Source organism: Avibacterium gallinarum (assembly GCF_002921135.1).
GTDB classification, from domain to species: Bacteria; Pseudomonadota; Gammaproteobacteria; order Enterobacterales; family Pasteurellaceae; genus Avibacterium; species Avibacterium gallinarum.
This window is the reverse complement of record NZ_PQVJ01000031.1, coordinates 1-57,671: the sequence shown is the minus strand read 5'-3', so window position 1 is coordinate 57,671 and position 57,671 is coordinate 1. Positions and strand designations below refer to the sequence as shown.

At 40.9% G+C, this 57,671-nt stretch carries 58 protein-coding genes, 6 tRNA genes and 2 pseudogenes (1 of these 66 running past the window's edge); 33 read left to right on the top strand and 33 right to left on the bottom strand.

All coding sequences use genetic code 11. The annotated features are described in order from the left end of the window. From hisD to hda, 15 genes and pseudogenes are all read left to right on the top strand, one after another. Positions 1-687 carry the 3' portion of a histidinol dehydrogenase gene (gene hisD, locus C3007_RS09515; protein ID WP_103854219.1) on the top strand. 612 nt of this gene lie to the left of the window's left edge, so the window shows 687 of its 1,299 coding nt (coding positions 613-1,299); its start codon lies beyond the left edge, outside the window; the stop codon is at positions 685-687. Positions 688-732: 45 nt separating this feature from the next. Further along, on the top strand, positions 733-1,722 hold the full coding sequence (locus C3007_RS09510; RefSeq protein ID WP_103854218.1) for a virulence RhuM family protein/type II toxin-antitoxin system death-on-curing family toxin: 990 nt from the start codon (positions 733-735) through the stop codon (positions 1,720-1,722). Between the two features lie 41 nt (positions 1,723-1,763). Then, positions 1,764-2,819: a histidinol-phosphate transaminase gene (gene hisC, locus C3007_RS09505; RefSeq protein ID WP_103854217.1), complete on the top strand. Its 1,056-nt coding sequence runs from the start codon at positions 1,764-1,766 to the stop codon at positions 2,817-2,819. 48 nt (positions 2,820-2,867) lie between these two features. After that, positions 2,868-3,961 (top strand): annotated as a pseudogene (gene hisB / locus C3007_RS09500) (bifunctional histidinol-phosphatase/imidazoleglycerol-phosphate dehydratase HisB). A gap of 29 nt (positions 3,962-3,990) precedes the next feature. After that, positions 3,991-5,004: a PDDEXK nuclease domain-containing protein gene (locus C3007_RS09495; protein ID WP_103854216.1), complete on the top strand. Its 1,014-nt coding sequence runs from the start codon at positions 3,991-3,993 to the stop codon at positions 5,002-5,004. A gap of 15 nt (positions 5,005-5,019) precedes the next feature. After that, positions 5,020-5,613, top strand: coding sequence for an imidazole glycerol phosphate synthase subunit HisH (hisH, locus tag C3007_RS09490; protein ID WP_103854215.1), 594 nt, complete (start codon positions 5,020-5,022; stop codon positions 5,611-5,613). Further along, positions 5,613-6,110 (top strand): protein disulfide oxidoreductase, encoded by a 498-nt coding sequence (locus C3007_RS09485; RefSeq protein WP_103854214.1) that lies wholly within the window; start codon positions 5,613-5,615, stop codon positions 6,108-6,110. Before hisH ends, C3007_RS09485 begins: the two co-directional genes overlap by 1 nt. Before the next feature lie 23 nt (positions 6,111-6,133). Next, a complete protein-coding gene (gene hisA, locus C3007_RS09480; protein ID WP_103854213.1) occupies positions 6,134-6,883 on the top strand; it encodes a 1-(5-phosphoribosyl)-5-[(5-phosphoribosylamino)methylideneamino]imidazole-4-carboxamide isomerase in 750 nt (249 codons plus the stop codon). Beyond that, a complete protein-coding gene (gene hisF / locus C3007_RS09475) occupies positions 6,865-7,638 on the top strand; it encodes an imidazole glycerol phosphate synthase subunit HisF (RefSeq protein WP_103854212.1) in 774 nt (257 codons plus the stop codon). The genes hisA and hisF overlap by 19 nt, the downstream gene beginning before the upstream one ends. Then, the gene (locus tag C3007_RS09470) at positions 7,635-8,222 is read left to right on the top strand and encodes a DUF2726 domain-containing protein (RefSeq protein ID WP_103854211.1); all 588 of its coding nucleotides are present in this window, start codon (positions 7,635-7,637) and stop codon (positions 8,220-8,222) included. Before hisF ends, C3007_RS09470 begins: the two co-directional genes overlap by 4 nt. Continuing rightward, positions 8,206-8,823, top strand: coding sequence for a bifunctional phosphoribosyl-AMP cyclohydrolase/phosphoribosyl-ATP diphosphatase HisIE (gene hisIE, locus C3007_RS09465; protein WP_103854210.1), 618 nt, complete (start codon positions 8,206-8,208; stop codon positions 8,821-8,823). The genes C3007_RS09470 and hisIE overlap by 17 nt, the downstream gene beginning before the upstream one ends. A 9-nt stretch (positions 8,824-8,832) precedes the next feature. Then, positions 8,833-9,336, top strand: coding sequence for a chorismate--pyruvate lyase family protein (locus C3007_RS09460; RefSeq protein WP_103854209.1), 504 nt, complete (start codon positions 8,833-8,835; stop codon positions 9,334-9,336). A 139-nt stretch (positions 9,337-9,475) separates the two neighbouring features. Continuing rightward, on the top strand, positions 9,476-10,102 hold the full coding sequence (gene upp, locus C3007_RS09455) for a uracil phosphoribosyltransferase (RefSeq protein WP_103854208.1): 627 nt from the start codon (positions 9,476-9,478) through the stop codon (positions 10,100-10,102). A 98-nt stretch (positions 10,103-10,200) separates the two neighbouring features. Further along, positions 10,201-11,454, top strand: coding sequence for a nucleobase:cation symporter-2 family protein (locus tag C3007_RS09450; RefSeq protein WP_103854207.1), 1,254 nt, complete (start codon positions 10,201-10,203; stop codon positions 11,452-11,454). A 106-nt stretch (positions 11,455-11,560) separates the two neighbouring features. Next, on the top strand, positions 11,561-12,250 hold the full coding sequence (gene hda / locus C3007_RS09445) for a DnaA regulatory inactivator Hda (protein WP_341476369.1): 690 nt from the start codon (positions 11,561-11,563) through the stop codon (positions 12,248-12,250). Between the two features lie 42 nt (positions 12,251-12,292). On the opposite strand, the gene C3007_RS09440 is transcribed toward hda, so the two are convergent. The 11 genes from C3007_RS09440 to ccmA all read right to left on the bottom strand — a co-directional run bounded on the left by C3007_RS09440 (position 12,293) and on the right by ccmA (position 20,513). Further along, positions 12,293-12,793: a DUF8095 domain-containing protein gene (locus C3007_RS09440; RefSeq protein WP_165779981.1), complete on the bottom strand. Its 501-nt coding sequence runs from the start codon at positions 12,791-12,793 to the stop codon at positions 12,293-12,295. Between the two features lie 73 nt (positions 12,794-12,866). Then, the gene (gene gloA2, locus C3007_RS09435; RefSeq protein ID WP_103854204.1) at positions 12,867-13,262 is read right to left on the bottom strand and encodes an SMU1112c/YaeR family gloxylase I-like metalloprotein; all 396 of its coding nucleotides are present in this window, start codon (positions 13,260-13,262) and stop codon (positions 12,867-12,869) included. A 409-nt stretch (positions 13,263-13,671) separates the two neighbouring features. Then, positions 13,672-14,571 carry a c-type cytochrome biogenesis protein CcmI gene (gene ccmI, locus C3007_RS09425; protein ID WP_103854203.1) on the bottom strand — a complete coding sequence of 300 codons (900 nt, stop codon included), beginning with the start codon at positions 14,569-14,571 and terminating at the stop codon, positions 13,672-13,674. A 3-nt stretch (positions 14,572-14,574) separates the two neighbouring features. Beyond that, a complete protein-coding gene (locus C3007_RS09420) occupies positions 14,575-15,057 on the bottom strand; it encodes a cytochrome c-type biogenesis protein (RefSeq protein ID WP_165779980.1) in 483 nt (160 codons plus the stop codon). After that, complete coding sequence (locus C3007_RS09415; protein WP_103854202.1) at positions 15,057-15,602, bottom strand: DsbE family thiol:disulfide interchange protein; 546 nt, start codon at positions 15,600-15,602, stop codon at positions 15,057-15,059. The genes C3007_RS09420 and C3007_RS09415 overlap by 1 nt, the downstream gene beginning before the upstream one ends. A 10-nt stretch (positions 15,603-15,612) precedes the next feature. Further along, positions 15,613-17,571 carry a heme lyase CcmF/NrfE family subunit gene (locus C3007_RS09410; RefSeq protein ID WP_103854201.1) on the bottom strand — a complete coding sequence of 653 codons (1,959 nt, stop codon included), beginning with the start codon at positions 17,569-17,571 and terminating at the stop codon, positions 15,613-15,615. Continuing rightward, positions 17,571-18,086, bottom strand: coding sequence for a cytochrome c maturation protein CcmE (gene ccmE / locus C3007_RS09405; RefSeq protein WP_103854200.1), 516 nt, complete (start codon positions 18,084-18,086; stop codon positions 17,571-17,573). Before ccmE ends, C3007_RS09410 begins: the two co-directional genes overlap by 1 nt. Continuing rightward, positions 18,083-18,286 (bottom strand): heme exporter protein CcmD, encoded by a 204-nt coding sequence (gene ccmD, locus C3007_RS09400; RefSeq protein WP_103854199.1) that lies wholly within the window; start codon positions 18,284-18,286, stop codon positions 18,083-18,085. Before ccmD ends, ccmE begins: the two co-directional genes overlap by 4 nt. 84 nt (positions 18,287-18,370) lie before the next feature. Beyond that, positions 18,371-19,114: a heme ABC transporter permease gene (locus tag C3007_RS09395; protein ID WP_103854198.1), complete on the bottom strand. Its 744-nt coding sequence runs from the start codon at positions 19,112-19,114 to the stop codon at positions 18,371-18,373. Positions 19,115-19,153: 39 nt separating this feature from the next. Next, positions 19,154-19,819: a heme exporter protein CcmB gene (ccmB, locus tag C3007_RS09390; protein WP_103854197.1), complete on the bottom strand. Its 666-nt coding sequence runs from the start codon at positions 19,817-19,819 to the stop codon at positions 19,154-19,156. A gap of 43 nt (positions 19,820-19,862) precedes the next feature. Continuing rightward, entirely contained in the window at positions 19,863-20,513 is a 651-nt protein-coding gene (gene ccmA / locus C3007_RS09385) for a cytochrome c biogenesis heme-transporting ATPase CcmA (RefSeq protein WP_103854196.1), read from the bottom strand. Positions 20,514-21,044: 531 nt separating this feature from the next. Here ccmA and leuA point away from each other — a divergent pair. The 6 genes from leuA (at position 21,045) to C3007_RS11735 (ending at position 27,336) form a co-directional block, all read left to right on the top strand. After that, on the top strand, positions 21,045-22,598 hold the full coding sequence (gene leuA / locus C3007_RS09380; RefSeq protein WP_103854195.1) for a 2-isopropylmalate synthase: 1,554 nt from the start codon (positions 21,045-21,047) through the stop codon (positions 22,596-22,598). An 11-nt stretch (positions 22,599-22,609) separates the two neighbouring features. Next, the gene (gene leuB, locus C3007_RS09375) at positions 22,610-23,686 is read left to right on the top strand and encodes a 3-isopropylmalate dehydrogenase (protein WP_103854194.1); all 1,077 of its coding nucleotides are present in this window, start codon (positions 22,610-22,612) and stop codon (positions 23,684-23,686) included. 285 nt (positions 23,687-23,971) lie between these two features. Further along, entirely contained in the window at positions 23,972-25,381 is a 1,410-nt protein-coding gene (leuC, locus tag C3007_RS09370; protein WP_103854193.1) for a 3-isopropylmalate dehydratase large subunit, read from the top strand. A 9-nt stretch (positions 25,382-25,390) separates the two neighbouring features. Next, on the top strand, positions 25,391-25,993 hold the full coding sequence (gene leuD / locus C3007_RS09365) for a 3-isopropylmalate dehydratase small subunit (RefSeq protein WP_103854192.1): 603 nt from the start codon (positions 25,391-25,393) through the stop codon (positions 25,991-25,993). Between the two features lie 103 nt (positions 25,994-26,096). Beyond that, complete coding sequence (locus C3007_RS11740; protein ID WP_243397688.1) at positions 26,097-26,618, top strand: hypothetical protein; 522 nt, start codon at positions 26,097-26,099, stop codon at positions 26,616-26,618. A gap of 46 nt (positions 26,619-26,664) precedes the next feature. Beyond that, entirely contained in the window at positions 26,665-27,336 is a 672-nt protein-coding gene (locus tag C3007_RS11735) for an O-antigen ligase family protein (RefSeq protein ID WP_243397687.1), read from the top strand. A gap of 67 nt (positions 27,337-27,403) precedes the next feature. Here C3007_RS11735 and folD read toward each other — a convergent pair whose 3' ends face one another. Beyond that, positions 27,404-28,264, bottom strand: coding sequence for a bifunctional methylenetetrahydrofolate dehydrogenase/methenyltetrahydrofolate cyclohydrolase FolD (gene folD / locus C3007_RS09355; protein ID WP_103854191.1), 861 nt, complete (start codon positions 28,262-28,264; stop codon positions 27,404-27,406). Positions 28,265-28,428: 164 nt separating this feature from the next. Here folD and C3007_RS09350 point away from each other — a divergent pair. Together C3007_RS09350 and C3007_RS09345 are read left to right on the top strand one after the other, a co-directional pair. Next, positions 28,429-28,505, top strand: a tRNA-Pro gene (locus tag C3007_RS09350). Positions 28,506-28,534: 29 nt separating this feature from the next. Further along, positions 28,535-28,611, top strand: a tRNA-Arg gene (locus tag C3007_RS09345). A gap of 263 nt (positions 28,612-28,874) precedes the next feature. Here C3007_RS09345 and groL read toward each other — a convergent pair. Continuing rightward, on the bottom strand, positions 28,875-30,518 hold the full coding sequence (gene groL, locus C3007_RS09340; RefSeq protein WP_103854190.1) for a chaperonin GroEL: 1,644 nt from the start codon (positions 30,516-30,518) through the stop codon (positions 28,875-28,877). 78 nt (positions 30,519-30,596) lie between these two features. Then, positions 30,597-30,887, bottom strand: a complete 291-nt coding sequence (locus C3007_RS09335; RefSeq protein ID WP_017806817.1) for a co-chaperone GroES — start codon at positions 30,885-30,887, stop codon at positions 30,597-30,599. Positions 30,888-31,232: 345 nt separating this feature from the next. Between C3007_RS09335 and C3007_RS09330 the strand changes: the two genes are divergently transcribed. The 6 genes from C3007_RS09330 (at position 31,233) to C3007_RS09305 (ending at position 38,279) form a co-directional block, all read left to right on the top strand. Further along, positions 31,233-32,243, top strand: coding sequence for a Fe(3+) ABC transporter substrate-binding protein (locus tag C3007_RS09330; RefSeq protein ID WP_103854189.1), 1,011 nt, complete (start codon positions 31,233-31,235; stop codon positions 32,241-32,243). Between the two features lie 57 nt (positions 32,244-32,300). Then, on the top strand, positions 32,301-33,956 hold the full coding sequence (locus C3007_RS09325) for an ABC transporter permease (protein WP_103854188.1): 1,656 nt from the start codon (positions 32,301-32,303) through the stop codon (positions 33,954-33,956). A gap of 2 nt (positions 33,957-33,958) precedes the next feature. Further along, the gene (locus C3007_RS09320) at positions 33,959-34,996 is read left to right on the top strand and encodes an ABC transporter ATP-binding protein (RefSeq protein ID WP_103854187.1); all 1,038 of its coding nucleotides are present in this window, start codon (positions 33,959-33,961) and stop codon (positions 34,994-34,996) included. Between the two features lie 314 nt (positions 34,997-35,310). Beyond that, a complete protein-coding gene (locus C3007_RS09315) occupies positions 35,311-37,515 on the top strand; it encodes a type VI secretion system Vgr family protein (protein ID WP_103854186.1) in 2,205 nt (734 codons plus the stop codon). A 2-nt stretch (positions 37,516-37,517) separates the two neighbouring features. Continuing rightward, positions 37,518-38,063, top strand: a complete 546-nt coding sequence (locus tag C3007_RS09310) for a T6SS effector amidase Tae4 family protein (RefSeq protein WP_103854185.1) — start codon at positions 37,518-37,520, stop codon at positions 38,061-38,063. Next, positions 38,064-38,279: a hypothetical protein gene (locus tag C3007_RS09305; protein ID WP_103854184.1), complete on the top strand. Its 216-nt coding sequence runs from the start codon at positions 38,064-38,066 to the stop codon at positions 38,277-38,279. Between the two features lie 1,505 nt (positions 38,280-39,784). Here the strand turns inward: C3007_RS09305 and C3007_RS09295 are convergent. Together C3007_RS09295 and gltX are read right to left on the bottom strand one after the other, a co-directional pair. After that, a tRNA-Ala gene (locus tag C3007_RS09295) sits at positions 39,785-39,860 on the bottom strand. 94 nt (positions 39,861-39,954) lie between these two features. Then, a pseudogene (gene gltX / locus C3007_RS09290) lies at positions 39,955-41,396 on the bottom strand (glutamate--tRNA ligase). A 176-nt stretch (positions 41,397-41,572) separates the two neighbouring features. Here gltX and C3007_RS09285 point away from each other — a divergent pair. From C3007_RS09285 to C3007_RS09275, 3 genes are all read left to right on the top strand, one after another. Continuing rightward, positions 41,573-41,648 (top strand) — tRNA-Val (locus tag C3007_RS09285). Positions 41,649-41,687: 39 nt separating this feature from the next. After that, positions 41,688-41,763 (top strand) — tRNA-Val (locus C3007_RS09280). Positions 41,764-41,831: 68 nt separating this feature from the next. Then, positions 41,832-41,907 (top strand) — tRNA-Val (locus C3007_RS09275). Positions 41,908-42,059: 152 nt separating this feature from the next. Here the strand turns inward: C3007_RS09275 and mreD are convergent. The 4 genes from mreD to uvrA all read right to left on the bottom strand — a co-directional run bounded on the left by mreD (position 42,060) and on the right by uvrA (position 47,687). After that, positions 42,060-42,548, bottom strand: coding sequence for a rod shape-determining protein MreD (gene mreD, locus C3007_RS09270; protein WP_103854182.1), 489 nt, complete (start codon positions 42,546-42,548; stop codon positions 42,060-42,062). After that, positions 42,548-43,594 (bottom strand): rod shape-determining protein MreC, encoded by a 1,047-nt coding sequence (mreC, locus tag C3007_RS09265; protein ID WP_103854181.1) that lies wholly within the window; start codon positions 43,592-43,594, stop codon positions 42,548-42,550. The genes mreD and mreC overlap by 1 nt, the downstream gene beginning before the upstream one ends. A gap of 70 nt (positions 43,595-43,664) precedes the next feature. Next, the gene (locus tag C3007_RS09260) at positions 43,665-44,711 is read right to left on the bottom strand and encodes a rod shape-determining protein (protein WP_103854180.1); all 1,047 of its coding nucleotides are present in this window, start codon (positions 44,709-44,711) and stop codon (positions 43,665-43,667) included. 147 nt (positions 44,712-44,858) lie between these two features. Further along, positions 44,859-47,687: an excinuclease ABC subunit UvrA gene (gene uvrA / locus C3007_RS09255; protein WP_103854179.1), complete on the bottom strand. Its 2,829-nt coding sequence runs from the start codon at positions 47,685-47,687 to the stop codon at positions 44,859-44,861. 438 nt (positions 47,688-48,125) lie between these two features. Here uvrA and C3007_RS09250 point away from each other — a divergent pair, with 438 nt between their 5' ends. Beyond that, on the top strand, positions 48,126-48,662 hold the full coding sequence (locus tag C3007_RS09250; RefSeq protein WP_103854178.1) for a single-stranded DNA-binding protein: 537 nt from the start codon (positions 48,126-48,128) through the stop codon (positions 48,660-48,662). A gap of 296 nt (positions 48,663-48,958) precedes the next feature. Here C3007_RS09250 and C3007_RS09245 read toward each other — a convergent pair whose 3' ends face one another. The 13 genes from C3007_RS09245 to C3007_RS11590 form a co-directional block, all read right to left on the bottom strand. Then, a complete protein-coding gene (locus tag C3007_RS09245; RefSeq protein ID WP_103854177.1) occupies positions 48,959-49,351 on the bottom strand; it encodes a hypothetical protein in 393 nt (130 codons plus the stop codon). Position 49,352: 1 nt separating this feature from the next. After that, positions 49,353-50,570 carry a murein hydrolase activator NlpD gene (gene nlpD, locus C3007_RS09240; RefSeq protein ID WP_103854176.1) on the bottom strand — a complete coding sequence of 406 codons (1,218 nt, stop codon included), beginning with the start codon at positions 50,568-50,570 and terminating at the stop codon, positions 49,353-49,355. Between the two features lie 13 nt (positions 50,571-50,583). Continuing rightward, positions 50,584-50,772 (bottom strand): hypothetical protein, encoded by a 189-nt coding sequence (locus tag C3007_RS09235; RefSeq protein WP_103854175.1) that lies wholly within the window; start codon positions 50,770-50,772, stop codon positions 50,584-50,586. Positions 50,773-50,786: 14 nt separating this feature from the next. Continuing rightward, positions 50,787-51,362, bottom strand: a complete 576-nt coding sequence (locus C3007_RS09230; protein ID WP_103854174.1) for a YqaA family protein — start codon at positions 51,360-51,362, stop codon at positions 50,787-50,789. Positions 51,363-51,395: 33 nt separating this feature from the next. Beyond that, positions 51,396-52,136: a 5'/3'-nucleotidase SurE gene (gene surE, locus C3007_RS09225; RefSeq protein WP_035685409.1), complete on the bottom strand. Its 741-nt coding sequence runs from the start codon at positions 52,134-52,136 to the stop codon at positions 51,396-51,398. An 8-nt stretch (positions 52,137-52,144) separates the two neighbouring features. Next, entirely contained in the window at positions 52,145-53,152 is a 1,008-nt protein-coding gene (truD, locus tag C3007_RS09220; RefSeq protein WP_103854269.1) for a tRNA pseudouridine(13) synthase TruD, read from the bottom strand. 16 nt (positions 53,153-53,168) lie between these two features. Then, positions 53,169-53,645, bottom strand: a complete 477-nt coding sequence (gene ispF / locus C3007_RS09215) for a 2-C-methyl-D-erythritol 2,4-cyclodiphosphate synthase (RefSeq protein WP_103854173.1) — start codon at positions 53,643-53,645, stop codon at positions 53,169-53,171. A gap of 584 nt (positions 53,646-54,229) precedes the next feature. Next, on the bottom strand, positions 54,230-54,586 hold the full coding sequence (locus tag C3007_RS09205) for a hypothetical protein (RefSeq protein ID WP_103854171.1): 357 nt from the start codon (positions 54,584-54,586) through the stop codon (positions 54,230-54,232). 40 nt (positions 54,587-54,626) lie between these two features. Further along, positions 54,627-54,998, bottom strand: a complete 372-nt coding sequence (locus C3007_RS09200; protein ID WP_103854170.1) for a DUF2777 family protein — start codon at positions 54,996-54,998, stop codon at positions 54,627-54,629. A gap of 57 nt (positions 54,999-55,055) precedes the next feature. Beyond that, the gene (locus tag C3007_RS09195; protein ID WP_103854169.1) at positions 55,056-55,418 is read right to left on the bottom strand and encodes an Imm8 family immunity protein; all 363 of its coding nucleotides are present in this window, start codon (positions 55,416-55,418) and stop codon (positions 55,056-55,058) included. A 329-nt stretch (positions 55,419-55,747) separates the two neighbouring features. Next, positions 55,748-55,978, bottom strand: coding sequence for a hypothetical protein (locus tag C3007_RS09190; RefSeq protein WP_103854168.1), 231 nt, complete (start codon positions 55,976-55,978; stop codon positions 55,748-55,750). A 211-nt stretch (positions 55,979-56,189) separates the two neighbouring features. Further along, a complete protein-coding gene (locus C3007_RS09180; protein ID WP_165779979.1) occupies positions 56,190-56,567 on the bottom strand; it encodes a hypothetical protein in 378 nt (125 codons plus the stop codon). A gap of 197 nt (positions 56,568-56,764) precedes the next feature. Then, the coding region (locus C3007_RS11590; RefSeq protein WP_165779978.1) for a hypothetical protein at positions 56,765-57,671 on the bottom strand (907 nt) is incomplete at its 5' end.

Sequence of the window (57,671 nt, the reverse complement as noted above, 5' to 3'; positions counted from 1 at the left end):
GGCCCCGGCAACGCCTTTGTTACTGAAGCCAAACGTCAAGTGAGCCAAGCGCTGAACGGTGCTGCTATTGATATGCAAGCAGGCCCTTCTGAAGTGCTGGTCTTGGCAGACGAAAATGCTGATCCCGATTTTGTCGCCAGCGATCTGCTCTCTCAAGCGGAACACGGTGCTGATAGCCAAGTGATTTTGGTTACCCCGAGCAAAACGTTAGCAAAAAACACCGCACTTGCCATCGAACGCCAACTTGCCCTATTACCCCGTGCTGAAACCGCACGGCAAGCCTTGGCTCACAGTCGTATTTTTATTGCCGAAGACTTAGCGCAAGCAGTAGAAATCAGCAATCAATACGCCCCAGAGCATTTGGTAGTACAAGTGGAAAACGCCCGCGCATTGCTCGATCAACTAGATAACGCAGGATCCATTTTTCTCGGCGCATACAGCCCTGAAAGTATGGGCGATTACGCCAGCGGCACCAACCACGTTCTGCCCACTTACGGCTACACTCGCACCACGTCCAGCCTAGGTTTAGCGGATTTCAGCAAACGAATGACCGTACAAGAACTCAGTCCACAAGGCTTCCAAGATCTCGCACCAACAGTGATCCAAATGGCCACCGCTGAACAGCTCGACGCACATAAAAATGCGGTGTTAATTCGGTTAGAAAAGTTGCAAAATTCGCTCAAATAATAAATAATTAACTGGTTTTATATACAGTTAATTCACGGAGAGAATATGCAAAATCAAATTGAAATTTATCAATCGCAAGATGGTTCAACTCAGGTTGAAGTGCAGTTTAATCAAGAAACGGTTTGGCTTAGCTTACAGCAAATGGCAGATATATTCGGGCGTGATAAATCCGTTATTTCACGCCATTTGCGTAATATTTTCAAAGAAGGAGAATTAGATCCAACTTCAACTGTTGCAAAAAATGCAACAGTTCAAAAAGAAGGGGAGCGACTAGTTGAACGTAATATTGAGTTCTACAATCTTGACGCAATTATTTCTGTAGGCTACCGAGTTAATTCAAAAGCTGGCACGCAATTTCGTATTTGGGCAACTCAACGCCTTAAAGAATATCTTGTTCAAGGTTATACGTTAAATCAAAAACGTTTAGCTGAAAAAGGTGTAGAGTTTGGTCAAGTTATCGCCCTGCTGGATCGTACATTAAGTAATCAAACGTTAGTGAATGAAGAAGGAAAAGCTGTGCTTGCCGTGGTGCAAGAATACTCACGCAGCTGGAGCTTATTGCAGGCTTATGACGAGCAAAATCTAAATTCCAATCAGCAAAAACAAAATGAAATGCGCCCATTATTAATACCAGACGTCGAAAACGCGATAGCACAATTAAAGCAAACGCTCATCGAAAAAGGCGAAGCCACACCATTATTTGCCAACCCTCGCAATGACGGACTGGCGTCTGCTATTCATACCATTGAACAAGGTTTTGGTGAGGAGTTATTTTATCCAAATATCGCTAGCCGTGCGGCACATTTGTTATATTTTATCATTAAAAATCATCCACTTACTGATGGAAATAAACGAACTGGCGCATTTCTATTTCTTTGGTATTTAAGATTAAATCAACATTTGCTTGCCAAGCCAGTAGAACAACTGATTAATGATAATACCTTGGTGGCGCTTGCTCTGCTTGTGGCAGAAAGTTTGCCAGAACAGAAAGAATTGATGATAAAACTTATTGAGCATTTTATTTTAATCAAATAAAACTGCGGTCAAAAAAACAAAAATTTTTAGAGAGAACAAAAATGACAATCACAACATTATCACGCAAAAATATTCAAGCCTTAACCCCTTACCAATCGGCGCGCCGTTTGGGGGGCAATGGCGATGTGTGGCTTAATGCCAATGAATACCCGCTTTCCCCTGATTTGAATTTGCAGCAGCGCCAATTTAATCGTTACCCTGAAGCTCAGCCTGAAAAACTACTGAATGCTTATGCTGCTTATGCGGGGGTAGCACCTGAAAATGTGTTAGTTACTCGTGGGGGCGATGAAGGCATTGAGCTGATTATTCGCGCCTTTTGCGAAGCGGACGATCAGGTGCTTTATTGTCCGCCAACTTATGGAATGTATGCCGTGAGCGCAGAAACCTGCGGTATCACAGCAAAAACCGTGCCATTAACGGCAGATTTTCAGTTAGATTTAGCTAATATTGCAAATAATCTTGCCAAGATGAAAGTTATTTTCGTTTGTAGCCCAAATAACCCCACTGGCAATCTTTTGCGCCGTGCGGATTTAATCCAATTATTAGAAATGGCCAAAAACCGTGCGATCGTAGTGGTGGACGAAGCCTATATTGAGTTTTGCCCTGAAAGCACGATAGTACAAATGCTGACAAACTACCCGCATCTTGCCATCATTCGCACCCTTTCCAAGGCCTTTGCTTTAGCTGGGTTACGTTGCGGTTTTACACTTGCCAATCAAGAACTTATCGGCATATTACAAAAAGTTATCGCCCCTTACCCTATTCCCGTGCCTGTTTCGGATCTTGCCACGCAAGCCTTGTCTGCACAGGGTTTGAACGAAATGCAAAATAATGTCGAGCAAGTAAAAGCCCAACGCCAATGGCTAATTGAACAATTACAACGCTTACCACAAGTACAAGATATTTTCCCGAGCGAAGCCAATTATATTTTAGTGAAATTTAAAAATGGTAACGACATATTTAAATCACTTTGGGAACAAGGCATTATTTTACGCAATCAAAATAACGCCTTAGGGCTAGAAAATTGTATCCGAATTACAGTTGGAACAGCCGAGGAAAATTTACAGGTGGTTGAGGCGATTAGCTCGCAAAAATAATGAAAAAAACCACCGCACTTATTTATTAAAAATAAAAGGAAAACTAAAATGACACAGCAATCAATCTTATTTATCGACCGTGATGGTACATTAATTGACGAACCGAAAACAGATTTTCAAATTGATCGTTTAGAGAAATTAAAATTTGAAAAAAATGTGATTCCTGCGCTATTAAAATTGAAAAAAAATATCGTTTTGTGATGGTTTCAAATCAAGATGGCTTAGGCACGGATTCCTTTCCTAAAGAGGATTTTGATAAACCGCATAATGCAATGCTTGATCTTTTCCGTTCACAAGGCATTGAATTTGATGATATTTTAATTTGTCCGCACAAGCCTGAAGACAATTGCCAATGCCGTAAACCCAAAACGAAATTGCTGAAAAAATATATTGAAAAGCAGTTATTTGATCCTGCCACCAGCTTTGTGATTGGCGATCGCGCTACCGATGTGCAATTGGCAGAAAACTTAGGCATTCAAGCCCTGCAATATCACCCAGAAAAACTCAATTGGGAGCTGATTGCTGAAAAACTTTTGAACGAGCCTGTAACCAATATTGGCGAGCGCCAACCGCGCTATGCTGAAGTGGTACGCAAAACCAAGGAAACCGACATTAAAGTACAAGTTTGGCTAGATGAAACAGGCATAAATCAAATTCAAACTGGCGTGGGATTTTTCGATCATATGCTTGATCAAATTGCTACCCACGGCGGTTTTAGAATGAACGTAAACTGCAAAGGGGATTTACACATTGACGAACACCACACCGTGGAAGACACCGCACTTGCGCTCGGCACCGCGTTGAAACAAGCCATTGGCGATAAACGCGGCATTGCGCGCTTTGGTTTCGTGTTACCAATGGACGAATGCAAAGCAGAATGTGCGTTGGATCTTTCAGGGCGTCCTTATTTCAAATTCAAAGCCAAATTTAAACGTGAAAAAGTGGGCGATTTCAGCACGGAAATGACGGAACATTTTTTCCAATCCCTTGCATTTACAATGCTCGCCACCTTACACTTAAAAGCCAGCGGCGACAACGATCACCATAAAACCGAAAGCCTGTTTAAAGTGTTCGGACGTACATTAAGACAAGCTATTCGCATTGAAGGGAATGAAATGCCGAGTAGTAAGGGTGTTCTTTAATTATTACCTTAAATTTCAAGGGATTAGAAATGCTAACCAACACAACCATCATTACTGATATTAAACAGATCATCGCACAATCCCGTGAAAATGCGGTGAGAGCGGTGGATTTTCAGCGCGTGCTGATGTATTGGCACATTGGCAAGCGTATTTTTGAAGAAGAACAGCAAGGACAAGAGCGGGCAGATTATGGAGTTTATTTGATTAAATCTCTCGCGAAGCAATTACAACCGGAGTTTGGCACCGGATTTTCAGCTCGTCAGTTAGAACGCTATCGTCAATTTTATCGCACATTTCCAATTGCGTCCGCACTGCGGACGCAATTAAACTGGACGCAATATAAAAGTTTAATTTCAATTAACGATCCCGATAAACGCGAGTTTTATATTGGTGAAAGTATCAAAAATAATTGGAGTTCTCGCCAGTTAGAACGCCAAATCAACAGCAGTTTATACGAACGTTTATTATTGAGTAACGATAAAGAAACCGTGCTTGCGGTGGCGAATAATCAGCTTATCCCTAGTGATCCGAAACAGATTATCAAAGATCCGATGGTATTGGAATTTCTTGGTCTGCAACGTGAAAGCGCCTATTACGAAAAAGATCTTGAACAAGCCATTATTACTCACTTGCAAGAATTTTTACTTGAATTAGGCAACGGTTTTTCTTTTGTAGCCCGTCAGAAACGTTTACATCTTGATGGCGATGATTTTTTCGTGGATCTCGTTTTATACAATCGCTTGCTGCAATGCTTTGTGATTATTGAAATCAAAACCCACAAATTAACTCATCAGGATTTGGGGCAGTTGCAAATGTATGTGAATTATTTTGATCGGGTTGAAAAACTGCCACGAGAAAATCCAACCATTGGCATCTTATTATGTGCAGATAAAAATGATAGCGTGGTGAAATTTTCTTTACCTGAAAATCAACAGCAAATTTTTGCCAGCCAATATCAACTTTATCTACCATCAGAAGAATTATTACTGACAGAAATACGCAAAGAAATCGAAAACTTTGAACAAAAACAACAAGAAAGCTAGGAAATTCAGAAAACGATGCAAACCATTACTATCATCAACACAGGCTGCGCTAATCTTTCTTCGGTGAAATTTGCGTTTGAGCGTTTGGGCTATCAGGCGGAAATTACCGATGATTTAGCCAAAATTCAAAGTGCAGAAAAACTTATTTTGCCGGGGGTGGGGACTGCGTCAGCCGCAATGCAAAGTATGCAATCTCGACAATTAATTGAAACAATTCAACAGCTCACTCAGCCTGTATTAGGCATTTGTTTGGGAATGCAACTAATGACCGATTTTTCCGCTGAAGGTGAAATAGAAACCCTTAAACTGATTAACGGCAACACGCAACGCTTGCCAAATAAAGGGCTGCCATTGCCGCATATGGGTTGGAATAAGGTGCATTATCAGGATAATCACCCGCTCTTTAGCGATATTCCGCAAGATAGTTATTTCTATTTCGTGCATAGCTATGCGGTGTTGCCGAATGAAAATACCATTGCCATCTGCGATTATGGCGTGCCATTTTCTGCGGCGATTGCAAGAAATAACTTCTACGGCGTGCAATTTCACCCCGAGCGTTCAGGCAAGGTGGGCGAGCAGTTATTGCGGAATTTTATGGAAAATCTGTAATGAATAAAATCAAAAGTGCGGTGAAAAATTTACTTGTTTTTTCCCTGCTCGTTACGGCATTATCTTTTGCGGTGGATTATTGGCGGCGACCGAATGCCCCAGAAAATGCTTTGCAACAGACTTTGCTTGCATTGAATGGGGAAAGCGTTCAATTAGCTAAGCTCAGCAAAGAGAAACCTGTCCTACTCTACTTTTGGGGCAGTTGGTGCAGCATTTGCTCGCTCACATCACCAAGCATTGCAAGCCTTGCCAATGATGGCGTGCAATGCTTGGTGAGCGTGGCGTTAAAATCAGGCAATGATCAGGCTGTACAAGACTATCTACAGCAACATCAATATGATTTTTTGACCGTAAATGATCCACAGGGGACGCTTTCCGCCCAATGGCACATTCAGGTTACGCCAAGCATTATCATTATAAAAAACGGCAAAATCGTTCACACTACCACAGGCTTAAGCAGCCCATGGGGCTTGAAATTACGTTTATGGCTTAGTTAATAAAAACAAAAGAGAACACAACAATGAAAAAAACATCACAAATTATCCCCGCACTTGATCTGATTGACGGCAAGGTCGTGCGCTTATACCAAGGGGATTACGCACAGCAAACACAATACAGCGACAACCCCATTGCACAATTTCAACATTATTTATCGCAAGGGGCAAAGCAGTTGCATTTGGTGGATTTAACAGGGGCGAAAGATCCAAGCCAACGCCAAACTAAACTTATTGGCGAAATCATTGCCGCCACACAAGCTAATATTCAAGTGGGCGGTGGTATTCGCACAGAGCAAGATGTGGCAAATTTATTATCCGTTGGGGCAAATCGTGTGGTGGTTGGTTCAACGGCGGTCAAACAACCTGAAATGGTGAAACAATGGTTCGCTAACTATGGTGCGGAAAAATTTGTTCTCGCCTTAGATATTCATATTGTGAACGGTGAAAAACACATCGCCATTCACGGCTGGCAAGAAACTAGCTCGCTGACGTTAGAGCAAGTGATTGACGATTTCCGCCAAGTGGGCTTGCAGCACGTTTTATGCACTGATATTTCTCGTGATGGCACATTGCAAGGCTCAAATGTCGCCTTATACCAAGAAATTTGTGCTGCTTTTCCACAGATTGAATTTCAGTCTTCAGGCGGCATTGGCTCACTGGCCGATATTGCGGCATTAAAAGAAACTGGCGTGGCTGGCGTGATTGTCGGACGCGCTTTATTAGAAGGAAAATTTGATGTAGCGGAGGCAATTCAATGTTGGCAAAACGCATAATTCCTTGCTTAGACGTTCGTGATGGGCAGGTGGTGAAAGGCGTGCAATTTCGCAATCACGAAATTATTGGCGATATTGTTCCCTTAGCGAAACGCTATGCGGAAGAAGGCGCGGACGAACTGGTGTTTTACGACATCACCGCCTCATCAGACGGACGCACGGTGGATAAAAGCTGGGTAGAACGTGTGGCGAAAGAAATCAATATTCCGTTCTGTGTGGCGGGTGGCATCAAAACCATTGCGGATGCCGAGCAAATTTTCACCTTTGGCGCAGATAAAATTTCGATAAATTCCCCCGCACTTGCCGATCCCGAGTTAATCTCTCGCTTAGCGGATCGCTTTGGCGTGCAAGCCATTGTGGTGGGGATCGACACTTGGTATGATGCCGAACAAGATAAATATTGGGTGAACCAATACACTGGCGATGAAAAACGCACCCGCCAAACCCACTGGCAAACGCTGGATTGGGTGCAAGAAGTGCAAAAACGCGGGGCAGGTGAAATCGTGCTAAATATGATGAACCAAGACGGCGTGCGTCAAGGCTATGATTTAGCGCAGCTCAAAAAAGTGCGTGATGTGTGCAACGTGCCACTCATTGCATCAGGCGGCGCAGGCGAAATGGTGCATTTCCGCGATGCCTTTATTGAAGCCAATGTGGACGGTGCGCTAGCAGCGAGCGTGTTTCATAAGCGGATTATTGATATTGGGGAACTAAAATGCTATTTACAACAGCAACAAATTAACGTGAGGCTATGATGCAAAGTAGTTATTTTGCAATAATTGGGGGCATTTGGGCTTTTGTATTTGCTCTTTTTTCAGTAGCTTTAATTCTAAAAATCATTTTTAAACCTACAAAACGATATAAAGCAGACTTTACTTCCCATTCTGCTTTAGCCTTGATTGAAAAAGCAGATTTTAAGAAAAAATGCTTGATGAATAAGTGCGAATATTCCTTATTTCGTCGTTTGGAATCGTTATTGGAAAAACATCATCAAGGACAATATTTTCGTTTATTTAGTCAGGTATCAATGGGCGAATTTATTTGCTCAAATGATAATAACGCCTTTGCAAAAATTAATAGTAAAAGAGTAGATTTCCTCATTATTAACCGCAAAGGTATGCCAACAGTGGTAATTGAATATCAAGGTTCAGGACATTTTCAAAATAATGCGATTGAACGAGATGCTGTTAAAAAAGAGGTTTGCCGTAAAGCGGAAATTGACTACTTAGAATTTATGCAAGATTACGATGAATTAGATTTAGAAAAAGTTTCTAAAATTTTGCATAAAGAAAATATTAAAATGAAACAAGAAGGACGATGTAATGATTACCATATCTGAAATTAATTGGCAAAAAGTAGGTGGTTTGCTGCCTGTTATTGTGCAAAATGCCCGCACTTGTGAAGTGTTAATGTTGGGTTATATGAATTCAGAAGCCCTTAAAAAAACGCTTGCAGAACAACGTGTTACTTTTTATTCACGCACCAAACAACGTTTATGGACGAAAGGGGAAAGTTCGGGACATTTCCTTAATGTGGTGGATATGAGTTTGGATTGCGATAATGATACCCTATTGATTCTGGCCGATCCCATTGGCGAAACTTGTCATACTGGCGAGGAAAGTTGTTTTCATCAATTTGAAAAATCAAGCCAGCCTGATTGGATCTTTTTTAGCAAATTAGAACGTTTAATTGCTAGCCGCAAAGGCGCAGATCCTGAAAGTTCTTACACCGCGCATTTGTATTCCCGCGGTACGAAACGCATTGCGCAGAAAGTGGGCGAAGAAGGCGTGGAAACTGCGCTGGCGGCAACCGTAAAAGATCGCGAAGAAACCATTTGCGAGGCGGCGGATTTGGCCTATCACTTAACCGTATTATTGCAAGATGCCGACTTGAGCTGGGCGGATATTATCGCTAAGCTGAAAGAACGTCATCAAAAATAAGTCTAAAAAATGGATTTTGAACGTTATCGTGAATTACTCGCTCGCCCTGATTGGCAAACATCAGGGCATTTTGCTGCACCTGAAATTGCCCAATGGGTGCAACATCAAGGTTCGCTAACGCAGAAATTGCAGCAAGCCTGCCAGCAACTTAGTGTAGAAGTAATTCACCAAGGCTGGCAAGAAAATTTAAGCGAAAAAATTTCGCCAAAAAGCACCGCACTTGAGCAAATTTGGTTACGCGAAGTGTTGCTGAAAGGCGATGGCACGCCGTGGATTTTTGCGCAAACGACACTTCCTGAAACCACTGTGCAGAATGTCGCGCAATATGTGCTTCAACTGGGTGAACAGCCCATTGGTTTGTGGTTATTTAAACAACCTATGCAGCGTGTTTCGCTATATTGGCGACAAGATCCTGAAACGGGGCTTTATGCGCGCTATTCTGATTTTGATCTCAAAGGCTATCCTTTACAAATCAAAGAGTTATTTCTCGCAGAATTTCCTTTTCCTGCCTAATTTTTCCTTTATATAAAAAAATCAGTGAAAACGCACCGCACTTTTTTCACTAATTTTGCATAATTTCGCTGTTCATTTTCATCACTTTGATTTAGAATTTGTCGATTTTATTTTTACGGGTCGAAATAAGGGGTTACAGATGAAAATTGTTGAAGTCAAACATCCATTAGTCAAACACAAACTCGGTTTAATGCGTGCCGCTGATGTTAGCACCAAAGATTTCCGTGAATTAGCCACGGAAGTGGGTAGCTTACTCACTTATGAAGCAACGGCAGATTTAGAAACGGAAAAAGTCATCATTGACGGCTGGTGCGGTCCGGTGGAAGTGGATCGCATTAAAGGTAAGAAAGTAACCGTTGTACCAATTCTGCGTGCTGGTCTAGGAATGATGGACGGCGTATTAGAGCATATCCCAAGTGCAAGAATTAGCGTGGTGGGAATGTACCGTGATGAAGAAACCCTTCAACCTGTGCCTTACTTCCAAAAACTCGCCAGTGATTTAGAAGAACGCTTGGCTATAGTGGTAGATCCAATGCTGGCAACAGGCGGTTCAATGATTGCAACCATTGATTTGTTAAAAGAAAAAGGCTGTAATCAAATCAAAGTATTAGTGTTAGTGGCAGCTCCTGAAGGGATTGCCGCGTTAGAAAAAGCGCACCCTGATGTGGAATTATACACTGCTTCTATCGATCAAAAATTAAATGAGCAAGGCTACATTATCCCGGGCTTGGGTGATGCAGGCGATAAGATTTTTGGTACAAAATAACCTTTTTTAGAAACGGCATTTATGCCGTTTTTTTCCGTGCGTTTTATGCAAATAAAGCGTTTTTTAAAGTTAATTCAGACAGAGAGTTGAAACTTAAAATGACAAAAACCAATCCAAATGCACCTGTCGAGGTGGAAAGTAAAGCGAAGCAAGCTTTTGTCGGCTTGCAAATGTTGTTTGTGGCCTTTGGTGCGTTAGTGCTTGTGCCGTTAATTACCGGGCTAGATGCCAACACCGCCTTATTAACCGCAGGCGTGGGAACATTGCTTTTCCAATTATGCACGGGAAAACAAGTGCCAATTTTTCTGGCATCTTCTTTTGCTTTCATCGCACCAATCCAATATGGCGTGGCTACTTGGGGCATTGCGGTAACCATGGGCGGGCTGGCCTGCACGGGCTTAGTGTATTTCGCACTGAGTACCTTAGTTAAATTAAGAGGCGCAGAAGCATTGCAAAAAGTGTTCCCGCCTGTGGTGGTTGGCCCTGTGATCATTATTATCGGTATGGGTTTAGCGCCTGTGGCGGTGGATATGGCATTAGGTAAAGGTTCCGCCTATGAATACAATGATGCGGTACTCGTTTCAATGGTTACCTTGCTGACTACCCTTTCTGTTGCGGTGTTTGCGAAAGGCATTATGAAATTAATCCCGATTATGTTTGGGATCACCGCAGGTTATGTGCTGTGCTTATTTTTAGGCTTAATCAATTTCCAACCTGTACTAGATGCACCTTGGTTCAGCCTGCCAAATATCACCACGCCAGAATTTAAACTTGAAGCGATTTTATATCTCTTACCTATCGCTATTGCCCCTGCCGTTGAACACGTTGGCGGCATTATGGCGATTAGCTCGGTAACAGGCAAAGATTTCCTAAAAAAACCAGGGTTACACCGCACGTTATTGGGTGATGGCGTGGCAACCACTGCGGCTTCATTATTAGGCGGCCCACCAAATACCACTTATGCTGAAGTGACTGGCGCGGTGATGCTAACACGTAACTTCAATCCAAATATTATGACTTGGGCTGCGGTATGGGCGATTGCTATTTCTTTCTGCGGAAAAGTGGGCGCATTCCTTTCCACCATTCCAACTATCGTGATGGGCGGCATTATGATGTTGGTGTTCGGCTCGATTGCCGTGGTGGGAATGAGTACCTTAATCCGTGGTAAAGTTGATGTTACCGAAGCGCGCAATCTGTGCATTATTTCCGTGGTGATGACCTTTGGGATCGGTGGAATGTTCGTGAACTTCGGCGAAATTTCACTAAAAGGCATTAGTTTGTGTGCGGTTGTGGCGATTATTCTTAACTTGATTTTACCGAAAGCGAAAGATCAGGTCGAAATTCAAGAATAAAATTCCACCAAATTCAACGCAGAAAATAGGGGTAGGCTTTATTTATCCCTATTTTTTTTGTATATTCTTACCGCACTTTAGTTTACGAACACATTGGTTATTAGATTTGCAGTTACCGCTTCCCATTCATCAAATTGATGAAGAAACCCTTGAGAATTTTTATGCCGACAATAATTTATTGTTGCTGGATTCCTTGCATAAAAATTTTGCTGATCCGAAACAGCAGTTTTTCTACGTTTGGGGATCGGAAAGTAGCGGAAAAACCCACTTGCTAAAAGCCTGCTCCAATGAATTTTTAGTGCAGCAACGCCCTTCTATTTATGTGCCATTGAGCAAATCGCAATATTTCTCCCCAGAAGTGCTGGAAAATTTAGAACAGCAAGATTTAGTTTGCTTAGACGATATTCAAGCAGTGATCGGCAATGATGAATGGGAACTGGCCATTTTTGATCTGATTAACCGTATGCGCGAACAAGGGCGCGGCATTTTGCTCATCAGCGCTAACCAATCGCCAAACGCCTTGCCAGTGAAATTGCCTGACTTGGCTTCACGCTTATCTTGGGGGGAAAGTTACCAGCTTGCCTCATTAACGGATGAACAAAAAATTAATGTATTACAACAAAAAGCTCATTCTCGTGGCATTGAATTGCCTGATGAAACGGCTAACTTTCTGCTTAAACGCCTTGATCGCGATATGCACACCCTATTCCAAGCGTTGGCAGATTTAGACAAAGCTTCTTTGCAGGCGCAACGTAAACTCACCATTCCTTTCGTGAAAGAGATTTTGCAGCTATAAAAAAGGGAAGTAATCATACTTCCCTTTCATCTTTCAATCATTTTATCGACAAATTGTTTTTTTCAGCATTTCTGAATTTTTTGCAATATTTTGTGTTGCCACTTGTTTACCGTATTTATTTTCTTCATCTTGCACTTGCTGGGCAAGTTTTTCATCTTGAATGTTAAATACTGGCACATATTGCACATTTTCTGGCGCATTTTTAGAATAAATGGTTGCGCCCGCAATGCTTGCATAATATTCATTATTGGCTTGATCAACATAATAAGTGCGAGAATCTGTCAGATCCACGCCATAATGCGATTTAAACCCACGACAAATCCCAGCGCCAGATTTGAATACCGTGTGAGCAACACGATTTTCGCCAACTTCATACACTTCAAACTCAATGCTTTTTGCTAGCTTTTCCGCATCGCTCATTTTCTTTGGATTAAGTTGTTTTGATTCTTCCTTGCTCACATAAGTTTGATTTTCTGGCTCACTTTCAGAAAAACGAAAAACTTCCACATAACCAGAAGGCTCTGCCGTTTCTTCAACAGCCATAATAGTATGGCTAAAAAAGCTAAGGAAGATAGCCGTTGCTATATTTAACTTTTTCATTTTGTTACCAAATATTTTATTCAATTTCATATAGTTCCAAAGGCAAACCATCAGGATCTTGAAAAAAGGTAAATCGCTTACCCGTTAATTCGTCCACTCTGATAGGTTCACAAAAAATGTTATGTTGGGCTAAATATGCCACAACTTGATGAATATTTTTTACTTTAAATGCCAAATGGCGTAAACCGCAAGCCTCTGGTCTTGTTGGTCTAGCTGGCGGATTTGGAAAGGAAAACAGCTCAATTTGACTGCCATCGGGCAAGGCAAGATCCAACTTATAGCTTTCTCGCTCCGCCCGATAGGTTTCTTGAAGCACCTTTGCCTGCAAAATCTGCGTGTAAAAATGTTTAGATTTCGCATAATCTGACGCAATAATTGCAATATGATGAAAACCTAAAAATAATGAATTCATTTTTCACACAAAGTTAAAAGTCTAAAATTTGCAAGCCAATGAATTATTTTGTTTTTAAACTTTTTTCTAAGGTAACAGCAAGTAGCACGCACAGTGCTGCCATAATACCAAGCCCAATTGTAAATGCCATTTACTCCTCCTTTTCTGTTATCAATTTCTCTAAATTCTTACGCATAAAATCTGCACTAAATAAACAAGCATAGGCAAATAACAAGAAATAGACAATTTAGTACTTTATAGCCGATCGCATTCTCTCCATATAGTACTACAGAGGCGGCTAAAATCGCAACTTTTGCAATATCATCAAGGATTTTACACCACGATTGTAAACTTTCTTTATTTACTGGTCTTTTAAAAATATTAAACATTACTTGCTCTTTTAATTACACATTAATCTTAAGTAAGAAGATTATTTTTTCTGCTCCGCCTTTTCCTTTTCTTCTTGTGCATCGCGGGCGGCGCGGATGCTTTTTTCAAGCAGGGCGACTCTTGGATCGTTTTCGGGGATTAGGCGTAACATCATCGCCCAAGTTACTGCGGCCATTTTGTATTCTTCGCTTTCAAAATATTGGAATGCGAGTAAACCGAGGGCTTGTAGGTTGCTGTGATCTTTGCGCAGAACGCCTTTGAGCAAATCCATTCCTTTGTTTTTATCCGTTTGATCATCGGAAAACATTAAAATGCGCGCATAAGAAAGCTGGTATTCGATATTTTCGGGATCTAATTTTACCGCGCGGGCGTAGCTGTCATAGGCTAAACGTGCCTTATCCAGATTCATTGCAATTTGCCCAAGCGTCCACCAGTCCGCCGCGTTGTTAGGTTCTTTTTGCAATTTTAAGCGTAATGCGGTGGCGAATTGTTGCAATTCTTGATCGCTCATTGGATTACTTTCTTCTTCCTTTAAACGCTCATAAAAGTGCGGTAGTTTTTGGTAGGTTTTTTCGAGCATAGCTTCTTGCTGCCAAGCGCCTGCTTGCATATAGCCTAGCCCCGCTAAAATCGCTAAGGTTAAAAAGCCCGATACAAACCAGATTTTGCCGTAGCGTTTGCCATCTTGCTGAAGTTGTTCATTTTCAGGAATATCTTGCAATAAGGTTTGCTGTAATTCCGTGCGTAACTGCGAGGCGTTTTCAATTAAACCTTGCTGTTCATCTTCTTCAATTTCTTTCAAGCGATTGAAATAAAAGGCTTTATTTAGTTTGTTACGCTTGTTGCTGTCAAGCGCTTGTTTGCCTGAAAATAATAAGGGATAAAAACAAATTAGCGCCACAATAAGGGTGATCGCAAAACTGATGAGCCAAAAATTCATTGTTTATTCCTTATCCTTTAATAATTGTTGTAAACGTTGCTGTTCCGCTTGGGTTAAATTTTCATCATTAATTTGCACCGCACTTTGTTTTGCCTGTGGTTGTTTTTTCGGTTTACGGCGTAACACTAAAATGCCGCCGAACAGCACAAGGCAAACTGGCACAGCCCAAAGTAACACCGTAGCCGGTGTGAGCGGTGGGTTGTAGGTAACAAAATTGCCGTAACGTTGTACCATATAATCCACCACTTGCTGTTTGCTTTGCCCTTGGCTGAGCAATTCATACACTTTCTCGCGCATATCCACGGCAATGGTGGCGTTGGAATCGGCAATATTATTGTTCTGACATTGCGGGCAACGTAGCTCTTGGGTTAGGCTTTGGTAATCCTGTTCCTGCTGCGCTGAAGCAAAATTTCGCACTTCAATGGCTGCCTTTGCCGTGATGGCACAAAATAAAAGTGCGGTGAAAAAATAAGGAATTTTTCGCATTATTTTTGTTCCATTAATTTTTGATAAATCGGCTGCAAGGTGCTTTGCCATACTTTTTCGTTCACGTCCCCTGCATAGCGATAATGAATGATACCTTTGCCATCAATAATGAAGGTTTCTGGCGCACCATATACGCCCAAATCCAGCCCGAAAGCTCCTTTTTCATCTTTAATCACAAGCTGATAAGGATTGCCCAAATCTTTCAACCATTTAATGGCTTTGTCCGTTTTGTCTTTGTAATCCACACCGATAATGGTTACCCCTTGTGAATGGAGCTGATTCAAATATTGATGCTCTGCATAGCAAGTGGGACACCAAGTCGCCCACACATTCAATAAGATCGGTTTACCTTGTTGGAAAATGCCGTGATCGTGCGTTTTATTCTCAAACAGATCTTGCAAAGTTGCCGCTGGCACGGGCTTACCCACTAAAGCACTTTCCAAGGCTTTGGGATCATCGCCGTTGGAATTTCGTTGTAATTGCACGAAAAAGGCGATGGTTAGCGCTAAAAATAAAATCAAAGGAATAGCATATTTTTTATTCATCACGACCTTCTTATTCTGTTTGAGCTTTGGTTAATAACTGTTTGAAACGGTAGCGTCTGTCAAACATACAGAGCAAGCCGCCTAACGCCATAAATACGCCGCCGAACCAAATCCAACGGATAAAGGGTTTGTAGTATAAACGCAATGCCCACGCGCCATTGCCAAGGCTTTCGCCTAATGCCACATAAAGATCGCGACTAAAGCCCCAGTCAATTGCCGCTTCTGTCATTGACATTTTACTCACGGTATAAAAACGTTTTTCAGCATACAACGTGGTTTCGTATTTGCCGTTTTTGCTGATTTCAATTTCCGCTTTGCCACCGAGATAATTCGGGCCATTGGCATCACTAATACCTTGGAATTTGAAATCATAACCCGCAATATCAATGCTATCGCCCACGTTCATTCGCACATCACGTTCAATGCTGTAATTTTGGCTAAAGGCAATGCCCCAAACGGTCATCGCAACGCCAAGATGCGCCAACACCATTCCCCAATGGGAGCGAGAAAGTTTGCTTAGCCCCACAAAGAAATTGTGGCGGTGCGTAGCGCGCTGTTGTAATTCATATAATGCCAATACAGTGATAATCACCGACATCATCACGCCAAGCACGGAGGTTGCAGTGATGCGATCTTGTAACCAATAAGGCAGTACAAAGCCAGCAATTAGCATCAAAATTAGGCTGATAATCACTGGCGTTCTAATGGCAGAAAATTGATCTCTGCGCCATTTCACCAAAGGCCCAATGCCAAGCAATAAGGCAAAAGGGATCATAATGTATAGGAACATTTGATCGAAGAACGGCGCGCCAATAGAAATGCTGCCCAAGCCAAGTTGTTTATGCACCAACGGCAATAATGTACCTAAAAAGACCACTGCAAGTGCGGTCATTAATAAGATATTATTGAGCAATAGCATTGTTTCACGGGAATAACGCTCGGCGTTATCTCTTGAGCGAATTCGGTTGCCTTTGTAAGCATACAGGGTGAGCGAGCCGCCAATCACCACGATCAAATAAGCCAAAATATAAAGCCCACGGGTTGGATCGGAAGCAAAGGCGTGAACAGAAACCAAAATGCCTGAACGCACAAGGAATGTGCCGAGCAAGCAAAGGGAAAAGGCTAAAATCGCAAGCAATACTGTCCAAGCTTTAAACGAGCCACGCTTTTCGGTTACCGCAAGAGAATGCAATAACGCCGTTCCTGCCAACCAAGGCATTAATGACGCGTTTTCTACGGGATCCCAGAACCACCAGCCGCCCCAGCCGAGTTCGTAATACGCCCACCAAGAGCCGAGAACAATCCCTAAGGTTAAGAAAACCCAAGCCGCCATTGTCCAAGGGCGCGACCATCTTGCCCAGGCGGTGTCTAGTTTGCCTGTCATTAATGACGCAATAGAAAAAGCAAACGCCACGGAAAAGCCCACATAGCCCATATAAAGTAGCGGTGGGTGGAAAATCAAGCCGACATCTTGTAACAGCGGATTTAACTCTCGCCCTTCCACAGGGAAATCAGGGAAGGTGCGATCAAATGGATTGGAGGTGAATAAGACAAAAATTAAGAAACCAATGGTAATCACGCCCATTACCCCCAGCACGCGCGCGACCGCTTCTTGCGGTAACGGCTTGCTGAAAAAGGCAACCGCCGCACTCCATAAGGTGAGCAACCAAATCCATAGCAATAACGATCCTTCGTGCGAACCCCACACGGCGGATAAGCGGTAAGCCAACGGCAAGTTGGTATTGGAATTATTCACCACATATTGCACGGAAAAATCGTTGGTGGCAAATAAATAAAATAAACTGGCAAAAGCTAAAGTTAGGCTGAAAAATAACCCATACGTCATTGGGCGCGCCAATGCCATTAGCTGCGCGTTATTTTTTTCTGCGCCATATAAAGGGAAAAACGCCAATAGCAGGGAAACGCCCAAACTCAAGGCTAACGCATAGTTTCCTAATTCTGCGATCATTATTTACCTTCTTGTTTTTCTTGACGATCACGCTCGCTTTCGCCCGTTAAATCTGAAATACCCATTGGTTTATGCACTTTTTTCATTTGCTCACCTAATTCTGGCGGCACATAATTTTCATCGTGTTTCGCTAACACTTCACTTGCTTCCAACAGCGTTGGTGTTTTTAGCACGCCTTGTGCCACAATGCCCTGCCCTTCACGGAATAAATCGGGCAAAATGCCTTCATATTCCACGGTGATCGAAGGCCCAATATCGTTGAGATCAAACACCACTTTCAGGCTTTTGTCATCACGTTTCACCGTGCCTGCCACCACCATTCCGCCCACACGGATACGTTGCCCTACTTTCGGTTTGGTTTCCGCATCGTCATTTTTACCGTAGATCACTTCCGTTGGTGTGTAAAATAAATCAATATTTTGACGCAACGCATACAGCACCAATGATGACGCCACCGCCACGCCAATTAACACAAATAACACAATGGTTAAGCGCGATTTACGTCTTGGGTTCATAGGCTTTCTCCTGTTCTGCGGTTTTGTTCATATTGCGCGCGTTGTTGTTCGCGTTTAATTTCATTGATAAGCTTTTTCTTGCTCATCACGCCTTGCAAGATCAAGCCTGCAATGGCTAAGAAAGAAATGCCATAAGAAAGCCAAACGTAAAAACCGTAGCCTCCCATATTCAGAAAATCACTCACAGATTCAAAAAACATCATCTTATCCTTATAAAATTAAAAATTCTTGAAAAAACCACCGTACTTTATTTTTTACGAAAACGAAAATGCGGTGCAAATTGGTTAAATTTTTTGCTGACTGACTAACGCTTTCACCCAAGGGCGTTTTTTCTCATCATTTAATAACGCTAAACGGTAACGCACTAGGGTTAAGCAAATGGTTAATGCCATAAAACCGAAAATCGATAAAATTAATGGAATTAACATTGGCGTAGCGATAGACGGCTTTTCAAATTTCGTGATGCTCGCCCCTTGGTGCAAGGTGTTCCACCATTCCACTGAAAAGTGAATAATTGGAATATTGATCACACCGACAATCGATAAAATCGCCGCCGCTTTCATTCCCGTTGTGCGATCTTGGAATGCGGAATACAGCGCAATCACGCCTAAATATAAGAAAAATAAGATTAATGATGCAGTGAGGCGTGCGTCCCACACCCACCAAGTTCCCCACATTGGCTTGCCCCAAATTGCGCCTGTTGCCAAGGCGATAAAGGTGAATACTGTGCCAATCGGTGCCATTGCGATAATAGAAAGATGCGCTTGGCGAATTTGCCACACCAAACCAATCACGCCCGCAATCGCCATTGAAACATAAATGCTCATTGACCAAATCGCCGCTGGAACGTGGATATACATAATGCGAAAGCTGTTGCCTTGCTGATAATCTGCTGGCGCATACGCCAAGCCCCAAACTAAGGCGGTGCCAATTAATAAGGTTGAAAGCGCCACAAACCAAGGAATAAATTTTCCGCATAAATGGTATTGGGTTTCTGATTTGGCATAAGGGTGAAGCCATTTCCACATAATCAATCTTTCCTTTAATCAAAAAATAAAAACTTGTGCCTATTCAAGGCTAATTCGTAATGCCCCCGCAATGGCAAAAGGCGATAAGGTCAGTGCCGCACATAACATTGCGCCCAAAATAGCAAGTTGCCCGTTATAAGGCAAGGCAAGTGCTGCTGCTTCAAGGACGGACGCAGAAAAAATTAGCACTGGAATAAATAAAGGTAACACTAATAAACTCAACAACACGCCGCCTTTGCGCAGCCCAACAGTGAGCGCCACGCCAATCGCGCCAAGGCTGCTTAAAATTGGTGTGCCGAGCAATAAAGTTAGCACCAACGCCCACCAAATATGGCTATCCAAAGAAAGCAATAACGCCGCAATGGGTGAAAGTAAAATGAGCGGCAAGCCTGTTAATAACCAATGCGCCACTACTTTTGCCAAGGCGGTCAAGGCTAAATGTTGTGAGCTGAGCATTAATTGCTCCAGCGAGCCGTCAATAAAATCATCGCGAAACAAACGTTCAAAAGAAAGCAAGGCAGAAAGCAATGCTGCTACCCAAGCCACGCCGGGGGCGATTTCTGCCAGCAATTTCGGTTCAGGGCCAATCACTAACGGAAACAGGGTGATAATAATCAAAAAGAACCATAACGGATTGAGAATCTCCGTTTGTTTTCGCATCGCAATGCGTAATTCCCGTTTGATGATTTGCGCAAATATCTGCATAAAAAATTCTCTAATTTTGCACCGCACTTTATCTATGATGAAGCTATTCGCGGTGTGGATAACATTTATATTTCTCTAAATCTAACACTTGTAATTGTTCGCTTGGAATTTCTTGGTGGCTAGTTAAAATCACCATTCCGCCTTTTTCCACTTGCTGTTCAAATAAACGCGTTAAAATGCATACGCCATTTTTGTCAATGGCGGTAAAAGGCTCATCTAAAATCCATAATGGCGCTTGGGAAAGCCACAGACGCGCAAGGGCAATTCGCCGTTGTTGCCCTGCGGAAAGTTGCCCTGAAATAATGTCTTCGCGCCCAATTAAGCCCACTTTTTCCAGCGCTTGCCAAAGGGCTTCTTCCCCCTGCTGACATTGACTAATGGCTTGATAAAACTTCAAATTTTCCCACGGTGTCAGCTCTGGCTTAATGCCTGCGTGATGACCCAAATACAACAGTTGGTAATAATAATCTTCACGGCATTGTTTGATCGCCTGCCCATTCCAACACACTTGCCCTGCCAAAGGTGGCGCAAGACCAACTAAAATGCGTAACAAGCTTGTTTTGCCAATACCATTATGTCCTTCAATCTGCACAAAATCACCGCTTTGCCAAGTGAGCGATAAATCCGTAAACAGGGTTTTATCACCACGCTGGCAGGCAATTTGTTCGAGCTGTAATTGATTGATTATTGACATAAAATCTACCTTTGACGAAAAATGCCCTGATTTTATCACAAGGGCATAGGTGAGCGTAGTTATTCCACAAAAGAAAAACTAACTCTTTTGTAGTATTTGTGGGGGATTGTTGATTTAACGCAAAAATTGCTTTTTGCTGTTTTGAGAAAAAAATGTAATAAATTTTATCCACGCCATTTCTAAAAAAGTGCGGTATAAAAAAGTAAACTTTTTAGCCAGATCAAAATATTTATCTTTTTATCGGTAAAATAATAGTTTATTAATCTATCTCAAATTCTTGTAAATCGTTTACCTTGGATAAAAATGCTAAAATTTTGTTTGACAGTTTGTTTTTAACGAGTAAGATAAAACTCGTTTTCAAGAAGGATTATGTTTTATGTTTACTCGTGTTTTGCTCTCACTCCACCTGCTTCTCTCACAGTTTTTGTGCGGCTAGCTTGTGGATGAAAAACACCAAGGTAAAAACTTCCCAAATTTGACCCGCACTTTTTAGGCGGGTTTTTTTATATCTTCAAAATGAAAGGACAGATTATGCAAGATCAAGTGATTATCTTTGACACCACCTTACGCGATGGTGAACAAGCGTTGAAAGCCAGTTTGACAGTAAAAGAAAAATTACAAATCGCTTTTGCCCTTGAGCGTCTTGGCGTGGACGTAATGGAAGTGGGCTTCCCTGTGTCTTCCGCGGGGGATTTTGAATCCGTCCGCACCATTGCGGAAAACATTAAAAATAGCCGAGTCTGTGCCTTATCACGTGCAGTAGATAAAGATATTGATGTGGCAGCAGAAGCGTTAAAAGTGGCAGAAGCCTTTCGTATTCATACTTTCATTGCCACTTCTGCCTTGCACGTTGAAGCTAAATTACGCCGCACTTTTGATGATGTGGTAGAAATGGTGATCAACGCCGTAAAACGCGCGCGCCGTTATACCGATGATGTGGAATTTTCTTGCGAAGATGCAGGGCGTACGGGCATCGATAATATTTGCCGCATTGTAGAAGCTGCCATTAACGCTGGGGCGACCACAGTGAATATTCCTGATACCGTGGGTTATTGCTTGCCGATGGAATATGGCAATATTATCGCCAATGTAATGAACCGCGTGCCGAATATTGATAAAGCGGTGATTTCTGTGCATTGCCACAATGATTTGGGTATGGCAACAGCAAATTCGTTAACTGCGGTGCAAAATGGTGCGCGACAAATTGAATGTACGGTAAATGGAATCGGCGAGCGTGCGGGTAATACGGCGTTGGAAGAAGTGGTGATGGCGATTAAAACGCGTCAAGCCTTGTTTGGCGTGGATACGCGCATTAATACGCAAGAAATCCACCGCGTCAGCCAAATGGTTAGCCAATTATGTAATATGCCAATTCAGCCAAATAAAGCCATTGTCGGCTCGAATGCTTTCGCCCATTCTTCGGGCATTCACCAAGACGGTATGGTGAAAAATAAAAACACCTATGAAATTATGTCGCCAGAAACCATTGGCTTGAAGAAAGAAAAATTGAATTTGACTGCCCGCTCTGGCCGTGCCGCGGTAAAAAATCATATGGATTCAATGGGTTATCAAGAAAATGAATATGATTTGGATAAATTATACGAAGCTTTCTTGAAACTTGCCGATAAAAAAGGTCAAGTGTTCGATTATGACTTAGAAGCTCTTGCCTTTATTGATATGCAACAAGGTGATGAAGATCGCTTAACCTTAGACGTAATTACTTCACAAATGATCAGCCATTTACCAGCTTCCGCCTTTGTGCAAGTGGAACTAGACGGTGAGAAATTAAGCCAAGTATCTAGCGGCGGTAATGGCCCTGTGGACGCAGTGTTTAATGCTATCTTGAAAATCACCAATATTGATTTAAAAATGTTGAACTATAACTTAACCGCGAAAGGGGAAGGCGCAGAAGCGCTCGGTCAAGTGGATATTGTGGTAGAACATAAAGGACGCCGTTTCCACGGTGTGGGCTTGGCAACGGATATTGTGGAATCTTCAGCGCGTGCGCTTATCCACGCCATTAATGCAATCTACCGCTCACATAAAGTAGAAAATTTAAAATTAAGCAAAAATGCAATCAATTAAGGAGTGATGTGATGAAAAATTATAATGTCGCCGTATTAAGTGGCGATGGCATTGGCCCAGAAATTATGGCTGAAGCCATTAAAGTGCTTGGTGCTGTACAGAAAAAATACGGTTTTCAGCTTAACTTTCGCCATTTTGATGTGGGCGGTATCGCCATTGATAAACACGGCACGCCATTGCCAGCAGAAACCTTAAAAGGCTGCGAAGAAAGCGATGCAATTTTATTTGGTTCAGTGGGTGGACCTAAATGGGAAAACTTACCACCAAATCAACAACCTGAACGTGGCGCGTTATTACCGTTGCGTAAACACTTTGCTCTATTTTGTAACTTACGCCCTGCAACCCTATACAAAGGATTAGAAAAATTCTGCCCATTGCGTGCAGATATTGCAGCGAAAGGCTTTGATATGGTAACGGTGCGTGAATTAACCGGTGGGATCTATTTCGGTCAGCCTAAAGGCCGTGAGGGCGAAGGAAAAAACGAAAAAGCCTATGATACGGAAATCTATCACCGCTATGAAATCGAGCGTATCGCCAAAGTGGCCTTTGAAACCGCAATGAAACGCACTAAACACGTTACTTCGGTGGATAAAGCCAACGTGTTGATCAGCTCTACCCTATGGCGTGATGTGGTGGAAGAAGTAGCAAAAAGCTATCCTGAAGTGAGATTGGATCATATCTATATTGATAACGCCACAATGCAATTAATCAAACAGCCTGAGTTTTTTGATGTGTTGCTCTGCTCAAATATTTTCGGCGACATTATTTCTGATGAATGTGCAATGATCACAGGATCAATGGGAATGCTTCCTTCCGCCAGTCTAAACGAACAAGGTTTCGGTTTATACGAACCCGCAGGCGGCTCAGCCCCTGACATCGCTGGCAAAGGCATCGCCAACCCAATTGCACAAATTCTTTCCGCCGCAATGATGTTGCGTTATAGCTTCAACCTCAACGAGGCTGCCCGTGAAATTGAAAGTGCGGTGCAAAAAGTGCTTGAAAATGGTTATCGCACTGCAGATTTAGCTGATGAAAACAAACCTGTTTCGACTAAGGAAATGGGGGATCTTATCGCAAAAGCGATTTAAATCTCCCCCTAGCCACCTCTTTATCAAAGAGGAGAAAATGAGATACTCACTCTCTTTTAATTTAACCAAAATAAGAATGGCGCACCTTCGGGTTCCCTTCTGTTTTGCCCGAGTGTGAATGAATTTTTAGGAAAATTTAGTTTGTCTGAGGCACAAAGTGCCGAGTTCTAAATTTTCCGTTAAGAAAATTCATTCTAAGCGAGGAAAAGCAAAACAGCAGGGTGTGCTTTTTTGCCTACTTTTTTGCACAAGCAAAAAAGTAGGTTCACAAAACGAGTAATAAATATGAAAAAAACCCTATACGACAAATTATTCGATGCTCACATCGTTTACGAATCAGAAGGCGAAACGCCGATTTTATACATCAATCGCCACTTAATTCACGAAGTAACCAGCCCGCAAGCCTTTGACGGATTGTGTGTTGCCAATCGCCAAGTGCGTCAAGTGGGTAAAACTTTCGGTACAATGGATCACAGCATTTCAACACAAGTGCGTGATGTAAATAAATTAGAAGGACAAGCCAAAATCCAAGTGCTAGAACTTGCCAAAAACTGTGCCAATACAGGGATTGAATTGTTCGATATGAACACCAAACAACAAGGTATCGTTCACGTTATGGGGCCAGAGCAAGGTTTAACCTTACCGGGAATGACTATCGTATGTGGGGATTCCCACACTGCCACGCACGGCGCATTTGGCGCATTAGCGTTTGGGATTGGTACATCAGAAGTGGAACACGTTCTTGCTACCCAAACCTTAAAACAAAGCCGTGCTAAAAATATGAAAATTGAAGTGCGTGGCAAAGTTGCCCCAGGGATTACGGCAAAAGACATAGTGCTTGCTATTATCGGCAAAACCACAATGGCAGGTGGCACAGGACACGTTGTAGAATTTTGCGGTGAAGCCATTCGTGATCTTTCTATGGAAGGAAGAATGACCGTCTGCAATATGGCCATTGAACTTGGTGCAAAAGCAGGATTAATCGCGCCAGACGAAACGACTTTTGAATACTTGAAAGACCGTCCTTATGCACCGAAAGGCAAAGATTGGGACGATGCGGTGGCTTATTGGAAAACCTTGAAAACCGATGAGGGCGCAGAATTTGACACGGTGATCGTATTAGATGCAAAAGATATTTCACCGCAGGTAACTTGGGGAACAAACCCGGGGCAAGTGATCGGCATTGATCAAACCGTGCCAAATCCCGCTGAAATGAATGATCCTGTGGTACGCGCTTCTGCCGAAAAAGCCTTAGCTTATATTGGGTTAGAACCGAATGCAGATTTAACTCAAATCCCTGTTGATCAAGTCTTTATCGGCTCTTGCACTAACTCGCGTATTGAAGACTTACGCGCTGCCGCCGCGGTGATGAAAGGGCGTAAAGTTGCCGATAACGTAAAACGCGTATTGGTCGTTCCGGGATCAGGTCTTGTGAAAGAACAGGCCGAAAAAGAGGGCTTAGATAAAATCTTTATCGAAGCCGGTGCTGAATGGCGTAACCCCGGTTGTTCAATGTGTTTAGGAATGAATGATGACCAATTAGGCGAATGGGAACGTTGTGCCTCCACCAGCAACCGTAACTTTGAAGGTCGCCAAGGGCGTAATGGCCGCACGCATCTTGTTAGCCCAGCAATGGCTGCAGCAGCTGCGGTGTTTGGTAAATTTGTTGATATTCGCCAAGTGGAATTATATTAAGGAGAAATTATGGCAGGCTTTAAACAACATTCAGGCATTGTTATGCCATTAGATGTGGCAAATGTGGATACCGATGCCATTATTCCAAAACAATTTTTACAAGCCATCACACGTGTTGGCTTTGGCAAACATTTATTCCACGAATGGCGTTATCTTGATGCAGAGGGCAAGCAACCCAATCCTGAATTTGTCCTCAACTTCCCACAATATCAAGGGGCAAGTATTTTGCTCGCACGTAAAAATTTAGGCTGCGGCTCATCTCGCGAACACGCTCCTTGGGCATTGGCAGATTATGGTTTCAAAGTGATGATTGCACCAAGTTTCGCGGATATTTTCTATAACAACAGCTTAAACAACCATATGTTACCCATCCGTTTAAGTGAAGAAGAAATCGAAGAAATCTTCCAATGGGTGTGGGCAAATCAAGGGGCGACCATTGATGTGAACTTAGAAAAAATGACCGTCACCGTAGGCGAAAAAGTCTATCCCTTTGAGCTAGACGAATTCCGCCGCCACTGCCTATTAAACGGCTTAGACAACATCGGACTCACCCTCCAACACGAAAACGCCATTGCAGAATACGAGAAAAATATTCCTGCGTTTTTGAGATAAACTTAAGGCTGACACAACGTCAGCCTAATTTTTATCTAAATACTAGTAATTTTGATCGTTTTAACGCATACTTAGCACCCAATTTCTCATTTTGGTATGATTTATGCTTAATAAAAATTATTCTTTTGGTTATCTATTTGTAAATACTGCTGTTTCAATTTATTTTTTATCCATCTTTCTTTTTAAGCGTAGTTATAACATTGCACCCGCTTTACTTATTTTAGCAGCACTGATTCTTTTTATAATAAATAAAGAAAGAAAAAATATCTTTAAATTTAATAACGAACAAAATACATTAGCGTTCAGTTATTTTTTCTACTTTGCAACACTTGTATTTTCTGTATTATTCCATCACGGAAAATTAAACGAATTAGATAATCCTAGTCGCATTTTACTATTCTTACCAATCATTCCATTATTAGTTAATTACAAACTTAGCTTTCATATTTTAATAAAAGTTATCCCTTTCTCTGCCTTATTAGCTGGAATTATTGCACTTATTCAGCGTTTTTATCTTGGGTATGAACAAGCATACAGCAATGTTATGCATATTCAAGGCGGTGATATGGCTATGAGTTTAGGTGTATTTTCAATTTGTATTAGCTTATATTATTTGGACAAATAAAAATAAGAAATTTGCTCTACTCGTATTATTCTGTGCCTTAATGGGAATGTTAGGAAGCATTTTATCTACCGCTCGTGGTGGCTGGATTGGTGTACCATTTATATTGGTTTTCACCTTATATATTTATCGCAAAAAACTGCCTAAATATTTCTTTCCTATCCTATTTTCTACAATTTCAACATTTGTTATTATTGTTTCTCTCACCAACACGGGGGGCATTATTGATCGCATCAATGCCGCTAAAGCAGATATTACACAATATGTCAGTAGCGAAAACACGTCTACTTCTGTTGGTGCACGTTTCGATATGTGGAAAGCTTCTTTTGCTATTCAAGAAAAACCTATTTTAGGTTGGGGAAAACAAGGTATTTATGATAAAAAGCAAGAGCTTGCAAAAGAAGGCATTATTAGTGAGTATGCAGCAAGTTTCGTGCATAATCATAATCAATTTATTGATGACACAGTAAAAAAAGGATTAATTGGACTTATAGCCTTATTATTTGTTTTTATTGTTCCTTTACGATTTTTTATTAGCAACTTAAAAACAGATAATCCAGAGTTATTATGCCTTTCTAGTTTGGGGATCATTCACGTTACATCTACAATGTTTTATAATTTTTCACAAAGTTTCTTTAGCCATAACTCAGGAAATATTTTCTATTTCTTTTTGATTGTAATTTTTTATGCTGCCATTAAAGTGGTAAAGAATAAAAGTTAAGACATAAAAATAATGTCCTATCATAAGGGCATTATTTTAAAAGTACGGTGCTTTTTTCTGGTATTTTTTATTTATTATCGGCTAAATACTTTTCATAAGCATACAACGTATTAAACATTAACATCGCAACGGTCATTGGGCCAACGCCGCCTGGTACTGGGGTGATGTAACCAGCTCTTTCTTTTGCTTTGTCAAATTCCACATCACCAGAAAGTTTGCCGTCCACACGGTTAATTCCTACATCAATCACCACTGCGCCTTCTTTAATCCATTCGCCGGGTATAAATTGTGGTTTTCCTACGGCAACCACTAAAATATCCGCTTGTTTAACGTGGTGTTCTAAATCTTTTGTGAAACGATGCGTTACCGTAACAGTGCAGCCCGCAAGTAATAATTCTAACGCCATTGGACGCCCTACGATGTTGGACGCTCCCACAATCACGGCGTGCTGACCATAAAAATCAATGCCTGTAGTTTCTAATAGTTTAATGACACCATAGGGAGTACAAGCACGCAGTGTAGGAATACGCTGGCATAAACGCCCCACATTATATGGGTGGAAGCCATCTACATCTTTGTTCGGTGAAATACGTTCAATAACAGAAGTGCTATTAATATGAGCAGGTAAAGGCAGCTGAACTAAAATACCATCAATTAGTGGATCTGCATTTAGCTCATCGATTAAAGCAAGCAATTCTTGTTCGGTTGTACTTTCAGGCAAGTCATAAGACTTAGAAAACATTCCTATTTCTTCGCAGCTTTTACGTTTGCTGGCAACATAAACTTGCGAGGCAGGAACAGTGCCGACTAAAATCACCGCTAACCCCGGCGCACGTTTGCCTTGTTGGGTATATTGTTGAATTTTTTCAGCAATTTCTGATTTGATTTCTTTAGAGAGAGCTGTGCCAGAGATGATTTGTGCCGTCATTACGTTTTCCTTAAAATGAAATACTGAGAAAGTAAACGTTTGCTATTTTCTCAAAAAAAACATTCCAATGTAAGCCTAATTGAGATAATTTTGAGCGATTAAATAAAAAATAGAAAAAATTCATTGACTGATAATGAAAGCTACTTATAATGCTACACATCTGTCGGCGAGTAGCGCAGCTTGGTAGCGCAACTGGTTTGGGACCAGTGGGTCGTAGGTTCAAATCCTATCTCGCCGACCACTTCTTTTTTATCTATATCCATTTGAAATGCGCCCTTAGCTCAGCTGGATAGAGCAACGGCCTTCTAAGCCGTAGGTCATTGGTTCGAATCCAATAGGGCGTGCCATTATAATTATTTCTTCTTAACAAACTTTTGTTTATTCTTGTTTTATATTTATTTTTCTAAAAAATATCCGTACTTTTTGACAAAACAAGCAATCGTAACTCATTTTCTAACTTGTTCTTCTTTTATACTGATGATTTTTCTCTAACGTATTATTCCAATGATAAAAAAATCCCCGTAGCTAAAACTACGGGGAGTTGTGCAATAGAAATCTAAAAATCAGAAAAATTTCCACCGCACTTTAAAAAATGAGGCTTCGGGACGAATTACATCATACCGCCCATTCCACCCATACCGCCCATACCAGCGCCTAGGTCTGCTTTATCTTCTTTTGGAATTTCGGTTACCATCGCTTCAGTGGTAATCATTAATCCTGCGATAGAAGCAGCGAATTGAAGGGCTGAACGGGTTACTTTAGTTGGATCTAAGATACCCATTTCAAGCATATCGCCATATTGCTCAGAACCTGCGTTGTAACCGAAGTTTCCTTCACCCGATTTCACCGCACTTGCTACCACAGAGGCTTCTTCCCCTGCGTTGGTAACGATTTGGCGTAATGGCGCTTCCATTGCACGCAAGGCAAGTTTGATACCCACGTTTTGCTCTTCGTTGTCACCTTTTAAGCTGGCTGCCACTTTGGTTGCCGCACGGATTAAGGCAACACCACCACCGGCGACGATACCTTCTTCCACAGCTGCACGAGTTGCGTGTAAGGCATCTTCAACGCGATCTTTTTTCTCTTTCATTTCAACTTCAGTTGCCGCACCCACTTTAATTACAGCCACACCGCCAGCTAACTTAGCCACGCGTTCTTGTAATTTTTCTTTGTCGTAATCTGAAGTGCTTTCTTCAATTTGCTGACGAATTTGTGCTACACGGCCTTTGATTTGCGCTTCTTCGCCCACGCCATCAATAATTGTGGTGTTGTCTTTGTTGATAACCACGCGTTTTGCTTGGCCTAAATCTTCTAATGTCGCTTTTTCTAGCTCCATTCCGATTTCTTCAGAAATCACTGTACCCGCAGTTAAAATCGCAATATCTTGTAACATTGCTTTACGGCGATCACCAAAGCCTGGGGCTTTTACCGCAGCCACTTTCACGATACCACGCATTGTGTTTACTACAAGGGTCGCAAGGGCTTCGCCTTCCACATCTTCCGCGATGATTAACAATGGTTTACCTGCTTTCGCAACGGCTTCTAACACAGGCAATAATTCACGAATGTTAGAGATTTTTTTGTCCACTAAAAGAATGAACGGATTGTCAAATTCTACGGTTGCAGATTCTGGTTTGTTGATGAAATAAGGTGAAAGGTAACCGCGATCGAATTGCATACCTTCAACCACTGCTAATTCATCTTCTAAACCTGTGCCGTCTTCTACGGTGATCACGCCTTCTTTGCCCACTTTTTCCATTGCCTCAGCAATAAGTTTACCCACTACATTGTCTGAGTTTGCTGAGATTGTTCCCACTTGCTCAATTTCTTTTGAGCTTTCGCACGGTTTAGAAAGGGCTTTTAATTCTGCCACCACAGCACTCACGGCTTTATCAATACCGCGTTTTAAATCCATCGGGTTCATTCCCGCAGCCACCGCTTTTAAGCCTTCGTTTACGATAGCTTGGGCTAATACGGTTGCCGTTGTTGTACCGTCCCCAGCGGCGTCATTGGCTTTAGAGGCCACTTCTTTCACCATTTGTGCACCCATATTTTCGAATTTATCTTCTAATTCGATTTCACGCGCAACGGATACGCCGTCTTTTGTGATCGTTGGTGCGCCAAAGGCTTTGTCTAAAATTACATTACGACCTTTCGGGCCAAGGGTGACTTTCACTGCGTCTGCAAGAATGTTTACACCGTTAAGCATTTTTACGCGAGCATCATTGCCAAATTTAACGTCTTTTGCTGCCATTTTTTATTCCTTCTTAATAATGTGTTTTGCTAAAAGTGCGGTGAAAAATAACCGCACTTTTTGATGATTGATTTGGGATTATTCTACGATAGCTAAAATATCGCTTTCAGAAATGATTAACACTTCTTCGCCATCAATTTTTTCCGCTTTCACGCCGTAGCCATCATTGAAGATAATGGTGTCGCCAACTTTTACATCTAAAGGCAATACAGTACCATTTTCTAAAATGCGCCCTTTACCCACGGCAAGCACTTTTGCACGGGTTGATTTAGTCGCCGCAGAACCAGTTAAAACAATTCCGCCAGCAGAAAGGGTTTCCACTTCTTCACGTTTGATGATCACACGATCGTGTAATGGACGAATATTCATTGTAATTTCCTTCTTAAGTTGAGGTTTTAAAACAAAAAAGTATCTTCAATATGGGGTAGGATTTTTTCCTTTCAAGAGAATAACAAAAAATTTTTTGCAAAAATAGGTAAAAAAGCCCCGCACTTTAGAGATAAAGATGAGAATAATTTTTATTTACTTGGTGAGTTTTTTTCGGTAAAATCAAGGCTAGCTAAAACAAAGCTTGGCTAAAAAGTTTCAGCTAAACGTAAAAGGCGTTTTTCACTGAATTCAACAGGAAATATTCCATTTTCTACGCAAAGTGCGGTGCAAAAAAAACGCTCAAATTTTAACCAATCACTCAACTTTAACCACGGAGAACGTGCAATGAAAAAAACATTATCTGCTTTGGCCTTATTAACCACATTTGCAGCACCTGCTTTCGCCGCCAACGAAGTGAATGTCTATTCTTATCGCCAACCTTATTTGATCGAACCTATCTTGAAACAATTTGAGCAAGAAACAGGCGTGAAAGTGAATTTTATTTTTGCCGATAAAGGCTTAGTTGAGCGGGTAAAACGTGAAGGTGAGCTTAGCCCGGCAGATGTGCTATTAACCGTGGACATTAGCCGTGTGATGGAAATTGTTAATGCAGGGTTGGCGCAGTCGATCCAATCTTCCGTATTGGAAAGTAATATTCCTGCGCAATTCCGTGATAGCCAAGGCAAATGGTTTGCGCTGACTAGCCGCGCGCGCGTGGTGTATTCATCGAAAGATCGCGTGGGTAAATTGCCAGCAAGCTTCACTTACTACGATTTAGCTAAACCTGAATTAAAAGGCAAAGTTTGTGTGCGTTCAGGCAAACATTCTTACAATGTTTCGTTAATTGCTTCAATGATTGCTCACGATGGCGTAGAAAAAGCCAAAGATTTCTTAACAGGATTAAAAGCGAACTTGGCACAAAAACCACAGGGTGGCGACCGTGATCAAGTGAAAGCGATTAAAGAAGGCGTGTGTGATTATTCATTAGGCAATAGCTATTATTACGGCAAAATGCTGGAAGATGAAAAACAAAAAAGCTGGGCGGAAGCGGCTTATATCAACTATCCAAACCAAGAAACCGTGGGTACACATATGAATATCAGCGGTGTGGTAGTGGCAAAATATGCACCAAATAAAGACAATGCGGTGAAATTAGTGGAATTTTTAAGTGGCGACCAAGCACAGCATCTTTATGCTGAATTGAACCACGAATATCCAGTAAAACCGTCTGTACAAAAATCTAAATTGGTGCAATCTTGGGGTGAATTTAAACAAGATAATCTGCCATTAGAAAAAATCGCAGAAAACTATGAAAATGCGTTGAAATTAATCGATGAAGTAAAATTTGATCTGTAATAGATCCAATCTATGCTAGCCTATACCCATCAGGGATAGGCTAGTTTTATTTTGATTATGGATAATTCCGCAAAACATAAAAATTTTTTGGCAAAAAGCACCGCACTTATCGCATTGTTGGCGGTATTGGGGTTCTTCTTGCTGCCGATTATCGCCTTGTTGCTTTCGGCGTTTGAAGGCTCATTGCACAGTTTGCAACATTTATGGCAAACGGTGTTTACCGACTATTTATTCAATTCTCTAAGCTTGGTATTCGGCACAACTGCGCTCAGTTTATGCTTTGCCTTGCCCTGCGCATTTTTGGTGTCGCGCTATCATTTTGTTGGCAAAACGCTGTTGCAATGGTTGCTTTGCCTGCCCCTTGCCATTCCTGCGTATTTATCTGCCTATCTTTACACGGATTTTTTAGACTATCCTGGCATCGTGCAACAAAGTTTACGCACTTGGTTTGATTGGCAAAGCAAGCAAGATTATTGGTTTCCTTCCATTCGCAGCCTAGGCGGCGCTTGCTTTATTTTGTCGCTGTCGTTGTATCCTTATATTTTCTTATTAGTCAGAATGGCGTTGATGGAGCAAGGCGATAATTTGCAGCAAAGTGCCAAACTATTGGGCGCAAGCCGTTGGCGTGTGTTTTACAAAATTACCTTTGCTCTCATACGCCCAGCTATTGCGGTGGGTTGTGCTTTGGTGGCAATGGAAACCTTGGGTGATTTTGGCACGGTGGCGTTTTTTGCCATTCCTTCACTCACTACGGCGATTTACGACACTTGGCTCGGCTTTGGCGATTTGCAAGCCGCGGCGCAGATTTCTTTGTTTATGCTCGGATTGTTAGTGCTATTTATCAGCATTGAGCGTTATGCACGCCGCCAGCAGCGCTATTATCAACGTTCAGGACAGCGTCCTGCACAAACCCAACGGCTCAATGGACTAGGCTGGGGATTATTGTTATTCAGTACCCTGTTAATTATTCTTGCGTTTTTTATCCCGCTCTTTCAGCTGAGTTATTGGTCAATTATCTATTTTGAACAAGCGTGGACAGCGGATTTCTGGCAATATAGCCAAAACAGCTTGCTAGTTTCTGGGCTAGCAATGATCATCTGCGTATGCTTAGCCTTATTAATGCACTTTTGGGCAAGGTTACGCCCAACGCCTTTGGCAAAAATAGCCGTGCGCTTTTCTGCGCTAGGTTACGCTATTCCCGGAACAGTTTTGGCAATCGGCTTGTTAATTCCTTTTACTTTTGCCGATCATCAACTTAACCGCTTGTTAAAATGGCTTGATTGGCCAATGCTTGGCTTGGTGTTTTCAGGCTCAATTTTCGCCTTGGTGTCCGCTTATGTGATCCGCTTTTCGGCAATGGCTTTGGGCAGCTTAGAAACCAGCTTGAGTCAAATTCCGCCGTCTTTAGATATGGCAGGCAGAATGTTAGGCTATAAATCTTGGGGAATTTGGCGCAAAATCCACTTACCCCTAATGCGCAAAGGCATTTTCACCGCATTATTGCTGGTTTTTATTGAAAGTATGAAAGAACTCAATGCGTCTTTATTGTTGCGCCCGTTTAATTTTGATACGCTTGCTACCCACGTTTTCACCTTTACTTCAGATGAACAGCTTGAACGCGCCGCCTTACCCGCCTTAGTGCTTATTTTAGTGGGGATTATTCCCGTGTTGATTTTAACTCGATCTTTACTGCAATCAGGGAAAAAAGCTTAATAATGAATACTTTAGATATTACCCATTTAACCTGCTGCTATAACAATCAGCCCATTTTGCAAGATCTTAATTTATCCATAGAAAATGATGATATTGTGTGTTTGCTCGGCGCAAGTGGCTGCGGAAAAACCACCTTGCTCAAAGCCGTTGCAGGATTAATCCCACTGAGTGCAGGTAATATTCGTTTGCAAGACAAAGAAATTCAACATCTTGAGGCGAATGAGCGAGAAATAGGGCTGATCTTTCAAGATTATGCCCTTTTCCCCCATTTAACCGTGGCAGAAAATATTTTATTTGGTTTGCATCAAATAAATAAAAGCGAGCAAACAAAAACCTTACAAAAAATGACCGCACTTGTGCATTTACAAGGGTTGGAAAAACGCTATCCCCACGAGCTTTCAGGTGGTCAGCAACAGCGCGTTGCCATTGCCCGCGTGCTAGCTTGTCAGCCCAAATTATTATTGCTTGATGAGCCTTTTTCTAACATTGACAGCCAAGTTCGCCATCAAATGATCGAAGAAATTCGCCATATTCTAAAACAACAGCATATTCCCGCTATTTTTGTTACCCATAGCAAAGAAGAAGCCTTTCTCTTTGCGGATAAATTAGCGGTAATGAACCAAGGGAAAATCTGCCAAATCGGCACGCCAAGCACGGTTTACCAACAGCCAAACAGCCCTTTTGTCGCCAACTTTTTGGGAGAAATGAATTATCTGCCTTGCCACCCTATTGATGATCAGCATTGCCAATCGCTACTTGGCGTGCATTTGTGTTCCCCCCCTCAATCACAACAAACACCGAACTATCTCGCAATCCGCCCAGAACAACTACAATTACGCGTGGCAGATACCCCAACACAAGCCAACGGCATTATTCGCCAACAGCGTTTTCTAGGTGCTTATTATAAATATCAAGTGGAAGTGGCAGGACAGTCTTTGAATGTGATTAGCCAACACGAATTTCCCTTACATAGTGCGGTGCAAATTGACTTAAAAAATGGCGTTACACCGTTGTTATTTAGCGAAATGCTAGAGGGATAATTGTCGATAAAAATGCCATAAATGTATCCTTCATAATACATAAGCCTTTTGAGGCGGAAAAATTCCCTTACAAATTATTTACTCTTATTCGAGAGAGGCGATTTTTTATCTATCATACCTTCATACCTTTGCGAAAAGGGGCAAGGTAATAAAAAAATTGTTGTAAGCATATATAGCAGCAATCTTACTGAATATTGAAATTTTGTATTAATCCATATATAGGTTGATTATCATACAATATTCCAATTGTGACTTTATTCAAGTTAGCTTATATTATCATCAATAAAAAGCGAATATTTAATAAGGGATAAACAATGAACACCCTAAAATTCCCCGATTTTTCTGTTTCCAAAGGCCTCCACTTCACCCTTGAAGTGGCACAACTGCCACCTGACACCTTCCGTGTTGTCAAATTCGATTTCGAAGAAGGCTATAATTCCCTCTTTAAACTCTCCATTGTCGCGGCAACACAACATAACCAGCTTCCATTTGGTTCACTACTCGACTGCGCCGCAACTCTTTCTATCTGGCAAGATGGTGAGCGACAACGTAATATCTCCGGTATCGTCACACAAATCAAACTCGGTAAAACCGGTGAACGCTATACCTTTTATCACTTTACCCTCTCCCCTCATCTCTGGCGATCAACCCAAAAAAGACGCTCGCGCATTTTCCAACATACCAGTATTGAAGCTATCTTAAAAACCCTGCTAAGCGATTCCGATGTGCTTTTTCACACCATTGATATCGCCTACCGTACAAGACGGGAATATTGTGTGCAATACCGCGAAACCGATTATGAATTTTTCCAACGGATTATCGGTGAAGAAGGCTTGTTTTTCTTTTGTACAGAAGATGAACATAATCAAATTGACCGGCTCTTTATTTACGATGATGCCCATCGTTTATCCAAGGAAGATACCCTCTCCCTTGACTATAATGCCAATCCTACCGTATTACGCCGAGCCCCTCATCTCCGCACCTTCCAATGGACCGAACAAATCCGTCCTTCTGAAGTGTTATTAAAAGATTACACCTTCAAAAAACCAAACTGGAATGCGGAATATGGCTTACAAGGCACACAAGAAGAGATTCAATTCCAAGGAGACTACCCTTACTACGACTACCCTGGTCGCTATAAAAATGACAGTGGCGAACGTTTTGCCCAATATCGTCTCGACAGTTTACGCCGTGATGCTCATACAGGCGAGGGAGAAAGCAATCACCCAGCTTTAAGAATAGGCCAACTCTTACACATTCATCGCCATCCTCGTGCTGACTTCAATCAGCCTTGGCAATTAACTTACATTCAACATCATGGCGAACAACCGCAAGCCTTAGAAGAGGAAAGCCATTTTAGCCAACGTGAAAACACCACCTTTATCACTAATCGTTTTGAATGTCTTTCTCCGGAGAAAACTTTCCGTAGTAATTTCCCTCAAAAACCACAAATCTGTGGCACACAAACTGCGGTAGTCACTGGCCCCAAAGGGGAAGAAATCTTCACGGATTACCAAGGCCGAGTGAAAGTGAAATTTCATTGGGATAAAGGGGAATTCAACGATTCCAGAAGTTCTTGCTGGGTGCGTGTTGCTCAACCTTGGGCAGGGCAAAACTGGGGAATGCTCACTATTCCACGTGTTGGGCAAGAAGTGGTGGTGAGTTTTTTAGAAGGCGACCCTGACCAACCGCTGATTATTGGACGCGTGTATAATGAGCTACAAATCCCTCCGGGTAATCTGCCTGCCACCTATACCCAAATGCACATTAAATCGAAAACCTACAAAGGAGAGGGTTACAACAGCATTCTCTTTGAGGATGCCGCGAACCGAGAATTATTTGAAATGCATGCCCAGCGGGATATGACCACACTGGTTGAACATGACCAAAAAAATCACATCAAAAACCACCGCACTTTAACAGTTAACGGTAGCCAACGTACTCAAATTGACCAAGGCAGAACCACCCAAATCACCACCGGTAATGACATCAAAACCGTCTTAACGGGAAATAATCTTGAAACCATCAGCTTACTTAAAGCTATCCAAGCGAAAGAGATTTTCAACGCGGCACACGACCGCATTGAGCTTGAAGTGGGCAAACAAACCAGCCTGACGATGGACAATGAAAAGATTCTCCTTCGTTTTGGTAAAAACACGATTTTGATGAATGAAGAAGGCATTTGGTTGGATGGCGTGCATATTGGAATGCAGGAGAAGGAGTTGCAAGTGCCGGATAATACTGGAGAGCCAAAACCAGATGGAGAAATTATTCAATTATATTGGTCTTATGGCGAGGAGTTAATTAAGTTAGAGGATCTTTCTCGTCATTATACGGACTTAAATTTACATATAGTCAAAGAGAATGGCAGAGCGGGCGATAAAGTCGAAGCCATAATTGAATATGAAACAGAAAATGGAAAAGAAAATGTGATTGTAAGCGGTATTATTGGCAATAATAGCGAAGCAGTCATAAGAAATGTTTTTGAAAAAAGAAATCTAAGTTTTAATAAGGAATAATTATGGCAACAATTACTGCTCGGGCAGGAAACAGAAAGCGCTCTATAAAGGTGAGAAGACCGCCTTGGGATAAGGTATATGAGGGATATCCTAAACGAGAAGATCCCACTTCAATAACAAATGAAAATGATGAATATGCTGAATTAGTATTTATATCAATAATGGGGGAGAATTATGACAGAAATATCTTTATAAATGCCTGTGCTACAAGATTATCCCTCGCTTTATTAAATGGAGGAATGAAACCACCTAGGAACTACCCAATTATAAAAGGAAAATTTGCAGGTAAAGGTGTGATTGTCAGTGCGGCAAAAATGATCGAATGGTTAAAAAAGCAGTTTGGTTCTCCGGAGGTTTTTATAAGATATCCAGAATCCTTGCAAGAAATACAAAATGCAATTGGAAACCGTAAAGGTATTTATGGCATGATAGCTAAAGACCCTAAATGGGCTAGTGGACATGTTACTCTATGGCATAAAAATAATGCAATTGGAGGACATAATTATTTTTTAGAAGCAAAAGAAATATATTTCTGGGAGTTAAAATAAATGAAGAAATTAAATGTAATAATATTTTCACTACTCAGTAGTTTATCTGCGTCAGGAAATTTAGAAAATATAAAAAAAGATTATGCCTCAGATGGCGAATTATATGGCCAGTTTTTAGACTTAGGAAATAGCGTCTGCCTAGATAATGTTTTATATTCACAAGGTTTTTATAAAAAAATAACCATTACTTTTTTAAAAAACATTCTCAAACATTAAATGGTTTAAACTCTAAGTTTGACTATTACTATAAGTGGAGTGATATAAAAATAATTTTAAATAAATACTACAATGAAAACATTAACAACACTATTAAAAAATATAAATTAAAGGATGAATATTTTAAGTTGGAATATAGCTCTCCAACATTTATCTGTAAGGATCTATTTACTGACAATAAAAAACTAAAGAAGTTGTATAAGGATTTTATATATAAATATAATTTATCTGACTTAAAATAATTTTAAGTTTTAAAAGCGCGACTATAATAATTGAAATAGGAAATTACATATTGAAATTGACCAAGGCAGAACCACCCAAATCACCACCGGTAATGACACAAAAGTAAAAGTTATAAAATATATAAAATCAATGATGTCTCATTAGATAAAAACATAACTTTCTTTGAGGACTTATGATAATAGTAATGAACCACCTAATAATTTCAACAAAAAAGAGATATGTAAAAAATATGGAAAGGTTATAAACAAATATAATTTGTTTTATAGAAACTGCACAAAAGTTACTAATGACTCATTAAAGCATGCTGGCAAAAACATATTTAACATTGAATTAAAAGACTCTTCCGATAATATAGAATATAGATACAAAATAGAAGGAATCATTGCACCATTAGAATTAGGAAACTTTATGGAGACTAGAAAAATATCCTCAATTAACATTAGTGACTTCACATCACAAATAAAGTCCTATTTCAACTAAAAAGAGATGAAATATGAAATACATACTATTTACAATCCTTACCATTCTTTTTGTATTAATAATAATCGATATTAACCTAAATATAAAATATAGTATATTCGTTGATGAAACTATGGATCATATCCTTTACAAGAGGATATTTTCTTTTTTATTCTTGCAATCATCTTCTGTCAATTCACTTTCTTTTGAGTTTTTTTTCAAAAAGAAGAAAATATTTTATTTTCTTATCTTTAATCATGCTCTCTCTATTAATTGGCGGATGGGCTTTCATAAATACCACTAACTCATTTAAATCGAACATAGAAAGAGAGGTTATTTCGATATATCTTGAATATTTTTTATTATTTTTTATCTCTGTTTTGTTATTTATATCGAAGACTTATATTAAAATAAAAAATTGAAACTATATAAACAACATACATTCAGAAATGTCTATTCTCAGATTCCTAAAGGAGTAATATTATAGAAAGGAGTTAAAATGAGACTTATTCTATTATTTTTGTTTTTTAAGCGTATCCTGCTTTGCTAAAGAAAAAGAGGTATTTTTAGACTTTAGAGATTATGCCTTAAAACTATGCTTAACTATAAACTACAAAGAACTTGGCATTGAATTAAATGACGCCTCTAAATTATCCGAAAATTTACCCCTAGATGTGAGGGTTCAAGTATTATGAGAAAGAAAGTGGGGTAATCTTTGCTGAAAAATAATGCGTTAAAAATTGGAATGTTATGTAGGCTATAAAAAGTAAAAGCCTTGAAATTTCTTTCAAGGCTTTAAAATCTGGTGGAGATAATCGGGATCGAACCGACGACCTCTTGAATGCCATTCAAGCGCTCTCCCAACTGAGCTATATCCCCGTAAATGTGTTGCTTATAATAATTAGCAGAATGAATGCTGTCAATATTAAATTCACTGCATTCATTCGCTAGATTAAATATTAAACGCTTTGCATTAGGCGTTTTGTGCCTTGATAAAATCAATGGCTTTTTGAATGCGGGCGAGGGAGCGATCACGTCCGATGCCAACTAGAGTAACGTCCATAGACGGAGATTGCCCTGCGCCTGTTACGGCAACACGCAATGGCATTCCCACTTTGCCCATTCCTACACCGAGTTCTTCCGCTGTTTGTTCAATAGCTTGGTGAATTGGCTCAGCCGTCCATTGAGAAAGAGCGGTCAATTTTTCTTTGACTTTTTCAAGTGCTTCAGCCGCCCCAGATTTAAAGTGTTTTTTCACCGCACTTTCGTCAAAATGATCAAAATCCTCAAAGAAGTAACGGCTTGCAGTTGCCATTTCTTTTAACGTCTTACAGCGCTCACCGAGCATTACAACAATCTCACTTAATGCTGGCCCATTGCTGGTATCAATGCCTTGATGTTGATAATGCCAGGCAAGGTGTTTAGCCACATATTCAGGTGGTAATTCGCGAATATAATGATGATTTAACCATAACAATTTTTCTGTGTTAAATGCGCTCGCAGATTTGCTTACCTGAGTTAATTCAAACAACTTGATCATTTCTTCTACGGAGAAAATCTCTTGGTCGCCGTGTCCCCAGCCTAAGCGTACTAAATAGTTGAGCAACGCTTCAGGAAGAAAGCCATCATCGCGATATTGCATTACGCTCACTGCACCGTGGCGTTTAGACAATTTCTGTCCGTCATCACCTAGGATCATTGAAACGTGTGCATAAGTCGGAATTGGCGCATTTAACGCTTTCAAAATATTAATTTGACGAGGAGTATTATTGATATGATCTTCACCGCGTACAACGTGTGTAATGCCCATATCCCAGTCGTCAATCACTACGCAGAAGTTATATGTTGGTGAACCATCAGTACGGCGGATAATTAAATCATCAAGCTCACTGTTGCTGATCTCAATGCGTCCACGCACGGCATCATCAAATACTACGGAACCTTCTTGTGGGTTTTTGAAACGCACAACGTGAGGAGCATCTGGATTCTCTGGCGCGTGATGTAAGCAATAGCCATCATAACGTGGTTTTTCTTTATTTTTTCTTGCTCGTTGCGTAAATTTTCTAAACGCTCTTTGGAACAATAACAACGATAAGCCAAGCCCTGTTCAAGCATTTGATCAATCACTTGATTATAACGATCAAAGCGCTTCGTTTGGTAATAAGGGCCGTGATCCCAAGCTAAGTTAAGCCATTCCATTCCTTCTAAAATCGCTTGCGTGGCTTCTGGCGTAGAACGTTCTAAATCAGTATCTTCAATGCGTAATACAAATTCACCTTGGTTATGTTTTGCAAATAGCCAAGAATATAATGCGGTTCTCGCACCGCCAACGTGCAAATAGCCAGTTGGGCTAGGCGCAAAGCGAGTACGAACTTTCACGGACGGATCTAAATTAAATAGCGGTTCTGCTTTCATTTTATTTATAACCTTTGTTTACAGTAAAATTAAATCGGCGGTATTGTACTATGAGTTCATCTAATTCACGATAAAAAAAGCAAGTTTATGTTTATTTTTACAACACTTAAACAAAAATATGCAAAAACTTATTGACTGTGTTTTGAGAACACTTATAATGCCAACCCACAACACAAGGGCGATTAGCTCAGTTGGGAGAGCACCTCCCTTACAAGGAGGGGGTCACTGGTTCGAGACCGGTATCGCCCACCACTTTTTTAAGGACTTGTGTTGTAATGCTTAAACTAACGTGGGCGATTAGCTCAGTTGGGAGAGCACCTCCCTTACAAGGAGGGGGTCACTGGTTCGAGACCGGTATCGCCCACCACGCCAGTTTAAGTTCCCAGTTTAACTTTTCACAAAGTTAAATCCGATAGCTAGAAATAGCATTCTGTCGGGCGATTAGCTCAGTTGGGAGAGCACCTCCCTTACAAGGAGGGGGTCACTGGTTCGAGACCGGTATCGCCCACCACTCTTTTTCTTTTATAACTCTATTACATCTAAAAACTTTACTGGTTTTTGTTATATTTCTTATTCAACAACAAAAATCTCTTTCAATTTAATTTACTAATTAAGTTTATCCAATTAAAAGAGATCTAAATTATTTCTAATTCATTAGCAGTATTATCCAATATGGAATTGCTTTGCTACTTTTCTCAATAATAAGAATATCCAAGGCCATAATACGCCAGTGGTAATTGCGCCAAAAATCTCTTGCCAATTAAAGACTGCACTATGCAAGAATAGCTCAACGATAAAAATTCCTATTCTGACACCAAAAACAGCAAGAATAACAAATATTCCTTGCATCCATAAAGATAAATTCCAAATTAATACGCTATTCACTGCAAGCAAATAAGCAAAAACAGAAAGCACTAACGCGTGGATTCCCAAGGTTGAACCGAGTACAAGATCCCAAGCAATTCCCATAAGAAATGCTGTGCCGACACTAATTTTTGAAGGCATTGCTAAGATCCAATAAGTTAAGACCAGCAATAACCACGCTGGCTTGAAATTATGCAGGCTAGTTGGCCAAGGTGCAATTTCTAACACCATTGCAATTAAAAAGGTGGATACAATAAACAATAATTGTAAAACAGCACGACCTCGCATTAATCTTCCTCTCGATAATGTTGCAATTCAGGATCAACAGGTTCAGAAGGAATTTCCATTTGTTCCGTATGAATCTCCTCTAAAGTTGGAGTTGATGGCTTTTCTTCTGGCTCTTCCGCTGTCATCGACGGTTGCACAATTTTTTGCTTTTTCTGAGTTTCAAGACGCTGACGAACGGCTTTGCGCACATCTTCTGGCGTACTAGAATTTACTTTACGCATATCTTCATTGGTTGGCCATAAAAGTAAGACATAACGTAAACGCTCAATCGATGCGAGTGGTTTTGCCGTGATAGTGGCGAAATAATTTTTTCCATCGCGCGATACATTTTCCACAATGGCGACAGGGTAGCCTTCAAGGAAACGCCCACCTAACCCTGATGTAACCAATAAATCCCCTTTCACAATATCCACTGAGCGTGGTACGTTGTCTAGGGTGAGCTCATCACTGTGTCCCGTGCCACTTGCAATTACGCGTACATCATTACGCAATACTTGCACAGGAATGGAATGGGTAACGTCCGTTAGTAACAGCACACGACTGGTGTTGCTTCCTACAGAAATAATCTGCCCAACTACACCTTTTTCATCAATAACGGGTTGTCCCACATAGGCACCGTCATTTTCCCCTTGGTTAATGACCACTTGCTGCCGATAAACATCAGTTTCTGCGGTTAAAACTTCAGCGATTTTTTTATATTCATCGGTGCGTAATGGCGAATTTAGCAATAAACGTAAGCGTTGGTTCTCTACTTTCAGTTGATCCAATAACAATAAGTCGGCGTTTTTTTCGCGCAGTTGTTCTCTTAGGACTTTGTTTTCGATTTGTAATTTGTTGGTATCAACAAGATTGTAAGACACACCGTCTAATACGGTTCTTGGGGTGTTGGCAAGATAATAAACGCCACCAATTGCTGTTTCCATTATGCTACGTGCTTTTATCATTGTGTTGGTTTGTCCATCAAATAAAATCAGCACAATAGAAGCAATCACGGCAAAAATTAAACGAATGCCAAGGTAGGGAGCTTTTCCAAAGATCGGTTTCATTAATATGGCTCAGAAAGAAGTGCGGTCAAATTTTTCGCATTTTTTGACCGCACTTTTATAACATTGCAAATTAAATATCGTCGCTGAAAATATCAGCACCGTGCATATCTAATGCTTCGCCACCGCCACGAGCAACACAGGTCAGTGGATCATCAGCAACAATCACAGGTACGCCAGTTTCTTTCGATAATAAAATATCAATATTACGCAATAACGCACCACCACCAGTTAGCACGATACCGCGTTCAAAAATATCCGCTGCGTGTTCTGGTTGACATTCTTCGAGCGCAGTACGCACCGCAGTAACAATACCGTTTAATGGCTGTTGGATAGCTTCCAACACATCGCGTGAATTTAAGGTAAAGGTTCTTGGCGCACCTTCTGCAAGGTTGTGTCCGTGAACTTCTAGCTCTTTAATTTCATCACCTTCTTGAATATAGGCTGTACCAATTTCTTCTTTGATGCGCTCTGCGGTTGGTTCGCCAATGATAGAACCAAAAGTACGGCGTACATAGGCGATAATGGCTTCATCAAAACGGTCGCCACCAATGCGCACAGAAGAAGAATAAACGATGCCGTTTAAAGAAATCACCGCGACTTCAGTTGTTCCGCCACCGATATCAATCACCATTGATCCTGTTGCGGTGGAAACAGGCAATTTTGCCCCGATTGCCGCAGCCATTGGCTCTTCAATTAAGTACACTTCGCGCGCGCCTGCACCTAAGGCAGATTCTTTAATTGCACGGCGTTCCACTTGGGTTGCGCCTGCTGGTACGCAGACTAAAACCCGTGGACTTGGGCGCATAAAGTTGCCGCTATGTACTTGTTTAATGAAGTATTGCAACATTTTTTCGGTTACCGAGAAATCCGCGATAACGCCATCTTTCATTGGGCGAATGGCTAAAATGCTTTTCGGTGTACGGCCGAGCATTAATTTTGCTTCTTTTCCTACTGCCGCAATGCTTTTCATCGATCCTGCACGGCCTTGACGAATTGCCACCACAGAAGGTTCATTTAGCACGATTCCTTGCCCTTTCACATAAATTAATGTGTTCGCTGTACCTAAATCAATAGAAAGATCGTTTGAGAATAAACCACGAATTTTTTTAAATAACATAAGAATTCCGTTAAAGTAACTGTATAAAAAACACTCACGCGTAAGTGTGAGAAAAATTGCGCTAAATGTATCAAAAAATCAGCATTGATAACAGAAATTTTTTATCAAATCTGCTGAAAAAATTACCGCACTTTTATTTTGTTCTTTTTACTTTGCAAGAATTTGTTTTAAAAACCGTGCGGTGTGCGAACCTTTCACTTTCGCCACTTGCTCTGGCGTTCCTGTAGCAATAATTTCACCACCGCCACTTCCTCCTTCAGGGCCAAGATCCACAATCCAATCCGCGGTTTTAATCACATCTAAATTATGTTCAATCACCACAATGGTGTTGCCCTGATCACGCAAGCGGTGTAGCACTTCAAGGAGCTGTTTAATGTCCGCAAAATGTAAGCCAGTTGTCGGTTCATCAAGAATATACAAGGTTTTTCCTGTATCGCGTTTTGATAACTCGGTCGCCAATTTCACTCGTTGCGCTTCACCGCCAGATAGGGTGGTGGAAGATTGCCCTAGGCGAATATAGGATAACCCTACGTCCATCAAGGTTTGCAATTTGCGCGCAATTTGTGGAATGGCATCGAAAAATTCACGCGCTTCTTCCACCGTCATATCCAACACTTGGTTAATGGTTTTGCCTTTGTAGCGAATTTCCAAGGTTTCACGATTGTAGCGTTTGCCTTTACACTGATCGCAAGGCACATACACATCGGGTAGGAAGTGCATTTCTACTTTGATCACCCCGTCCCCTTGGCAGGCTTCGCAACGTCCGCCACGCACATTGAAACTAAAGCGCCCTGGGTTATAGCCACGCGCACGGGATTCTGGCACGCCTGCGAACAATTCGCGAATTGGCGTGAATAATCCTGTGTAAGTAGCAGGATTAGAGCGTGGCGTGCGTCCAATTGGGCTTTGATCAATATCGATCACCTTGTCAAAAAATTCTAATCCTTGAATGGATTTATGCGGCGCGGCTTGCGCATTTTCCGCACGGTTTAAAGCACTTTGCGCCAGTGGGAATAGGGTATCGTTAATCAGCGTAGATTTGCCCGACCCTGAAACTCCTGTAACACAAGTAAACAAGCCCACAGGGATTTCTAAATTGACATTTTTCAGATTATTGCCCGAAGCGCCTTTGAGTTTTAAGATTTTTTCTTTATCAAGTGCGGTGCGTTTTTTGGGAATTTCTATTTTTTCTTTGCCTGATAAGAATTTCCCCGTCAATGAATTTGGATTTTGCATAATTTCTTGTGCTGTACCTTGCGCCACCACACTACCGCCGTGCACGCCAGCACCTGGGCCAATATCAATAATGTGATCCGCGCTCAAAATGGCATCTTCATCGTGTTCCACCACAATCACTGTGTTACCTAAATTTCTTAAGTGAATCAAGGTGTTAAGTAAGCGTTCATTATCTCGTTGATGCAAACCAATAGAAGGTTCATCAAGCACATACATCACGCCAACCAAACCAGCGCCAATTTGGCTAGCTAGACGAATACGCTGCGCTTCACCGCCAGAAAGGGTTTCGGCAGAACGAGAAAGAGAAAGATAATTCAGCCCCACATTGACCAAAAATTGCAAGCGCTCTTTGATTTCTTTGAGAATTTTATCGGCAATTTGCGCGCGCTGCCCGCTTAGGGTGAGGCTATCCACAAAGTTAAAAGCTTCACCAATGCTCTTTTCGGAAACCTCAGGCAGATTTGTTTCGCCAATAAAAACATTACGCGCTTCAGGGCGTAAACGCGAGCCACCGCAATCCTTACAAGGACGCGTGCTGATATTTTTCGCCAATTCTTCACGCACAGACATTGATTCTGTTTCTTTATAACGGCGCGCCATATTATTGAGAATACCTTCAAAACTATGGCGGCGTAGCACCACATCGCCACGGTCGTTCATATATTGGAATTCAATTTCTTCTTTACCTGAACCGTGTAAAATAATGTGCTGAATTTTTTTCGGTAAATCTTCAAACGGGCTTTCCACGTCAAAGCCATAATGTTTGGCGAGAGAAGTCAGCATTTGGTAATAATAGAAATTACGTCGATCCCAACCTTTAATCGCCCCACCAGCTAAGGAAATGCTTGGATTTTGCACCACGCGTTTTTCATCAAAATATTGCTGAACCCCCAAGCCATCACAAGTCGGGCAAGCCCCCGCAGGGTTATTAAAGGAAAACAAGCGTGGCTCAAGTTCAGGCACGGAATAACCACAATGCGGACAAGCAAAGTTTGCGGAAAACAGCAATTCTTCCGCTTTCGGATCGTCCATATTCGCCACCACTGCCGTGCCGCCAGAAAGTTCTAACGCAGTTTCAAAGGATTCCGCTAAGCGGGTTGCCAAATCTGGACGGACTTTAAAGCGATCCACCACCACTTCAATGGTATGCTTTTTCTGTAATTCCAATTTTGGTGGATCAGAAAGATCGCAAATTTCGCCATCAATTCTGGCGCGGATATAACCTTGCGCGGCAATATGCTCTAAAATTTTAATATGTTCCCCTTTGCGATCTTTCACCACTGGGGCAAGCAACATCATTCGGCTTTCTTCCGGCAATGCCAGCACCTTATCCACCATCTGACTAATGGTTTGCGCCGCCAACGGAATATGATGATTTGGGCAGCGTGGTTCGCCCACACGAGCAAATAGCAAACGCAAATAGTCGTGAATTTCCGTGATCGTCCCCACCGTAGAACGTGGATTGTGCGAGGTGGATTTTTGTTCAATGGAAATCGCAGGGGATAGCCCTTCAATATGATCCACATCTGGCTTTTCCATTAACGATAAAAACTGGCGCGCATACGCAGAAAGGGATTCGACATAACGGCGTTGCCCTTCGGCATAAAGGGTATCAAAGGCCAGTGAAGATTTCCCCGAGCCAGAAAGCCCTGTAATCACAATCAATTTATCCCGCGGAATCGTCAGATTAATATTTTTTAAATTATGGGTTCTCGCCCCACGCACTTCTATTTTTTCCATAATCTTTTCGTCTGTTCAAGCAATTTAAGGTTATTTTGCGATCATTATCGCATAATCTGAAATAACTGTGCAAATATCCAGTTAATTTGTCTGGAATTAATAGCTTTTTCTCTTTTTTTAGGGCAAAATAACAAAAATTTTTACCGCACTTTAGGGGTTGTTGATAACTCATTGTACATTTGAGTTATCGTTTAAAATTAGCGCAATCGCGGCGCTGTTCGAAATCAAGAGTGGTTCTCTTGGTGAGAACGGCAACAAAGAGTGTGCTAATTTTAAACATAACCCGAAGGGCTGGGGCTATTTTTTGTGATAACTGTGTTGAATGTGGTTCATTTAGAGTGGCTAAACTTCACCACATTCGCCTTGTTCTCACCAAAAATAGCCGCCAGCTCAAATGTACAATGAGTTATCAACAGACCCTAACAGACAGAGGAATTTATGGCTGGAGTAAACAAAGTTATTATCGTAGGAAACCTAGGAAACGACCCTGAAATTCGCACAATGCCAAATGGCGAAGCTGTGGCGAACATTAGCGTAGCAACCAGTGAAAGCTGGATGGATAAAAACACTGGTGAACGCCGTGAGATCACTGAATGGCATCGCATTGTGTTCTATCGCCGCCAAGCGGAAGTGGCGGGCGAATATTTGCGCAAAGGCTCAAAAGTTTATGTTGAAGGGCGTTTAAGAACGCGCAAATGGCAAGATCAAAATGGTCAAGATCGCTACACCACAGAAATCCAAGGCGATGTGCTACAAATGTTAGACAGCCGCGCAGAACGTAGCCAAGGCGGCTATGCACCGCAAGGCGGGGGATATGCCCAACAAGGTGGTGGCTATGCAGCTCAACAAGGGGGCAATCAATATGCTCAACCTACACAGCCTGCATATCAAGCACAAAGAGCCGCACCACAAGGAACACCTGCGCCACAGCCAGTGATTGATGACGTGCCATTAGATGATGATATTCCTTTCTAATTCATTCCAAACTGCTTGGTGAATACCAAGCAGTTTTTGTTTTTCTTTGTAAAATCTCAATCCCCCTTTTTACCTATTTTATTTCTCAATATCACACTGATGAAAGAAATCCTTTTCTACACTTAATTTATATGATCAATTTATGTGATATAGATCATATAAAATTCCACCATAAAATAAAATTATTTTGGAAGGAATTGATTTAGTTATTTAGCTAGTATAGTCTCAATAATTATTTATAGATAAACGAAACAAAGTGCGGTGGAAAATTCAGAAATTTTACACCGCACTTATTTTTACCTTTTCAAATAACCAGTTGGTTTTCTCAGTTCCCAGCCTGTTGGGGTTTTGATTAAATAAAGGCTTTTATCTTTTGCCGCATAGCCACCTTTTACTGCATCTAAAATTAAATTTTGCGCTAAATTCGCTGAGAAGACTTCGGCTTTGCCTTGTTCTTCGGCAAGAATGACATATACCGCAAGGGTTGGGTTTTCAGGATCGGTTAAACGAATATCGGCAATGGAAAAAGGTTGTACGCATTGCTGTTTGAGTTCTGACCAAGTGTAGCCTGCTGAAGGAATGCAGCCTTTTTCATCGCGGTCTGCGCCTACTAAAGGCATTGACGAAGGGGAAGTACAGCCCATTATCAGGGCTGTACTGAGCAAGGATAACGTGATAGTTTTTTTCATCTTAGCGTCTTGGTAAATAGTTTACAGGATCAACGGATTTACCTTTGTAACGAATTTCAAAGTGAAGTTTTACACTATTTGTGCCAGAGCTTCCCATTTTGGCAATTTGCTGACCTGCGCGTACTTCTTGCTGATCTTTCACTAAAATGCTCTCGTTATGCGCATAGGCACTGAGGAAATCATCATTATGTTTGATGATGATAAGATTTCCGTAACCGCGCAATGCGTTTCCAGCATAAACGACACGACCCGCAGCGGCTGCATTAACCGCTTGACCACGCGAACCGCTGATGTCGATCCCTTTGTTCCCACCATCAGAAGTGGAGAACCCTTGCACGATTTTACCACTGGTTGGCCATTGCCACGCCACATTTGATACAGCTGGTGCTTGAGTTTGCACAGGTTTTGCTACAACTGGTGCAGTTGGGGTTACCGTTACAGGCGCTTGTGCAGCGGCTTGTGCTGGTGTACCAGTATTTGATTTGACTGGGCCAATAATTGAGCCGTCAGAGCCATATTGTGTGCCATTAGGGCCTGGTGTATAGGTTACCGCTGGCTCAACAGGTTTAGCTGGTTTTTCCACAGGTTTTGCTGTGCTAGTGGTATTCACTGGTGTTGGCGCTGGTGCGGTTTCGTTAGACACTTTCAAAGTTTGTCCCACGCTTAAGGTGTAAGGCTCAGACATATTATTCATTGCCGCAAGCTCTTTGACATCAATGCCGCAAATATAAGCGATTAAGAACATCGTATCGCCTTTGCGCACTTTATAGGTGTTCCCTTTATAAAAGCCTTTGTCGATTTTGCTGTAATCTGGCGCATTGGTTTCAGGATTACGCGGAATCTCAAAATTTTGCGAAACCTGTTGTACTTTGGCTTCTGTATTAGTCGCAGTTTTTTTAGTTTGTTGAACCACTTGATTTGTTTGTTGTTGCACTTGATTTGTTTGTCGCTGCACTTGGGCCACCTGCGGAGCTTGCACTTGTGGCGTTTGTACTTGCGGTGCTTGATAAGCAGGTTGCGCCGTTGGTGCAGTCATTGTGGCAGGCATACTTTGTTGTTGAATTTGTGGTTCCCAAGTATTGCCTGCGTTGCTATCTACGGGCTGCATTGTGCCTGGTGGTAATGCGCCATCAGCACTTTCTACAGGCGCTGGTGCGCTAGATGAACAAGCGGATAGCACTGCCACGCTAATAGGTAAAAGTAAAAATGATTTTTTCATTGGAGTTCCTCTATTAATTCATTGATTCTGGCATAGGTTGTTTTTCAATAATCGGTTGCCATTGGGCATCTTCCGTTGCGCCAGTGCCAAGCACAGGCTGCATCATTCCCGGTGGAAGGGCGTTTTCATCTTGCTGTTGTGGTTCTGATGAACAAGCCCCTAACAGAGAAAAGCAAGCAAATAAGATTAAAAATTTCTGCATTTTTGACCGCACTTTTATTTGAAAATGAAATAAATAATCACAGCAAGAAGCATCACCGCCCAGCCAATCCACTCAATGGATTGACGTAGCCGATGGGCAAATTTCTGCCCGCCCCAAGCGGATAATTTCGCCACCAAGATAAACCTTGCCAGCCGTGAAACGAGGGAAATGAGCAAAAAAGGCACAAATGCCATATGCATTACACCCGCACAGATAGTAAAAAGTTTATAGGGCAACGGCGTAAAGCCCGCAAGAAACATCACCATAACGCCCCAACGTTGAAACCAACTGAGCAGGGTGTCAAATTGTGCTTGATAACCAAGGCTAACGAGATAATGCTGAATACTATCAAAGGCATAATAGCCCAGTGCGTAGCCCACAATCCCGCCAATTGGGGAAGCGACGCCAGCATAAACGCCAAAACGCACAGCACGTTTGGGCTGAGAAATCGCCATTGGGATCAGCATTACATCGGTCGGAACGGGGAAAAAAATGGATTCAATAAAGCTAGTAAAAATCAGCCAACCCGTTGCATAGCGGTGGGTTGACCATTGCATCACTTTATCGTACAGCGTACCAAAAATTTTCAATCGACTATCCTCAAGCTGTTGTAAAACATTGCATTATTCACTTTTTAACCAATCTTGTAAAGATTGAAGTGAGTGATAAGCGGTCATATCTGCTTGGATTGGCGTAATGGAAACATAGCCATTTTTCACCGCGTGAAAATCCGTGCCTTCTTGCTCATATTCCGCCAAGCCTGCAGGGCCAATCCAATAGATTGTGTCGCCACGAGGATCTTGTTGTTTAATCACTTCCGCAGCCGCAGCACGATAGCCTAAATGGCAAACTTTGATGCCTTTAATTTCTTCATAAGGCAAATCTGGCACGTTAATATTAATGATTTCGCGGCTTTTCAGTAACTGATTATGCAATTTCGGCACAAGTTCGCACACAATGCGTGCAGCGGTTTCATAATGCTGACGCCCATCAAGGGATACCGCAATGGCAGGCAAGCCAAGATGACGGCCTTCAAAGGCGGCGGCAACCGTTCCTGAATAAAGCACATCATCGCCTAAATTTACCCCAGCGTTAATGCCAGATACCACTAAATCAATTTGCCCTGAAAGAAAACCATTTAACGCCAAATGCACGCAATCTGCAGGCGTACCATTAATGCAGTAATCCCCATTGTCTAATTTCATCGGGCGTAACGGCTCCACTAAGGTGAGCGAGCTGGACGCCGCGCTGCGATTACGATCAGGCGCAACCACCGTAACTTGTGCGATTTTACGCAATTCTTTGGCAAGGGCTTTGATGCCTTCGGCGTGAATGCCATCATCATTAGAGAGTAAAATATTCATTGCATTTCCTATTCAATAATCTGTACTAATTCGCGAACGAGCGCTGTGGCATAACTGCCAGCAGGCAGATAAAACGCCAGTTTTAGCCCTTCGGGTAAAAATTCCCAGTGCAAATGCTGTGCTTGCATTAAGAGCGGGCGGCGGCTTGGTTTCATTCGTTCTTTTTGCATTAAATTTAAAATATCTTGATGTTGCTGCACAATCGCCATTTCGCGCGGATTGGCAGACTGAATGCGTTCCCCAACTAAAGGCGCGGTGAGCAAAATATCTTGATTTTCTAACCGCTCTTTTAAGGCGTTTAAATCTTCATTTTCATCAACTTGAAACCAACTGTGCGAACCATTGAGCTGCACAATGTCGCCCAGTAAAATTTGCTGTGTGAGCTGTGCTTGAATGCGATCAGACACCACCAAATTAAAAATCTCACTGCGCGCGGCGGAAAGATAAAAACTCCGCTTTTTGCGATCTTTCACCTTAATTTCACCTTGCGCCCAACGCATCGCTTGGGTGAGATTATGCCCATCACGGCCAAAACGTTGTTCAGTAAAATAATTAGGAAAACCGAAATTTTTCAGCTTTTCCAACCGCACTTTGAGATCGTCTGTTTCTTTCGCATCACGCAATAAAATCTCAAAATGATTGCCATCTAGGCTGCCTGTACGAATTTTGCGGTTATGCCGTGTCACCTTGAGAATTTCCACACCCTCTAGCTGAAACTGGCTGAAATCAGGGGTGGGCTGGCCTGCCATATGTAGGCAAAACCACTGCTCAGTAACCGCCTTGCGATCTTTTAATCCCGCATAACTCATATTGCGCGCTGGAACGCCCGCAAACTCCGCTAATTTTTCGCCGACAAACAGCGTATTGGCATCGGTTTTTCGCACATAAAGGGCAACAAATTCCCCTTCGCCTGCCATTTCATAGCCTAATTCTTCTTTGACCATAAAATCCGCGCATTCTGCTTTTAAACGTGCTTGCTGTGTAGGTTGGGATTGTAAAAAGGCTAATTCTTGCATTGTTTTTTCTTGCATTTTAAGCCTTCACCAAAAGTGCCACCGCTTCACAAGCGATCCCTTCGCCACGCCCAGTAAAACCGAGCTTTTCGCTCGTGGTGGCTTTCACATTCACCTGTTCCACATCGCAATCTAACACCTGCGCAATGGCTGCACGCATATTATCAATATGCGGACGCATTTTTGGCGCTTGCGCAATGATGGTTACGTCCACATTGCCGATTTTATAGCCCTTGCCTTGCACTTGACGATAAGCCTCTTGCAGCAAGCCCTTGCTGTCCGCCCCTTTATATTGCGGATCGGTGTCTGGGAATAATTTACCAATATCCCCCAGCGCCACCGCACCTAGCAAGGCATCAGTTAGAGCGTGCAACGCCACATCGCCATCACTATGAGCCAGCAAACCTTTCTCATAAGGCACTGCCACCCCGCCAATCACAATCGGCCCATCACCGCCAAAGGCGTGTACATCAAACCCATGCCCAATTCGTATCATATTCTTTCCTAATTGCTGATCAAAAATAGTGCAAGATTATAGCATCACAAGCCCTATTCAAAAATGGATAATTTAAATGCGGTGGGATTTTTGTGGATTTTTTGTTGCTACCTTCAATTTTTGTTGCACAGCTTGGCTGAGCTTTTAACTGATTTATCGATAATAACTTTTTTTGCTTTATCATTATTCTAGCTACAAGGCTCATTTTTATATTTTAGGATTTGGTAACCATCAAAATTATCTATAACAATTCGGCCATAATCCGAACAATAGCGTAATTCAGATTTCCAAAATCCTAAAAAATGCAGATCGCTATCATTAAGCTTGCCGTTTATTCTTATTTTTATTGTGTAATATTTTAAATTGTATAGTATATTTATGTCATATTTTTTCTTTAAAAAGATAACTATCTTTTGTCCATTCTGTAGATCTTTGTATGGTTTAACAAAGCCACCTGTAAATACTGAATATAAAAATATTATAAATAAGCTAACAAGAAATGACACCTTAAATATTTTCAACTTTTTATCCTATAGGAAGTTTAAGTTCATCTATATCATAATAAAAACTTACTATCAAAAAAATCATTGCGCATTTATACACTTTTCTGAGTTATATCTATATTTTAACAAGGTATTGTTTTTATTAGATTTTAACTCAATCAGATTTTTATCTTTACAATAATCTCCATTATTTATCTCAAAGTAATTATTTCTTTCTAAAAAAGACTGATAGATTTCTTTATCCCCAGATAAGGTGACCTCTATCCTATAATACTTAAATCCATTTATTTCTTTTATATTCTTTGAAAGTCCTTCTTTATTAAGTTGATATAATAATCTTTGTCCACCTTGAGATTTATATGTGGAGTCTTTACCTTCTTTGCTACAGGTATGAAAAGCTGTAACTGTAAAAAAACACCCCCATAATGAATAAACCAAGAGATTTTCTTATCTCCATCTTTATATCCTCAAAACTATATTAGTTACAACGCTCGTCTTTTACATAGTATAAGAAAAATACTCCATCATTTTTACTTCTAATAACTTGAATAGATGATTTATCATAACAGTAAATATTATTAACTTTTCTAAATCCAAGAGATGTTAATTTTTTTTCATAATTTTTTATGCTGTCTTCAAACCATAAAGAGTATGAACTATGTACAGCGTTGCCATACTTTTTATTCTGTAGCTCTCCAAATTCTGATTTCAAAATAGAAATAATATGATTTGCTTTCTCTATATTTCTTTCCTTAGATCTCATTCCACTATAATGTATATAAACTAGAAACAATGGCATCATTATCATAAGTGGAAAAAAGTATTTTTCAATTGGTCTTTTTAAGAGCATATATTTTCCTCCTGTTTTTTAATCTATCTGTTCCAGCGATACCGCCTAGATGTATTATTATGGCATTTCTAAGAACTTATGATCTTCATACTCCCATCTAAATAACTCTCTTAATATTTTTAATATATCTTCCCAGAAATTACCCTCTATAGAAGATATAATTTCTCTTATTTGATTCTCAAGCTCATCAAAATCATCCAAAGAACAAACAATAGATTTACTCCCTAAAAATACCTTCTTTTTTTCTATATATTCTAAACTATATACATCTACATAAAAATAATCTGAGCCATCAACATCTTTTTCACCGATAGCTAAACATAAAGGTAGATAATATTCTGGATTGCACATTAATAATTGAGCATCTTCTTTTGTTGCTATATTTCCATTAAAGTCTATAAATTTTAGCTCTGCTCTCATAACTAATCCTTTTTAATATTTAAATGTAAATTGCTTTGAGGAATAAACTTACCTGAATTATCTGTATATTTACGCTTTCAATATTATTCTTATGAAACAGTTTGTATTTTCATTTATCTATTTTTCATTTCTATATTTATATCTCAACCAAGCCAGTAAAAGATATACCCAAGATATTGCCAAAGTAGTCTTTAAATTATCATATAAAAATGACCAGTCCCAGAAAAAAAATATCTTTTTCTACATATACTCTAATCATAAAAAGGATATACTTTAAGAAGAAAAGACAGTATAAACAAACAAAATATATAACACAGGAGATATAAAAATCATTTTTTTTCATATTCCACCTTATAAATGTTGTTAAACTGTTTTTTTAACAGGTCTGAATCACTTAATACCTCACTTGTAAATCCTGATGAAAGAGAATTTAAAAACGGATTTTTTAAACCAACTTTATTTGTTGCAGGATTCCACAGTGTTCCTGTTATTTCGCTAAATACATTCCAACTATAACCCTCCATGTTTTTAGTTGTTATTATGTTCACCACTACATTCACATCTTACTTCTTGTTTTTTCCATATTTATATTTTAACCAATTTAGGAGTAGAGTAAGAGGTGCTATACAAATCCATGCTTTGAATGCTTTTTTAAAAGAGAGGTTTATATAAAAATCATATTTAATATATGCATATATAGTTATAAGCAAATCATAAACCAGAAAAAGCACATATGATAAGATGGCAAAAATTAAGCAGTCTAAATAGAATTTATTTTTTTCTTTCATTAATATGTTCCTCTGCTTTATCTAAGGTGTTTTTTATGTTTTTATACTCTCCAAAATACTCACTGGCGTAATTAGAATAAATAGAGGTGTAAATTAGATTGTTATATTTTCCTCCAATCTGACCAATAAATTTTGAACTCAACGTTCCCGTTACAGCCCCTAACGCGTTTTTACCATAATCCTCAGGTTTCTCTGTCGTTACTGTATTGAGAATAATATTTGTGCTAAGTTGTTGACCTAACGTTCTCCCTCTTGTCAAAACCGTTGATAATTCCGATTTTATTAAGCTATTCACATCATAATCATTTTCATGAATGAGTTGATAGGCTGTATTCTCATTTATTGTATTTCTCACTCTCATACTTATATAAAACCCAATATATAATTAAGTAGGGAATATAGATAGATAATGTTATTATTAAAGCTTCATAGAAGAAAGTATTTTTAAAAAACAATACATTATCCTTTATATAAATATAAGCCATAAAAAATATATATTTAGAGAAAATTATACAATACATCAAACAGAAAATCTTAATGGTAGATAAATAAAAAATCTTATTCTTTGACATCTTCAATTTTGATCTCCTTTATGTTCTCATATTGATTTCTTAAATTATTAGGATCTCCTATCCATTCAGAAAATGTTCCAGAGGCAATCGATTTCATTACATTATTCTTTTTAAGAATATTAATTTTTTCCACGCCTCTACCACCTAATGTTCCAACTGCAGCTCCCAAAGCATTCCAACCATAATCCTCAGGTTTTTCAGTAGCCATTGTGCTTATTCCCACATTGATGCTTAATTGTTGCCCTACACTCTTTCCTCTAGTCAAAATCGTTGATAATTCAGATTGCAACAAATTATAAGGATCATATGGCTTATTTTGAGTTAATTGATAGCCTGTATTCACGATTGCCGTCGTACTTACATCTGTCAATAATGGATATTTCTCTGCGCTTACCACAATTTGCTTACCAACTGGACCTAGCTTATTCACAATATTTAATGCCGAACCAGTTAATATATTTCCAGTATAAAATGTTGCAGCCAACTCCAATCCGTCTTTCGTAGATTCTGCTACTCTTCCATTAAAGGATTCACTTAATGTTTTGGGGTTTTGAATATATTTTGCATTAAGGCGTTCATATATTCTTTCTTCTTCAGATTTATCTGAATCGGAAATAAACCAGCGACTTGGCAAAGATGAGCGATATTTTTCATCTAACGCATAGGCGTAGCCATAGCCTTTATAGTAATTTCCCGTAAGAATTTCTTTGAGATTGCGCTCAATATCTTGAGGAATTTCTCGGTTTTGTATGCTTTCTGAAACGTAACGTTTTGCGTAATTTTCATATTCAGCCCATTCTTGCGGTGTCATTTCCTCTGGGCGATAACGCGCTTTATCCACTAAATAATCACTTGTTTGATCATCTTTTTCATATTGAAGATATTCTACGATC

Excerpts from the sequence above, each read along its gene's own strand:
- C3007_RS09510 (WP_103854218.1), top strand. The coding sequence starts at position 733 with ATGCAAAATCAAATTGAAATTTATCAATCGCAAGATGGTTCAACTCAG.
- hisC (WP_103854217.1), top strand. The coding sequence starts at position 1,764 with ATGACAATCACAACATTATCACGCAAAAATATTCAAGCCTTAACCCCT.
- C3007_RS09495 (WP_103854216.1), top strand. The coding sequence starts at position 3,991 with ATGCTAACCAACACAACCATCATTACTGATATTAAACAGATCATCGCA.
- hisH (WP_103854215.1), top strand. The coding sequence starts at position 5,020 with ATGCAAACCATTACTATCATCAACACAGGCTGCGCTAATCTTTCTTCG.
- C3007_RS09485 (WP_103854214.1), top strand. The coding sequence starts at position 5,613 with ATGAATAAAATCAAAAGTGCGGTGAAAAATTTACTTGTTTTTTCCCTG.
- hisA (WP_103854213.1), top strand. The coding sequence starts at position 6,134 with ATGAAAAAAACATCACAAATTATCCCCGCACTTGATCTGATTGACGGC.
- hisF (WP_103854212.1), top strand. The coding sequence starts at position 6,865 with ATGTTGGCAAAACGCATAATTCCTTGCTTAGACGTTCGTGATGGGCAG.
- C3007_RS09470 (WP_103854211.1), top strand. The coding sequence starts at position 7,635 with ATGATGCAAAGTAGTTATTTTGCAATAATTGGGGGCATTTGGGCTTTT.
- hisIE (WP_103854210.1), top strand. The coding sequence starts at position 8,206 with ATGATTACCATATCTGAAATTAATTGGCAAAAAGTAGGTGGTTTGCTG.
- C3007_RS09460 (WP_103854209.1), top strand. The coding sequence starts at position 8,833 with ATGGATTTTGAACGTTATCGTGAATTACTCGCTCGCCCTGATTGGCAA.
- upp (WP_103854208.1), top strand. The coding sequence starts at position 9,476 with ATGAAAATTGTTGAAGTCAAACATCCATTAGTCAAACACAAACTCGGT.
- C3007_RS09450 (WP_103854207.1), top strand. The coding sequence starts at position 10,201 with ATGACAAAAACCAATCCAAATGCACCTGTCGAGGTGGAAAGTAAAGCG.
- C3007_RS09440 (WP_165779981.1), bottom strand. The coding sequence starts at position 12,793 with ATGGCTGTTGAAGAAACGGCAGAGCCTTCTGGTTATGTGGAAGTTTTT.
- gloA2 (WP_103854204.1), bottom strand. The coding sequence starts at position 13,262 with ATGAATTCATTATTTTTAGGTTTTCATCATATTGCAATTATTGCGTCA.
- ccmI (WP_103854203.1), bottom strand. The coding sequence starts at position 14,571 with ATGAATTTTTGGCTCATCAGTTTTGCGATCACCCTTATTGTGGCGCTA.
- C3007_RS09420 (WP_165779980.1), bottom strand. The coding sequence starts at position 15,057 with ATGCGAAAAATTCCTTATTTTTTCACCGCACTTTTATTTTGTGCCATC.
- C3007_RS09415 (WP_103854202.1), bottom strand. The coding sequence starts at position 15,602 with ATGAATAAAAAATATGCTATTCCTTTGATTTTATTTTTAGCGCTAACC.
- C3007_RS09410 (WP_103854201.1), bottom strand. The coding sequence starts at position 17,571 with ATGATCGCAGAATTAGGAAACTATGCGTTAGCCTTGAGTTTGGGCGTT.
- ccmE (WP_103854200.1), bottom strand. The coding sequence starts at position 18,086 with ATGAACCCAAGACGTAAATCGCGCTTAACCATTGTGTTATTTGTGTTA.
- ccmD (WP_103854199.1), bottom strand. The coding sequence starts at position 18,286 with ATGTTTTTTGAATCTGTGAGTGATTTTCTGAATATGGGAGGCTACGGT.
- C3007_RS09395 (WP_103854198.1), bottom strand. The coding sequence starts at position 19,114 with ATGTGGAAATGGCTTCACCCTTATGCCAAATCAGAAACCCAATACCAT.
- ccmB (WP_103854197.1), bottom strand. The coding sequence starts at position 19,819 with ATGCAGATATTTGCGCAAATCATCAAACGGGAATTACGCATTGCGATG.
- ccmA (WP_103854196.1), bottom strand. The coding sequence starts at position 20,513 with ATGTCAATAATCAATCAATTACAGCTCGAACAAATTGCCTGCCAGCGT.
- leuA (WP_103854195.1), top strand. The coding sequence starts at position 21,045 with ATGCAAGATCAAGTGATTATCTTTGACACCACCTTACGCGATGGTGAA.
- leuB (WP_103854194.1), top strand. The coding sequence starts at position 22,610 with ATGAAAAATTATAATGTCGCCGTATTAAGTGGCGATGGCATTGGCCCA.
- leuC (WP_103854193.1), top strand. The coding sequence starts at position 23,972 with ATGAAAAAAACCCTATACGACAAATTATTCGATGCTCACATCGTTTAC.
- leuD (WP_103854192.1), top strand. The coding sequence starts at position 25,391 with ATGGCAGGCTTTAAACAACATTCAGGCATTGTTATGCCATTAGATGTG.
- C3007_RS11740 (WP_243397688.1), top strand. The coding sequence starts at position 26,097 with ATGCTTAATAAAAATTATTCTTTTGGTTATCTATTTGTAAATACTGCT.
- C3007_RS11735 (WP_243397687.1), top strand. The coding sequence starts at position 26,665 with ATGTTAGGAAGCATTTTATCTACCGCTCGTGGTGGCTGGATTGGTGTA.
- folD (WP_103854191.1), bottom strand. The coding sequence starts at position 28,264 with ATGACGGCACAAATCATCTCTGGCACAGCTCTCTCTAAAGAAATCAAA.
- groL (WP_103854190.1), bottom strand. The coding sequence starts at position 30,518 with ATGGCAGCAAAAGACGTTAAATTTGGCAATGATGCTCGCGTAAAAATG.
- C3007_RS09335 (WP_017806817.1), bottom strand. The coding sequence starts at position 30,887 with ATGAATATTCGTCCATTACACGATCGTGTGATCATCAAACGTGAAGAA.
- C3007_RS09330 (WP_103854189.1), top strand. The coding sequence starts at position 31,233 with ATGAAAAAAACATTATCTGCTTTGGCCTTATTAACCACATTTGCAGCA.
- C3007_RS09325 (WP_103854188.1), top strand. The coding sequence starts at position 32,301 with ATGGATAATTCCGCAAAACATAAAAATTTTTTGGCAAAAAGCACCGCA.
- C3007_RS09320 (WP_103854187.1), top strand. The coding sequence starts at position 33,959 with ATGAATACTTTAGATATTACCCATTTAACCTGCTGCTATAACAATCAG.
- C3007_RS09315 (WP_103854186.1), top strand. The coding sequence starts at position 35,311 with ATGAACACCCTAAAATTCCCCGATTTTTCTGTTTCCAAAGGCCTCCAC.
- C3007_RS09310 (WP_103854185.1), top strand. The coding sequence starts at position 37,518 with ATGGCAACAATTACTGCTCGGGCAGGAAACAGAAAGCGCTCTATAAAG.
- C3007_RS09305 (WP_103854184.1), top strand. The coding sequence starts at position 38,064 with ATGAAGAAATTAAATGTAATAATATTTTCACTACTCAGTAGTTTATCT.
- mreD (WP_103854182.1), bottom strand. The coding sequence starts at position 42,548 with ATGCGAGGTCGTGCTGTTTTACAATTATTGTTTATTGTATCCACCTTT.
- mreC (WP_103854181.1), bottom strand. The coding sequence starts at position 43,594 with ATGAAACCGATCTTTGGAAAAGCTCCCTACCTTGGCATTCGTTTAATT.
- C3007_RS09260 (WP_103854180.1), bottom strand. The coding sequence starts at position 44,711 with ATGTTATTTAAAAAAATTCGTGGTTTATTCTCAAACGATCTTTCTATT.
- uvrA (WP_103854179.1), bottom strand. The coding sequence starts at position 47,687 with ATGGAAAAAATAGAAGTGCGTGGGGCGAGAACCCATAATTTAAAAAAT.
- C3007_RS09250 (WP_103854178.1), top strand. The coding sequence starts at position 48,126 with ATGGCTGGAGTAAACAAAGTTATTATCGTAGGAAACCTAGGAAACGAC.
- C3007_RS09245 (WP_103854177.1), bottom strand. The coding sequence starts at position 49,351 with ATGAAAAAAACTATCACGTTATCCTTGCTCAGTACAGCCCTGATAATG.
- nlpD (WP_103854176.1), bottom strand. The coding sequence starts at position 50,570 with ATGAAAAAATCATTTTTACTTTTACCTATTAGCGTGGCAGTGCTATCC.
- C3007_RS09235 (WP_103854175.1), bottom strand. The coding sequence starts at position 50,772 with ATGCAGAAATTTTTAATCTTATTTGCTTGCTTTTCTCTGTTAGGGGCT.
- surE (WP_035685409.1), bottom strand. The coding sequence starts at position 52,136 with ATGAATATTTTACTCTCTAATGATGATGGCATTCACGCCGAAGGCATC.
- truD (WP_103854269.1), bottom strand. The coding sequence starts at position 53,152 with ATGCAAGAATTAGCCTTTTTACAATCCCAACCTACACAGCAAGCACGT.
- ispF (WP_103854173.1), bottom strand. The coding sequence starts at position 53,645 with ATGATACGAATTGGGCATGGGTTTGATGTACACGCCTTTGGCGGTGAT.
- C3007_RS09200 (WP_103854170.1), bottom strand. The coding sequence starts at position 54,998 with ATGCTCTTAAAAAGACCAATTGAAAAATACTTTTTTCCACTTATGATA.
- C3007_RS09195 (WP_103854169.1), bottom strand. The coding sequence starts at position 55,418 with ATGAGAGCAGAGCTAAAATTTATAGACTTTAATGGAAATATAGCAACA.
- C3007_RS09180 (WP_165779979.1), bottom strand. The coding sequence starts at position 56,567 with ATGAGAGTGAGAAATACAATAAATGAGAATACAGCCTATCAACTCATT.